General features: G+C 62.7%; 60 protein-coding genes (1 of these 60 cut by a window edge). 33 read left to right on the forward strand and 27 right to left on the reverse strand.

Going from position 1 to position 53,880, the window contains the following annotated elements; genetic code table 11:
• Window positions 1–186: the final stretch of a TetR/AcrR family transcriptional regulator gene (locus C9990_RS01580; protein ID WP_065902184.1), read on the forward strand. The gene continues 486 nt to the left of window position 1, outside the view; 186 of the gene's 672 nt are visible here — the last part of the coding sequence; the start codon falls outside the window, past its left edge; its stop codon occupies window positions 184–186.
• 33 nt (window positions 187–219) lie between these two features.
• The gene (locus C9990_RS01585; RefSeq protein ID WP_106802379.1) at window positions 220–1,074 is read left to right on the forward strand and encodes a sulfurtransferase; all 855 of its coding nucleotides are present in this window, start codon (window positions 220–222) and stop codon (window positions 1,072–1,074) included.
• Window positions 1,075–1,193: 119 nt separating this feature from the next.
• On the opposite strand, the gene C9990_RS01590 is transcribed toward C9990_RS01585, so the two are convergent.
• The 4 genes from C9990_RS01590 to C9990_RS01605 form a co-directional block, all read right to left on the reverse strand.
• Window positions 1,194–2,189: a hydrolase gene (locus tag C9990_RS01590; RefSeq protein WP_106802380.1), complete on the reverse strand. Its 996-nt coding sequence runs from the start codon at window positions 2,187–2,189 to the stop codon at window positions 1,194–1,196.
• 203 nt (window positions 2,190–2,392) lie between these two features.
• A complete protein-coding gene (gene rsmD / locus C9990_RS01595; protein ID WP_065902177.1) occupies window positions 2,393–3,010 on the reverse strand; it encodes a 16S rRNA (guanine(966)-N(2))-methyltransferase RsmD in 618 nt (205 codons plus the stop codon).
• Complete coding sequence (locus C9990_RS01600) at window positions 3,010–4,500, reverse strand: pitrilysin family protein (protein WP_106802381.1); 1,491 nt, start codon at window positions 4,498–4,500, stop codon at window positions 3,010–3,012. Before C9990_RS01600 ends, rsmD begins: the two co-directional genes overlap by 1 nt.
• Entirely contained in the window at window positions 4,493–5,848 is a 1,356-nt protein-coding gene (locus C9990_RS01605; protein WP_106802382.1) for a pitrilysin family protein, read from the reverse strand. Before C9990_RS01605 ends, C9990_RS01600 begins: the two co-directional genes overlap by 8 nt.
• A 230-nt stretch (window positions 5,849–6,078) precedes the next feature.
• Between C9990_RS01605 and ftsY the strand changes: the two genes are divergently transcribed.
• The 4 genes from ftsY to rpoH all read left to right on the forward strand — a co-directional run bounded on the left by ftsY (window position 6,079) and on the right by rpoH (window position 10,156).
• Window positions 6,079–7,485 carry a signal recognition particle-docking protein FtsY gene (gene ftsY, locus C9990_RS01610; protein WP_106802383.1) on the forward strand — a complete coding sequence of 469 codons (1,407 nt, stop codon included), beginning with the start codon at window positions 6,079–6,081 and terminating at the stop codon, window positions 7,483–7,485.
• Window positions 7,482–8,153, forward strand: a complete 672-nt coding sequence (ftsE, locus tag C9990_RS01615; RefSeq protein WP_090401642.1) for a cell division ATP-binding protein FtsE — start codon at window positions 7,482–7,484, stop codon at window positions 8,151–8,153. The genes ftsY and ftsE overlap by 4 nt, the downstream gene beginning before the upstream one ends.
• Window positions 8,150–9,172 carry a permease-like cell division protein FtsX gene (gene ftsX / locus C9990_RS01620; RefSeq protein ID WP_106802384.1) on the forward strand — a complete coding sequence of 341 codons (1,023 nt, stop codon included), beginning with the start codon at window positions 8,150–8,152 and terminating at the stop codon, window positions 9,170–9,172. Before ftsE ends, ftsX begins: the two co-directional genes overlap by 4 nt.
• 129 nt (window positions 9,173–9,301) lie before the next feature.
• On the forward strand, window positions 9,302–10,156 hold the full coding sequence (gene rpoH, locus C9990_RS01625) for an RNA polymerase sigma factor RpoH (protein WP_003176698.1): 855 nt from the start codon (window positions 9,302–9,304) through the stop codon (window positions 10,154–10,156).
• Window positions 10,157–10,253: 97 nt separating this feature from the next.
• Here the strand turns inward: rpoH and mtgA are convergent, their stop codons facing one another.
• Window positions 10,254–10,976, reverse strand: a complete 723-nt coding sequence (mtgA, locus tag C9990_RS01630) for a monofunctional biosynthetic peptidoglycan transglycosylase (protein WP_106802385.1) — start codon at window positions 10,974–10,976, stop codon at window positions 10,254–10,256.
• 74 nt (window positions 10,977–11,050) lie between these two features.
• Here mtgA and C9990_RS01635 point away from each other — a divergent pair, with 74 nt between their 5' ends.
• The 4 genes from C9990_RS01635 to trmB all read left to right on the forward strand — a co-directional run bounded on the left by C9990_RS01635 (window position 11,051) and on the right by trmB (window position 13,296).
• Window positions 11,051–11,431 carry a DUF423 domain-containing protein gene (locus tag C9990_RS01635; RefSeq protein WP_065902165.1) on the forward strand — a complete coding sequence of 127 codons (381 nt, stop codon included), beginning with the start codon at window positions 11,051–11,053 and terminating at the stop codon, window positions 11,429–11,431.
• A 71-nt stretch (window positions 11,432–11,502) separates the two neighbouring features.
• A complete protein-coding gene (gene thiS / locus C9990_RS01640) occupies window positions 11,503–11,703 on the forward strand; it encodes a sulfur carrier protein ThiS (RefSeq protein ID WP_025859525.1) in 201 nt (66 codons plus the stop codon).
• Window positions 11,704–11,766: 63 nt separating this feature from the next.
• Window positions 11,767–12,561 (forward strand): thiazole synthase, encoded by a 795-nt coding sequence (locus tag C9990_RS01645; RefSeq protein WP_015886353.1) that lies wholly within the window; start codon window positions 11,767–11,769, stop codon window positions 12,559–12,561.
• Window positions 12,562–12,570: 9 nt separating this feature from the next.
• Window positions 12,571–13,296, forward strand: coding sequence for a tRNA (guanosine(46)-N7)-methyltransferase TrmB (gene trmB, locus C9990_RS01650; protein ID WP_065902164.1), 726 nt, complete (start codon window positions 12,571–12,573; stop codon window positions 13,294–13,296).
• A 138-nt stretch (window positions 13,297–13,434) separates the two neighbouring features.
• Here the strand turns inward: trmB and C9990_RS01655 are convergent, their stop codons facing one another.
• The 9 genes from C9990_RS01655 to C9990_RS01700 all read right to left on the reverse strand — a co-directional run bounded on the left by C9990_RS01655 (window position 13,435) and on the right by C9990_RS01700 (window position 20,131).
• Window positions 13,435–13,758 (reverse strand): DUF3392 domain-containing protein, encoded by a 324-nt coding sequence (locus tag C9990_RS01655; protein WP_016972961.1) that lies wholly within the window; start codon window positions 13,756–13,758, stop codon window positions 13,435–13,437.
• Window positions 13,759–13,776: 18 nt separating this feature from the next.
• Window positions 13,777–14,979 carry a radical SAM family heme chaperone HemW gene (gene hemW, locus C9990_RS01660; protein ID WP_106802386.1) on the reverse strand — a complete coding sequence of 401 codons (1,203 nt, stop codon included), beginning with the start codon at window positions 14,977–14,979 and terminating at the stop codon, window positions 13,777–13,779.
• Window positions 14,976–15,572 (reverse strand): RdgB/HAM1 family non-canonical purine NTP pyrophosphatase, encoded by a 597-nt coding sequence (rdgB, locus tag C9990_RS01665; RefSeq protein ID WP_065902158.1) that lies wholly within the window; start codon window positions 15,570–15,572, stop codon window positions 14,976–14,978. The genes hemW and rdgB overlap by 4 nt, the downstream gene beginning before the upstream one ends.
• Complete coding sequence (locus C9990_RS01670; protein ID WP_065902156.1) at window positions 15,569–16,003, reverse strand: DUF4426 domain-containing protein; 435 nt, start codon at window positions 16,001–16,003, stop codon at window positions 15,569–15,571. Before C9990_RS01670 ends, rdgB begins: the two co-directional genes overlap by 4 nt.
• 21 nt (window positions 16,004–16,024) lie before the next feature.
• A complete protein-coding gene (gene metW / locus C9990_RS01675) occupies window positions 16,025–16,645 on the reverse strand; it encodes a methionine biosynthesis protein MetW (RefSeq protein ID WP_016972957.1) in 621 nt (206 codons plus the stop codon).
• A gap of 7 nt (window positions 16,646–16,652) precedes the next feature.
• Window positions 16,653–17,792, reverse strand: a complete 1,140-nt coding sequence (locus tag C9990_RS01680; RefSeq protein WP_065902154.1) for a homoserine O-acetyltransferase — start codon at window positions 17,790–17,792, stop codon at window positions 16,653–16,655.
• A gap of 188 nt (window positions 17,793–17,980) precedes the next feature.
• A complete protein-coding gene (locus tag C9990_RS01690) occupies window positions 17,981–18,568 on the reverse strand; it encodes a YggT family protein (RefSeq protein WP_065902151.1) in 588 nt (195 codons plus the stop codon).
• A gap of 24 nt (window positions 18,569–18,592) precedes the next feature.
• Window positions 18,593–19,411 (reverse strand): pyrroline-5-carboxylate reductase, encoded by an 819-nt coding sequence (gene proC, locus C9990_RS01695; protein WP_106802388.1) that lies wholly within the window; start codon window positions 19,409–19,411, stop codon window positions 18,593–18,595.
• 33 nt (window positions 19,412–19,444) lie between these two features.
• Window positions 19,445–20,131 carry a YggS family pyridoxal phosphate-dependent enzyme gene (locus tag C9990_RS01700; RefSeq protein WP_106802389.1) on the reverse strand — a complete coding sequence of 229 codons (687 nt, stop codon included), beginning with the start codon at window positions 20,129–20,131 and terminating at the stop codon, window positions 19,445–19,447.
• Window positions 20,132–20,188: 57 nt separating this feature from the next.
• Between C9990_RS01700 and C9990_RS01705 the strand changes: the two genes are divergently transcribed.
• Complete coding sequence (locus C9990_RS01705) at window positions 20,189–21,223, forward strand: type IV pilus twitching motility protein PilT (protein ID WP_106802390.1); 1,035 nt, start codon at window positions 20,189–20,191, stop codon at window positions 21,221–21,223.
• 305 nt (window positions 21,224–21,528) lie between these two features.
• On the opposite strand, the gene C9990_RS01710 is transcribed toward C9990_RS01705, so the two are convergent.
• The gene (locus tag C9990_RS01710; RefSeq protein WP_106802391.1) at window positions 21,529–22,167 is read right to left on the reverse strand and encodes a C40 family peptidase; all 639 of its coding nucleotides are present in this window, start codon (window positions 22,165–22,167) and stop codon (window positions 21,529–21,531) included.
• Between the two features lie 250 nt (window positions 22,168–22,417).
• Between C9990_RS01710 and C9990_RS01715 the strand changes: the two genes are divergently transcribed.
• Window positions 22,418–22,846 (forward strand): TM2 domain-containing protein, encoded by a 429-nt coding sequence (locus tag C9990_RS01715; protein ID WP_106802392.1) that lies wholly within the window; start codon window positions 22,418–22,420, stop codon window positions 22,844–22,846.
• A gap of 144 nt (window positions 22,847–22,990) precedes the next feature.
• On the opposite strand, the gene C9990_RS01720 is transcribed toward C9990_RS01715, so the two are convergent.
• The 7 genes from C9990_RS01720 to gshB all read right to left on the reverse strand — a co-directional run bounded on the left by C9990_RS01720 (window position 22,991) and on the right by gshB (window position 29,096).
• Entirely contained in the window at window positions 22,991–24,262 is a 1,272-nt protein-coding gene (locus tag C9990_RS01720; RefSeq protein WP_065902139.1) for a dihydroorotase, read from the reverse strand.
• Window positions 24,259–25,263 (reverse strand): aspartate carbamoyltransferase catalytic subunit, encoded by a 1,005-nt coding sequence (locus C9990_RS01725; protein ID WP_065902138.1) that lies wholly within the window; start codon window positions 25,261–25,263, stop codon window positions 24,259–24,261. The genes C9990_RS01720 and C9990_RS01725 overlap by 4 nt, the downstream gene beginning before the upstream one ends.
• A gap of 24 nt (window positions 25,264–25,287) precedes the next feature.
• The gene (gene pyrR, locus C9990_RS01730) at window positions 25,288–25,794 is read right to left on the reverse strand and encodes a bifunctional pyr operon transcriptional regulator/uracil phosphoribosyltransferase PyrR (RefSeq protein ID WP_065902137.1); all 507 of its coding nucleotides are present in this window, start codon (window positions 25,792–25,794) and stop codon (window positions 25,288–25,290) included.
• Between the two features lie 82 nt (window positions 25,795–25,876).
• Window positions 25,877–26,314, reverse strand: coding sequence for a Holliday junction resolvase RuvX (gene ruvX, locus C9990_RS01735; RefSeq protein ID WP_065902131.1), 438 nt, complete (start codon window positions 26,312–26,314; stop codon window positions 25,877–25,879).
• Window positions 26,314–26,883 carry a YqgE/AlgH family protein gene (locus C9990_RS01740; protein WP_065902129.1) on the reverse strand — a complete coding sequence of 190 codons (570 nt, stop codon included), beginning with the start codon at window positions 26,881–26,883 and terminating at the stop codon, window positions 26,314–26,316. The genes ruvX and C9990_RS01740 overlap by 1 nt, the downstream gene beginning before the upstream one ends.
• Window positions 26,884–27,156: 273 nt before the next feature.
• The gene (locus tag C9990_RS01745) at window positions 27,157–28,065 is read right to left on the reverse strand and encodes an energy transducer TonB (protein ID WP_065902126.1); all 909 of its coding nucleotides are present in this window, start codon (window positions 28,063–28,065) and stop codon (window positions 27,157–27,159) included.
• Window positions 28,066–28,142: 77 nt separating this feature from the next.
• Window positions 28,143–29,096 (reverse strand): glutathione synthase, encoded by a 954-nt coding sequence (gene gshB, locus C9990_RS01750; protein ID WP_106802393.1) that lies wholly within the window; start codon window positions 29,094–29,096, stop codon window positions 28,143–28,145.
• Between the two features lie 238 nt (window positions 29,097–29,334).
• Here gshB and pilG point away from each other — a divergent pair, with 238 nt between their 5' ends.
• The 6 genes from pilG to C9990_RS01780 all read left to right on the forward strand — a co-directional run bounded on the left by pilG (window position 29,335) and on the right by C9990_RS01780 (window position 39,181).
• Complete coding sequence (gene pilG, locus C9990_RS01755; RefSeq protein WP_010564379.1) at window positions 29,335–29,742, forward strand: twitching motility response regulator PilG; 408 nt, start codon at window positions 29,335–29,337, stop codon at window positions 29,740–29,742.
• A 46-nt stretch (window positions 29,743–29,788) separates the two neighbouring features.
• Window positions 29,789–30,154, forward strand: a complete 366-nt coding sequence (pilH, locus tag C9990_RS01760) for a twitching motility response regulator PilH (RefSeq protein ID WP_014720320.1) — start codon at window positions 29,789–29,791, stop codon at window positions 30,152–30,154.
• 12 nt (window positions 30,155–30,166) lie between these two features.
• Window positions 30,167–30,691, forward strand: a complete 525-nt coding sequence (locus C9990_RS01765; protein ID WP_065902122.1) for a chemotaxis protein CheW — start codon at window positions 30,167–30,169, stop codon at window positions 30,689–30,691.
• Window positions 30,688–32,739: a methyl-accepting chemotaxis protein gene (locus C9990_RS01770; RefSeq protein ID WP_106802394.1), complete on the forward strand. Its 2,052-nt coding sequence runs from the start codon at window positions 30,688–30,690 to the stop codon at window positions 32,737–32,739. Before C9990_RS01765 ends, C9990_RS01770 begins: the two co-directional genes overlap by 4 nt.
• Window positions 32,740–32,916: 177 nt before the next feature.
• Window positions 32,917–38,733 (forward strand): Hpt domain-containing protein, encoded by a 5,817-nt coding sequence (locus C9990_RS01775; protein ID WP_106802395.1) that lies wholly within the window; start codon window positions 32,917–32,919, stop codon window positions 38,731–38,733.
• Window positions 38,726–39,181, forward strand: coding sequence for a chemotaxis protein CheW (locus C9990_RS01780; protein WP_065902115.1), 456 nt, complete (start codon window positions 38,726–38,728; stop codon window positions 39,179–39,181). Before C9990_RS01775 ends, C9990_RS01780 begins: the two co-directional genes overlap by 8 nt.
• 144 nt (window positions 39,182–39,325) lie before the next feature.
• Here C9990_RS01780 and C9990_RS01785 read toward each other — a convergent pair whose 3' ends face one another.
• Window positions 39,326–39,607: a HigA family addiction module antitoxin gene (locus C9990_RS01785; RefSeq protein WP_106802396.1), complete on the reverse strand. Its 282-nt coding sequence runs from the start codon at window positions 39,605–39,607 to the stop codon at window positions 39,326–39,328.
• Between the two features lie 270 nt (window positions 39,608–39,877).
• On the opposite strand from C9990_RS01785, the gene C9990_RS01790 reads away from it, so the two are divergent.
• From C9990_RS01790 to madM, 14 genes are all read left to right on the forward strand, one after another.
• Window positions 39,878–40,261 (forward strand): polymorphic toxin type 44 domain-containing protein, encoded by a 384-nt coding sequence (locus tag C9990_RS01790; protein ID WP_106802397.1) that lies wholly within the window; start codon window positions 39,878–39,880, stop codon window positions 40,259–40,261.
• A complete protein-coding gene (locus C9990_RS01795) occupies window positions 40,239–40,658 on the forward strand; it encodes a hypothetical protein (RefSeq protein ID WP_065902111.1) in 420 nt (139 codons plus the stop codon). The genes C9990_RS01790 and C9990_RS01795 overlap by 23 nt, the downstream gene beginning before the upstream one ends.
• A gap of 521 nt (window positions 40,659–41,179) precedes the next feature.
• Entirely contained in the window at window positions 41,180–41,419 is a 240-nt protein-coding gene (locus C9990_RS01800; RefSeq protein ID WP_106802398.1) for a DUF6124 family protein, read from the forward strand.
• Window positions 41,420–41,480: 61 nt separating this feature from the next.
• Window positions 41,481–42,110, forward strand: coding sequence for a nucleotidyltransferase domain-containing protein (locus tag C9990_RS01805; protein WP_106802399.1), 630 nt, complete (start codon window positions 41,481–41,483; stop codon window positions 42,108–42,110).
• Entirely contained in the window at window positions 42,073–42,507 is a 435-nt protein-coding gene (locus C9990_RS01810; protein ID WP_106802400.1) for a hypothetical protein, read from the forward strand. Before C9990_RS01805 ends, C9990_RS01810 begins: the two co-directional genes overlap by 38 nt.
• A gap of 323 nt (window positions 42,508–42,830) precedes the next feature.
• On the forward strand, window positions 42,831–44,501 hold the full coding sequence (mdcA, locus tag C9990_RS01815) for a malonate decarboxylase subunit alpha (RefSeq protein WP_106802401.1): 1,671 nt from the start codon (window positions 42,831–42,833) through the stop codon (window positions 44,499–44,501).
• Window positions 44,502–45,335, forward strand: coding sequence for a triphosphoribosyl-dephospho-CoA synthase (locus C9990_RS01820; protein WP_065904904.1), 834 nt, complete (start codon window positions 44,502–44,504; stop codon window positions 45,333–45,335). It begins immediately after the preceding gene.
• Window positions 45,335–45,634 (forward strand): malonate decarboxylase subunit delta, encoded by a 300-nt coding sequence (locus C9990_RS01825; RefSeq protein WP_106802402.1) that lies wholly within the window; start codon window positions 45,335–45,337, stop codon window positions 45,632–45,634. The genes C9990_RS01820 and C9990_RS01825 overlap by 1 nt, the downstream gene beginning before the upstream one ends.
• Window positions 45,627–46,466, forward strand: coding sequence for a biotin-independent malonate decarboxylase subunit beta (locus tag C9990_RS01830; RefSeq protein ID WP_106802403.1), 840 nt, complete (start codon window positions 45,627–45,629; stop codon window positions 46,464–46,466). The genes C9990_RS01825 and C9990_RS01830 overlap by 8 nt, the downstream gene beginning before the upstream one ends.
• Window positions 46,463–47,233, forward strand: a complete 771-nt coding sequence (gene mdcE, locus C9990_RS01835) for a biotin-independent malonate decarboxylase subunit gamma (RefSeq protein ID WP_106802404.1) — start codon at window positions 46,463–46,465, stop codon at window positions 47,231–47,233. Before C9990_RS01830 ends, mdcE begins: the two co-directional genes overlap by 4 nt.
• Complete coding sequence (locus C9990_RS01840) at window positions 47,227–47,823, forward strand: malonate decarboxylase holo-ACP synthase (RefSeq protein WP_106802405.1); 597 nt, start codon at window positions 47,227–47,229, stop codon at window positions 47,821–47,823. Before mdcE ends, C9990_RS01840 begins: the two co-directional genes overlap by 7 nt.
• Complete coding sequence (gene mdcH, locus C9990_RS01845; protein ID WP_106802406.1) at window positions 47,820–48,719, forward strand: malonate decarboxylase subunit epsilon; 900 nt, start codon at window positions 47,820–47,822, stop codon at window positions 48,717–48,719. The genes C9990_RS01840 and mdcH overlap by 4 nt, the downstream gene beginning before the upstream one ends.
• A gap of 67 nt (window positions 48,720–48,786) precedes the next feature.
• A complete protein-coding gene (gene madL / locus C9990_RS01850) occupies window positions 48,787–49,200 on the forward strand; it encodes a malonate transporter subunit MadL (RefSeq protein WP_064454526.1) in 414 nt (137 codons plus the stop codon).
• 1 nt (window position 49,201) lies between these two features.
• Window positions 49,202–49,966 carry a malonate transporter subunit MadM gene (gene madM, locus C9990_RS01855; protein WP_058426582.1) on the forward strand — a complete coding sequence of 255 codons (765 nt, stop codon included), beginning with the start codon at window positions 49,202–49,204 and terminating at the stop codon, window positions 49,964–49,966.
• Window positions 49,967–49,983: 17 nt separating this feature from the next.
• On the opposite strand, the gene C9990_RS01860 is transcribed toward madM, so the two are convergent.
• Genes C9990_RS01860 through C9990_RS01870 form a run of 3 tightly spaced genes read right to left on the reverse strand, consistent with a single transcriptional unit; the run spans window position 49,984 to window position 52,051 of the window.
• On the reverse strand, window positions 49,984–50,904 hold the full coding sequence (locus C9990_RS01860; protein WP_065904893.1) for a LysR substrate-binding domain-containing protein: 921 nt from the start codon (window positions 50,902–50,904) through the stop codon (window positions 49,984–49,986).
• A 38-nt stretch (window positions 50,905–50,942) separates the two neighbouring features.
• Window positions 50,943–51,485: a chromate transporter gene (locus C9990_RS01865; RefSeq protein WP_065904891.1), complete on the reverse strand. Its 543-nt coding sequence runs from the start codon at window positions 51,483–51,485 to the stop codon at window positions 50,943–50,945.
• Window positions 51,485–52,051 (reverse strand): chromate transporter, encoded by a 567-nt coding sequence (locus tag C9990_RS01870; RefSeq protein WP_106802407.1) that lies wholly within the window; start codon window positions 52,049–52,051, stop codon window positions 51,485–51,487. Before C9990_RS01870 ends, C9990_RS01865 begins: the two co-directional genes overlap by 1 nt.
• 203 nt (window positions 52,052–52,254) lie before the next feature.
• Between C9990_RS01870 and C9990_RS01875 the strand changes: the two genes are divergently transcribed.
• Window positions 52,255–52,872 carry a hemolysin III family protein gene (locus tag C9990_RS01875; protein WP_065904887.1) on the forward strand — a complete coding sequence of 206 codons (618 nt, stop codon included), beginning with the start codon at window positions 52,255–52,257 and terminating at the stop codon, window positions 52,870–52,872.
• A 23-nt stretch (window positions 52,873–52,895) separates the two neighbouring features.
• Here C9990_RS01875 and C9990_RS01880 read toward each other — a convergent pair whose 3' ends face one another.
• Window positions 52,896–53,798 carry a LysR family transcriptional regulator gene (locus tag C9990_RS01880; protein ID WP_065904885.1) on the reverse strand — a complete coding sequence of 301 codons (903 nt, stop codon included), beginning with the start codon at window positions 53,796–53,798 and terminating at the stop codon, window positions 52,896–52,898.
• Window positions 53,799–53,880: the final 82 nt, after the last annotated feature.

Raw genomic sequence — 53,880 nt, forward strand, 5'->3', positions numbered from 1 at the left:
GTGCGGTTCTTGTGCACCACCAATGAAAACTCCGCCCATTTGAGCGCCGAAGCCATCAAGCGCGGGGTCTACCAAGTGCTGGTGCTGGAGGCCGGGTTCGTCACGCCCCAGGCGAAAGACGCGGTGGATGCCCTGTTCAAAGAGTTTTACGTGCCGTTGAATCAGGCACTGGAAGAAGTGAAGTAGGACCTTTCCCGAATCTGTTCACAGGAGTCCGTCATGCCGCTTGCCCAACTGATCAGCCCCCAGCAATTGGCCGAGCGCCAGAAGTCGACCGGGCTAGTGATCCTGGATTGCCGTTTTGCCTTGGAAGACCCGGACTACGGGCTGTGCAGCTATGCCGAAGGGCATATTGAGGGTGCGCAGTACGCCGACCTCGAGCGCCATCTCAGCGGCCCGGTGACCAAGGGCGTGACCGGTCGTCACCCGTTGCCGGTGGCGGACACCTTTGCCCGGCAATTGCGCGCGTGGGGTATTAACGCCGACACCGATGTCGTGCTGTATGACGACGGCCCCGGCGCCTTTGCTGCCCGCGCCTGGTGGTTGCTGGCCTGGCTGGGCAAACGTGACGGCGTGTTTATCCTGGACGGCGGCCTCAAGGCCTGGCACGCCGCCGGTTTCCCGCTGAGCCTGGACGCGCCGGTGGTCGAGCCGGGTACCTTCGCCGGGACGCCGGACAACCGCCTGGTGCTGGATGCCGAACACCTGCAAAAACGCCTGGGCCAACCGGGCCTGACCTTGATCGATGCCCGCGCCCAGCCACGTTTTCGCGGTGACGTGGAACCCATCGACCCGATCGCCGGGCATATCCCCGGCGCGCAGTGTGCGGCGTTCACCGAAAACCTTGGCAGTGATGGCCGTTTCCTGCCAGCCGACCAGCTCAAGCAACGTTTCGCCGCTCAATTGCAGGGGCGTTCACCGGAGGAGTTGGTGGCGTATTGCGGTTCAGGGGTGACGGCGTGCCACAACCTGTTCGCCCTTAGCCTGGCGGGTTACCCGTTGGGCAAGTTGTATGCGGGGTCGTGGAGTGAGTGGATTACCGATCCGCAGCGTGAAATTGCTACGGGCGACTGAGTCGGTTGCGGTGTGAGCAGCATCGAGTGTGGGAGTTGGCTTACCTGCGATGAGGGCGTGTCAGCGAGCGGATAATCGGCTGACACACTGCTATCGCAGGCAAGCCAGCTTCTCCATGTTCAGCCGTGCTGTGCCAGTAGCCACTGAGGGATTCGGCGTTCGAGGTAATAACCCGGGCGCTTCAGCGAGCCGTCGACGAACCCCACATGCCCACCCTTTGCCGTCAGCTCAAACTCGGTGCACTCCGATAACTCGCTGGCCTCGGGCAGGCTATGGGCGAATACAAACGGATCATCGGCGGCCTGGATGATCAGCGTCGGGGTGCGGATCGATCCTAAGTAGTAGCGGCTCGACGCGCGGCGGTAGTAGTCCTCGGCACTCAGGAAGCCGTGCAGTGGCGCGGTGACCCGCCCATCGAAGTCCCAGAACGTGCGCATCTTCTCCAGTGAGCCGAGGGCTTCCAGGGTTTTCAGCCCGTCTGCCCGGCCATCCTGTAAAAAACGGCTTTGCTTGACGCGGATATACGCGAGCATTTCACGCATGAAGTGCTTTTGATAAACCCGCGAGAAACCCAGCCCGATCCGGTCCGCGCACTGGTCCAGCCGAAACGGCACCGACACCGCCGCCGCGCCTTGCAAGCCGGAGGCTTCGCCGGTTTCGCCCAAGTGTTTGAGCAGCACATTGCCCCCCAGCGAATAACCCACGGCATACAACGGCGCCAACGGCCGTTTCGCGCGCAGGTGGGCAATCGCCGCGGCCAGATCCTCGCTGGCGCCCGAGTGATAGCTGCGTGCCAACAGGTTTGGCTCGCCGGAACAGCCGCGCCAGTTCAAGGCGGCACTGGCCCAGCCTTGAGCCGCGAGGACTTTTTGCAGGCCGGCCACATAGGGGGAATTGGATGAGCCGGTCAGCCCATGCAGCACCAGCACCAATGGCGCCTGTGCGTCATGCGGGCCATGCCAGTCGAGGTCCAGAAAATCGCCGTCTTCCAGCCACAGGCGTTCGCGCTGGCGTTCGATATGGGTAGTGGGGCGCCATAGCGGCCCCCACAGGGTTTGCAGGTGAGGGTTGCCGAGGCCGAAGGCGGGGGTGAACAGTTCGGAGGACGGTGTCATGAAACTCTCAGTCTGTGGCGAGCGGGCTTGCACCCGCGTCGGGGTGCGAAGCGGCCCCAAAGCCGCGACGGTGCTCTAACTGGATTAATGCGGCGTTCTTGATGGGGCTGCTTCGCAGCCCGACGCGGGGCAAGCCCGCTCACCACAGCAAGCCCGCTCACCACAACACGCCCGCTCATTACGACAAGCTTGCTCGCCACAGATTAAGCGACGCTGTCGACCAACCGATGCCACAACGCGTAATACACCCGACCGGACTTCTGCTCCCGGTGCAGGCGCCAGGCGCCAGGCAAGCCGAGGGTTGACGGCGCGGTCTCGCTTTCAGTGTAGATCCACGCATCCGCCGCCAGCCATTGGCGCTCTTCGAGCAAGGTGCACACGGCGGGTAACAGGTTCTGGTTGAACGGCGGGTCGAGGAATACCACGTCGTATTCGCTTGCCGGCTGGGTTTCCAGATAGCGCAGCGCGTCGGCGGTTTGCACCTGGCCGTTGGTGCAGCGCAGGGTGCCGAGGTGTTCCTTGAGGCTGGACACTGCCACATTGCTTGCATCCAGCGCCTGGGCCTGGGCTGCGCCACGGGACAGCGCCTCGAGGAATAATGCGCCGCTGCCGGCAAACGGATCCAGCACTTTGGCCCCGCCGATATACGGCGCGAGCCAGTTGAACAGGGTTTCACGCACGCGATCAGGCGTGGGGCGCAGGCCGACGACGTCGGGGAAGCTCAGCTTGCGGCTGCCCCATTCGCCACCAATGATGCGCAGTTGGCCCACACCGTTATGCACGTTGTGGACAGGTTTTTTCGGGCGAGATGAACTGGCCATTAATGCTCCGGAACCCCGAGCGGCTGCTCGGCGGGTTTGTCAGTGGGGGGCGGTAGTGGCTTTTGCGCAATCGTCGGGCCGGCGGTCACGATGACCATCTTGTCGGCGCTCAAGTGTTTGTTCATGGCAGCCTTGACCTGCTCTACGGTCAGGGCCTGGGATTGTTTCATGAAATCTTCAAGATAGCTCAGCGGCAGGTTGTAGAAACCCATCGCGCCCAGTTGTCCGACGATGTCCGCGTTGCTGGCGGTGGACAATGGGAAGCTGCCGGCCAGCTCACGCTTGGCGTCGTCCAGTTCCTTCTGTGTCGGGCCGGTCTTGAAATAATCGGCCAGCACGTCCTCGACCAGGCGCAGGGTGCCACCGCTCATTTCGGCGCGGGTCTGCAGGTTGATCATGAACGGGCCGCGCACCTGCATCGGCGAGAAACCGGAGTACACGCCGTATGTCAGGCCACGCTTCTCGCGCACTTCGCTCATCAAGCGCGTACCGAAACCGCCGCCGCCGAGGATCTGGTTGCCCAGGGACAGGGCTGCGTAGTCCGGGTCGGCGCGGTCGATGCCCAGTTGGGCGAACAGCAAGTGCGTCTGCTTGGACGGGAACTCGATATGGCTCAGGCCGGCCTTGGGTTCGGTCGGCTGGGCAATCTTGGCCAGCGCCGGGCCCTTGGGCAACGACGCCGAGACCTTGGCCGTCATGGCTTCGGCTTCGGCGCGGGTCAGGTCGCCGACCACGGCGATCACCGCATTACCTGCTGCATAAGCCTTGGCGTGAAACGCCTGCAACTGCGCGAGGGTTATCTTCGGGATGCTTTGCGGCGTGCCTTCGCTCGGGTGCGCGTACGGGTGGTCGCCATACAGGCGCTTGAACAGCTCCAGGCTGGCCAACTTGGCGGGGTTCTGCTTCTGGTACTCGAAACCGGCGAGAATCTGGTTCTTGATCCGCACAAGAGAGTCGGCAGGGAAGGTCGGCTTGCCGATCACCTGGTCGAACAGTGCCAGGGCGGCGTCGCGTTTATCGCTGTCGCTGAGGCTGCGCAGGGATACCAGAGCCATGTCGCGATAAGCGCCATTGCCGAAGTCGGCGCCCAGGCCTTCAAAACCGCTGGCGATCTGGCTGACGTCCTTGCCCGGCACGCCTTCGTTGAGCATGGCGTTGGTCAGCAGTGCCACGCCTGGGGTGTTGCCGTCCTGGCTGCTGCCGGCGGCGAACAGGATGCGCATGTCGAACATCGGCAGTTCATGGGCTTCCACGAACAGCACCTTGGCGCCTTCGGCGGTGGTCCAGGTCTGCACGTCGAGCTTGCGGTTGGTCGGCGCCTTGCCGTCCAGCTCCGCCAGCGATTGCAGCGTGTTGGCCGATTGCGCCGTGTCCAGCGCCTGGCTGGCCATCGAGTCGCTCGGGCGCAGGAAATACACGGCACTTGCCGCGATCAAGGTGACGACGATCAAGCCCGGCAGGACCAGGCGGCTGCTTTTGCGATCACTCATGAGCGGTCTCCTCAGGCATAACATGGGCGACGCTCAGACGTTCGCGGGTGAAATAGGTGCGCGCGGCTTTCTGGATATCTTCCGGGGTCACGCTTTGCAGGTCGGCCAGTTCAGTGTCCATGAGCTTCCAGGACAGCCCCACGGTTTCCAGCGAGCCGATGGCTGTGGCCTGGCTGGTGATGGAATCGCGCTGATAGACCACGCCGGCGATCACTTGGGCGCGGATGCGCTCCAGTTCTTCGGCGGTCGGCGGTTTGGACTTCAATTCTTCCAGCAGGCGCCACAGGCCCGCTTCGGCTTGGGTGACGGTCTTTTTCTTCTGCTGGTTCGGCGTGGCGGTCAGGGTGAATAGGCTGTCGCCACGGGTGTAGGCGTCGTAGCTGGTGGATGCGGCGGAGACCAGCTCCTCACCGCGCTCCAGTTGCTCCGAAATACGCGCGCTGTAGCCGCCGTCCAGCAGGGCCGAGATCAGGCGCAGGGCTTGTACCGAGCGCTTGTCTTCGGCGGTGGCCAGGCCCGGGACGTTGAAACCGAGGATCACGCTCGGCAGTTGGGTCTGCACACGCATCGTCAGCAGGCGCTCGCCAGGCTCGGCCAGCTCCATCGGGATCTTGGCGGGTGGCACGTCGCGCTTGGGAATCGGGCCGAAGTAACGCTGGGCCAGGTTTTTCACCTCGTCCGGGGTCACGTCGCCGACCACTACCAGGGTGGCGTTGTTCGGCACATACCAGGATTGGTACCAGTGGCGCAGCTCTTCGACCTTCATGCGGTCCAGGTCGGCCATCCAGCCGATGGTCGGCGTGTGGTAGCCGCTGGCGGGGTAGGCCATGGCCTTGAAGCGCTCGTAGGCCTTGGACATTGGATTGTCGTCGGTGCGCAGGCGGCGCTCTTCCTTGATCACCTCGATTTCGCGGCTGAACTCGTCGGCCGGCAGGCGCAGGCTGGCCATGCGGTCGGCTTCGAGCTCGAAGGCAACACCCAGGCGGTCACGGGCCAGCACTTGGTAGTAGGCGGTGTAGTCATCGCTGGTGAAGGCGTTTTCTTCGGCGCCCAGGTCGCGCAGGATCAGCGACGCTTCGCCGGGGCCGACCTTGGCGCTACCCTTGAACATCATGTGCTCCAGGGCGTGGGACAAGCCGGTCTGGCCCGGGGTTTCGTAGCTCGAACCGACCTTGTACCAGACCTGGGAAACCACCACCGGCGCGCGATGGTCTTCGCGCACGACCACCTTGAGGCCGTTATCCAGGGTGAATTCGTGGGTGGGTTGTGGGTCGGCAGCCAGGGCTGAGAGAGGCAGACAAACTGTGCTGAACAGCAGGCCTGCGGCGTGGCGGGCTAGAGCATTCATTCGTTTTTAAACCTGTTGGGCTGCCCGCTTGGTCTTAGCGTCGGCGGGCGAGGAGGTGCTAGGATACTGATCGGATTTAAGGACGGCCACTGCGGCAGTCGTGTTGAGGCCGTTTTAGGCCTTACGAAATGTTGCGCATGAACGAGCTGGCTAAAAAACAGTCTGTTACGCATCGAATTTTATTTACCGACGCCCCCCAGGCGCGTCGCTACCTTGAGATAGCCGTCTCCATGTTTGGTTCCAACGACGACAAGAAGACCCCAGCTGCGGCTGGCGAGAAGAAAGGCCTGTTCGGATGGCTGCGCAAAAAGCCGCAGGAAACCCCCGTCGCCGAACAGCCGCAGGTTCCAGCCGAACCGATCCCGGACCCTATAGTAGAAGCTGAACCGGTTGCCGAAGCGCCGGCGCCGGTGGTATTGCCGATGGCCGAGCCGGTGCTGCAGCCGCTGGCCGAGGTTGAGCCAGAGCCAGAGCCAGAGCCGCAACCAGAACCCGAGCACAAGCCATGGCCGCAATTGCCGGTGGCCGAAGAGCCCGTGGCACTGGTTGAAGATGTACAGGCCGAACATGTGGCGCCGCCGATTCCGGTGGTCATTGAGCCGCAGCCGGTTGTCGCAGAAGCGCCAGCACCGGCACCGGTGGTGGTCGAGCCAGTGTTTGCCGCCCCTGCCGTCATCGAAGAGCCTGCCGCGCCTGTCGAAACCAGCAAGACCGGTTTCTTCGCCCGTCTCAAGCAAGGCCTGAGCAAGACCAGCGCCAGCATCGGCGAAGGCATGGCCAGCCTGTTCCTGGGCAAGAAGGTCATTGATGACGAGCTGCTGGAAGACATCGAAACCCGCCTGCTGACCGCCGACGTGGGCGTCGAAGCCACCGCGGTGATCATCCAGAGCCTGACCCAGAAGGTCGCGCGCAAGCAGCTGACCGACGCCGATGCCCTCTACAAATCCCTGCAGGCCGAGCTGGCGGCGATGCTCAAGCCGGTGGAAGCGCCGCTGGTGATCACGCCGAACAAGCCGTTCGTGATCCTGGTGGTCGGTGTCAACGGCGCCGGCAAGACCACCACCATTGGCAAGCTGGCGAAGAAGCTGCAGTCGGAAGGCAAGAAAGTCATGCTCGCTGCCGGCGACACCTTCCGTGCCGCTGCCGTGGAGCAGTTGCAGGTGTGGGGTGAGCGCAACAAGATCCCGGTCATCGCCCAGCACACCGGCGCCGATTCCGCCTCGGTGATCTTCGACGCCGTGCAAGCCGCCAAGGCCCGTAACATCGATGTGCTGATCGCGGATACCGCCGGTCGCCTGCACACCAAAGACAATTTGATGGAAGAGCTGAAGAAAGTCCGCCGCGTCATCGGCAAGCTCGACGCCGACGCGCCGCACGAAGTGCTGCTGGTGCTCGATGCCGGTACGGGCCAGAACGCCATCAGCCAGGCCAAACAATTCAACCAGACGGTGCAACTGACCGGCCTGGCATTGACTAAGCTCGACGGCACGGCCAAGGGCGGTGTGATCTTCGCCCTGGCCAAACAGTTCGGGTTGCCGATTCGTTATATCGGCGTCGGTGAAGGTATCGACGACCTGCGCACTTTTGAAGCCGAACCCTTTGTACAGGCACTGTTTGCCGAGCGGGAGCGTTCATGATTCGATTCGAACAGGTCGGTAAACGCTATGCCAACGGGCATGTCGGCTTGCATGAGCTGAGCTTTCGAGTACGGCGGGGCGAGTTCTTGTTTGTCACCGGTCACTCTGGCGCCGGCAAAAGTACCCTGTTGCGCCTGCTGCTGGCCATGGAACGCCCGACCACCGGCAAACTGCTGCTGGCCGGCCAAGACCTGGCCACTATCAGCAATGCACAGATTCCGTTCCTGCGCCGCCAGATCGGCGTGGTGTTCCAGAACCACCAGTTGCTGTTCGATCGCACGGTGTTCAACAACATTGCGTTGCCGCTGCAGATCCTCGGGCTGTCCAAGGCCGAGATCGTCAAGCGCGTGGATTCGGCCCTGGAGCGCGTGGCGCTGTCGGACAAGACCGACCTCTACCCCGGCGACCTGTCCACCGGCCAGCAACAGCGCGTCGGCATTGCCCGCGCTATCGTCCACCGTCCGGCCTTGCTGCTGGCGGACGAACCGACCGGTAACCTCGACCCGCGCCTGGCGGCCGAGATCATGGGGGTGTTCGAAGACATCAACCGCCTGGGCACCAGCGTGCTGATCGCCAGTCACGACCTGGCCCTGATCGCGCGCATGCGCCATCGCATGCTGACCCTGCAGCGTGGCCGCCTGATCGGTGACGGGGAGGCCGGCGCATGAGTGCTACACGCAGCCCCAAGGTGTCCGAACGCGTGGCACCGAAACCGGCCGATCCGCAGCCGAAAAAGAAAAAACACGACGAAGACGACGGTCCTGACTTCAGCACCTTGCTGCGCGCCTGGATCGAAAGCCACCGCGCCAGCCTGCTGGACAGTCTGCGTCGCCTGGGCAAACAACCGATCGGCAGCTTTTTCACCTGCCTGGTGATGGCCGTGGCCCTGAGCCTGCCGATGGGCCTGTCGCTGCTGCTCAATAATGTCGAGCGCCTGGGCGGCTCCTGGCAGCGTGCGGCGCAGATTTCGCTGTACCTGAACCTGGATGCGAGCGCCAAAGACGGCGAGACCCTGCGCGATGACATCAAGAACCTGCCGGGTGTGGCCGATGCCGAGTACATCAGCCGCGACCAGGCCCTTGAGGAGTTCCAGCAGCAATCTGGCCTGGGCGAGGCACTGAAGGAGCTGCCGCAGAACCCACTGCCGGGCGTGGTGCTGGTGACGCCGAATGAAGTCGACAAGCCGGCGCTGGAAGCCCTGCGACAAAAACTCGCAGAGCTGCCCAAGGTACAGCAGGCGCAACTTGATCTAGTCTGGGTTGAGCGGCTGGCAGCAATTCTCAAGCTGGGTGACCGGTTTGTGTTCGGCCTGACGGTGTTGTTGGTGTCTGCATTACTTTTGGTGATAGGTAATACCATTCGTCTTCATATTGAAAACCGTCGCACCGAGATAGAAGTGATTAAACTGGTCGGCGGCACGGACAGCTATGTGCGTCGGCCTTTTCTGTACATGGGCGCGCTTTATGGCTTCGGTGCCGGGATTTTGTCCTGGGGCGTGCTGGCGTTTGGCTTGAACTGGCTGAACGACGCGGTAGTCGGGCTTGCCGGCTTGTACGGCAGTGATTTTGCCCTCGCCGGCGTGCCAGTGGCCGATGGTCTGTCGCTCTTGCTTGGCGCGGTCCTGTTGGGGTATATCGGTGCTTGGATTGCGGTCGCACGGCATTTACGTGAGTTGGCGCCGAAGTAGTTAATGTCAAGGTAATGTGGTTTCGTTTGTATTGACCGTATCAGTGGTTTAGGGAACTTGTCCTACGGTTCCCGGTCAATTTTCGCAGTGCTGAACTGCACAAGTTATGTGAGTCGGAGGTTTTTTCGTATGACCACTTCTTTGCAACCTGCTTATGCTTTGGTCCCGGGTGCGAACCTGGAGGCCTATGTGCACACGGTGAACAGCATTCCATTGCTGACACCGGAGCAGGAGCGTGAACTGGCCGAGAGTCTCTACTATGAGCAGGATTTGGGGGCGGCTCGGCAGATGGTGCTCGCCCACCTGCGTTTTGTCGTACATATCGCCCGTAGCTATAGCGGCTACGGCCTGGCCCAGGCTGACCTGATCCAGGAAGGCAACGTCGGCCTGATGAAGGCTGTGAAGCGTTTCAACCCTGAGATGGGTGTGCGCCTGGTGTCGTTTGCTGTGCACTGGATCAAGGCGGAAATTCACGAGTTCATCCTGCGCAACTGGCGGATCGTGAAAGTCGCGACCACCAAGGCCCAGCGCAAGCTGTTCTTCAACCTGCGCAGCCAGAAGAAACGCCTGGCGTGGCTGAACAACGAGGAAGTCCACCGCGTGGCCGAAAGCCTCGGCGTGGAGCCGCGTGAAGTGCGCGAGATGGAAAGCCGCCTGACTGGCCATGACATGGCGTTCGACCCGGCCGCCGAAGCGGACGACGACAGTGCTTTCCAATCGCCGGCCAATTACCTGGAAGACCACCGGTACGACCCAGCGCGTCAACTGGAAGACGCCGACTGGAGCGACAACTCCAACCACAACCTGCACGAAGCGCTGGAAGTGCTGGACGACCGCAGCCGTGACATTCTCTACCAGCGCTGGCTGGCGGAAGAAAAAGCCACGCTGCACGACCTGGCGCAGAAGTACAACGTGTCGGCCGAGCGGATTCGTCAGCTTGAGAAAAGCGCGATGAACAAGTTGAAGTTGTCGATCGCCGCCTAAAACGCTGCGAAAAGCCAAAAAAATGCCCCGATCGAAAGATCGGGGCATTTTTGTTTGTGCGCAAAACCCAAAGCCTCACGCAATCCCTGGTAGGGTCTCAGTCGGACCACGGCGCCTTGCGGGAGTTATTCAACTCCACCAAGTAACCGTCCCCACCCAACTGGCTCATCTGCTGGCGAATCCACGCGGCTCGCCGCGCCACATAGGCGGTCGGATGGCTGGCACTCCACACCCGAGGATTGGGCAGCACCGCCGCCAGGTAGCTGGCCTGCTGGCGCGACAGCCCCTTGGCACTCACCCCAAAGTGATGCCGCGCGGCCGCTTCTGCGCCAAACACCCCTTCATCCCATTCCACGCTGTTGAGGTACACCTCAAGAATCCGCTGTTTGGGCCAAAGCACCTCGATCAACCCGGTAAACCAGGCCTCCAGGCCCTTGCGCAGATAACTGCGGCCGGCCCACAGGAACAGGTTTTTAGAGACCTGCTGGCTCAGCGTACTGGCGCCACGGATCGAACCACCGCGCTCGTTGTGCAGGATCGCTGCCTGGATCGCGCCGAAATCAAAGCCCCAGTGTTGCGGGAAACGCTGGTCTTCACCGGCCATCACCGCCACTTTCAGGTCATCGGAGATCTGGTCCCACGGCACCCAGGTACGTTGCAGGTCAATCGGCTCACCGTCGAACCAGGATTCGACCTTGCGCTCCACCATCAACGCGGTGAAGGGGGGCGGGACGACACGAAACAGCAGCACCAGCAAGACACTGCCGATGGCGAACCATTTCACGACTTTGAGAAAACGATTGAAGAGGAGACGCAGCATAGAGATGGCTTGGCCGAACCCGTTGAGCGGGCCATTATACAGACCCGGCCCTTTGAGTCTGACTGGAGTTCCTCATGCTGCGTGGTTTTCTGATGTTGGCTGCCTTTTTCGGCTTCACCGGTGTTGCCCTCGGCGCCTTCGCCGCCCATGGCCTGAAAAACCGCCTGAGCGCCGACTACCTGGCGATCTTCCATACCGGCGTGACCTATCAGCTGGTACACACCCTGGCACTGTTTGGCGTGGCGCTGCTGGCCGCACATATTCCTGGCCGGTTGGTCGGCTGGGCGGGCATCTCCTTTGCCGTCGGCATCCTGTTGTTCTCCGGCAGCCTGTATGTGCTGACCCTGACCGGCATCAGCAAACTGGGGATCATTACCCCGTTCGGCGGGTTGGCGTTTCTGCTCGGCTGGTTTTTCCTTGGTCTCGCTGCCTGGCGCTTGCAGCTGACCGCTTGACGCTTGGAGCTGACCTTTGGGTCCCAATCGGGCTAGAATACTGGCCCCTAAAAACGATGGCGGCCCGTGGCATGCGCATTCAGTTGAACGGCGAATCCTTTGAACTGCCCGACGGTGAAACCGTTGCGGCCCTGCTGACCCGTCTGGACCTGACCGGGCGTCGCGTCGCAGTGGAGCTCAACCTGGATATCGTCCCGCGTAGCCAGCACGCCGAGACCGCGCTCACCGACGGTGACCAGGTCGAAGTGGTCCACGCCATCGGCGGCGGCTAGCCCGCCCGGCGCCTGTGCGCCACCGCGTATTCTGCAGAACCTCACCCACACAGAGGATTTCCCATGAGCATCGTTCGTAGCGACAAGCCCTTCGTCCTGGCCGGTCGTACCTACCAGTCCCGCCTGCTGGTCGGCACCGGCAAGTACCGCGACATGGAAGAAACCCGCCTGGCCATCGAAGCCTCGGGTGCCGAGATCGTCACCTTCGCCGTGCGCCGCACCAACCTCGGCCAGATCGAAGGCGAGCCAAACCTGCTCGAAGTGCTGTCGCCGGATCGCTACACCTTCTTGCCCAACACCGCCGGTTGCTACGACGCCATCGAGGCTGTGCGCACATGCCGCCTGGCCCGTGAGCTGCTCGATGGCCACAACCTGGTGAAGCTGGAAGTGCTGGCCGACCAGAAAACCCTGTTTCCCAATGTGATCGAAACCCTCAAGGCCGCCGAAACGCTGGTCAAGGAAGGCTTCGACGTGATGGTCTACACCAGCGATGACCCGATCATCGCGCGCCAACTGGCAGAAATCGGCTGTATCGCCGTGATGCCGCTGGCCGGCCTGATCGGTTCCGGCTTGGGCATCTGCAACCCTTACAACCTGCAGATCATCCTCGAAGAAGCCAAGATCCCCGTGCTGGTGGATGCGGGCGTGGGCACTGCCTCCGACGCCACCATCGCCATGGAGCTGGGCTGCGACGCGGTGCTGATGAACTCGGCCATCGCTCACGCCCAGCAGCCGATCATGATGGCTGAAGCCATGAACCACGCCATCGTCGCGGGCCGCCTGGCCTACCTCGCCGGTCGCATGCCGAAAAAACTCTACGCCAGCGCCTCTTCGCCGCTGGATGGTCTGATCAAGTAAGAGCCATTGATGACTGAATCAAACGAAACGCCGAACACCGTGGACGAAGGTGACGAGTCCAAGCACCGCCGCATCAAGAGCTTTGTGATGCGTGCCGGGCGCATGACCGAAGGCCAGCAAAAGGGCCTGGAGCAGGGCACGCCACTGTTCGTCCTGCCGCTGGCCGATGCGCCGGTGGACTACGACCACGTCTTCGGCCGTTCGGCCCCGCGCTCCCTGGAAATCGGTTTCGGCATGGGGCACTCGCTGCTGGAAATGGCTGCCGCCTCGCCGGAGCAGGATTTCATCGGCGTGGAAGTACACCGTCCGGGTGTCGGCGCGCTGCTCAATGGCGTGCTGACCCAAGGCCTGACCAACCTGCGGGTGTATGACTGCGACGCGATCGAAGTGCTCAACCGCTGCATCGCCGACAACAGCCTGGATCGCCTGATGCTGTTCTTCCCCGATCCATGGCACAAGGCCCGTCACCACAAGCGCCGCATCGTCCAGGCGTCCTTCGCGGAACTGGTGCGCAGCAAGCTGAAGGTCGGCGGTATCCTGCACATGGCCACCGATTGGGAGCCGTATGCTGAATACATGCTGGAAGTGATGAACGTCGCCCCTGGCTACCGCAACCTGGCCGAAGACGGCAAATGCGTGCCACGCCCGGCCGAGCGGCCGATCACCAAGTTCGAGCGCCGCGGCGAGCGGCTTGGGCATGGTGTTTGGGATTTGAAGTTCGAGAAGCTGGCTTAATCAGCTGGAAACCTGAAGTGCAACCAACTGTGGGAGCTGGCTTGCCTGCGATAGCATCACCTGGGTATCACTGATACACCGAGGTGTCTGCATCGCAGCCAAGCCAGCTCCCACAGTTGTTTTGCGGTGCGCTTTAAATCAGCGGCGGTCCGCAACTACGCCAATCAATACCAGCACCACCACCAGCACCGGTGCGAGGCTGTAGTTATTGAACTGGCTCAGCCCCCGCACGATCCACGGCGTGGCGTAGATCAGCGCGGCGCCGCTGCCGATCATGCACACCAGGGCCATCAACGGCACGCGCAATGCCCCGGCGATGCTGCCCAGGCGCGCTTCGACCCAGCCTTTGATATCGGCGCCAAACAACACCAGCAAACAGCCGACCAGGGCCAGGGAGATTTCCGACAGGTTGCTACGGCTCCAGCGGGATACGGTGGCGAGCAGGTCGAGTACCAGATCCATTCGATTTCCTTAGAGCGATCAGCTCAAAAACTTCTGCAACAGGTCATTGAGAAAGAGTTGCCCGCGGTCAGTGGCCGCCAGGCGTGACGGTTCGACCTGCATTAAGCCACTTTGTTCTGCCTCGCGGCGCGCGGCGTCCAGGCTCGCCAGCTCAAGGCCGGTGCGTTCGGCGTAGAGCTTGGCGTCGACACCTTCAGTCAGGCGCAGGGCGTTCATCAGGAACTCGAACGGCAGCTCCTCATTGGTCAGTTCTTTCGCTCCGGCCTGGAAGTTTTTGGCCGGGTTGAGGTAGTCCTTCGGCGCACGGGTCTTCCAGGTGCGCACAATACGCCCGTCCGGGTGGCTGAGCTTGCCGTGGGCACCGGCGCCGATACCGATAAAGTCGCCGAAGCTCCAGTAGTTGAGGTTGTGCCGCGCCGGGCGACCTGGTTGGGCATAGGCCGAGACCTCATATTGCGCGTAACCGTGTTCGGCCAGCAGCGCCTGGCCGGCTTCCTGAATGTCCCACAGCGTGTCGTCTTCCGGCAGCGCGGGCGGCTGGTTCCAGAACACGGTGTTGGGTTCCAGGGTCAACTGGTACCAGGACAAGTGCGTCGGCTTCAGTGCGATGGCCTGGCGCAAGTCGCTCAAGGCGTCGTCCAGGGACTGATCGGGCAGCCCGTGCATCAGGTCCAGGTTGAAGTTATCAAACCCGGCCTGGCGCGCCATGCCGGCAGCGCGCACGGCTTCATCGCCATTGTGGATGCGCCCGAGCGCCTCGAGCTTTTCCTGCTGGAAGCTCTGGATGCCGATCGACAGCCGGTTGATCCCCAGCTTGCGGTAGGCCACGAACTTCTCTTGTTCGAAGGTGCCGGGGTTGGCTTCCAGGGTGATCTCGATATCGCTGGCAAACGGGATGCGTGTTTCCACGCCCTTGAGCAGGCGGCCCAGCGCGGCGGCGCTGAACAGGCTCGGCGTACCGCCGCCGAAGAAGATCGAACTCAGTTCCCTGCCATAAACGGCATGCATGTCTTGATCAAGGTCGGCCAGTAACGCGTCGACATACTCTTCTTCCGGCAGCACTGCGCTGGCGGTATGGGAGTTGAAGTCGCAATACGGGCATTTGCGTACGCACCACGGGATGTGGATATACAGCGCCAGGGGCGGCAGGTGGGGCAGGGCCGCCCGTGGTGTTTGCGCGCCACCGTGGATCAGTGGCTGCGCAGAGGTGTTCTGGGTCATTTCAGGCCCAGGCGTTGGCGCAGCAAATCCATTGCGCGGGCGCGGTGGCTGATCTGGTTCTTGTCGGCGGGGCTCAGTTCGGCGCTGGAAACATTACGCTCCGGCACCCAGAACAGGGGGTCATAGCCAAACCCGTGCTCGCCGCTGGCCGCGTGCAGGATGCGCCCGTGCCACAGGCCTTCGCAGAGGATCGGCAGCGGGTCATCGGCATGCCGAACCAGGGCCAGCACGCAGACGAACTGTGCGCCGCGCAGCGCGTCCGGCACGTCCTTGAGGGCGTCCAGCAGCTTGGCGTTGTTGGCCGCATCGCCCTTGCCGTCGGCATAGCGTGCCGAATAGATGCCAGGGGCGCCGCCGAGGAAGTCCACCGCCAGGCCCGAATCATCCGCCAGCGCCGGCAGGCCGGAGATGCGTGCGGCGTTGCGAGCCTTGAGGATGGCGTTTTCGACGAACGACAGGCCGGTCTCTTCCGGCTCGACCTGGCTGAATTCGCCAATCGAGCGCAGCTGCACGGACTCACCGAGCATGGCCTGGAGTTCTTTGAGTTTGCCGGCGTTATGGCTGGCCAATACGAGTTGGGTGAGGTTCATCATTGCGCCGGAAACAGTTCTTGGTTGAATTGGAAGCTATGAGCCTTGCCACCGGTTTCAACGTTGATGGTAAAAATCTTGACCTCTTGCTGCGGTACGGAATAAGGCGCGAGGTAATTGGTCGCGCCTTTTTCGGTGATCTGCTTGAACGTCAGCACTTCGCTCTTGCCACTCAAGTCCTTGATGGTGCCAGTCACCTGCGCCACCACGGGCGTTACGCCCTTGAATACCGAAACGTTGATCAACCCCTTGTTCTTGCTGCGTACAACGCCTACCTCCTGGGCGGTTTCCGGTTGCAGGAAACTCGAGGTAAACGTGTTGTAACGCACGGTGATATCGCCAAATTCTTTCGTGCGATTGGGGTCGATAGCGTCGGCAGCCATGGCATTGGCCCCAAGCAGTGTGGTCAGTAGAAAAATAGCCAGGCGACTCATGATCGTCCCTCTTGAAGGTGATTAGACGGCAATCTTGTGGTCCGTCAGGCCAGGACTGCTGACCCGGTAAATACCGATTTCGCCCAACAGATTGGGCCATAGCTTACTCGCCCAGCCGTGGCGGTGCTGTTGATCGACGGCAAGGCGGTTGATCACCTTGGCTTCACGCTCGCCACACAGGGCTTCGAAGTCTTCGAAGGTGCAGAAGTGAATGTTCGGCGTGTTGTACCAGGTGTAGGGCAGGAAGTCCGACACCGGCATGCGGCCTTTGGTGGCCAGGTACCAGCGGCAACGCCAGTGGCCGAAGTTGGGGAAAGTGATGATGCACTGGCGGCCTACGCGCAGCATTTCGTCGAGGATGCGGTCCGGGTAGTGCACGGCCTGCAGGGCCTGGGTCATCACCACGATGTCGAAGCTGTTGCTGGCAAAATTGCCCAGGCCCTTGTCCAGGTCCTGCTCGATCACGTTGATGCCCTTGGCCACGCACTGGGCGATGTTGTCCGGGTCGTTTTCCAGGCCGTAGCCGGTGACTTGCTTGTTGTCGCGCAGCCAGCTCAGCAGTTCGCCATCGCCGCAGCCAAGGTCGAGCACGCGGCTGCCGGCGGGGATCCAGTCTTGGATGATTTCCAGGTCGGCTCTCATGGCGTTCTCACAAAGTAATGCGGTTCATGTAATTGCCGAACGCCTGCAGGTAACGCGGGATCGGGATCAGGAAGGCGTCGTGGCCTTGCGGAGCATCGATCTCCAGGTAGCAGACGTCTTTGCGCGCAGCCATCAGCGCGTCCACCAGCTCACGGGAGCGGGCCGGCGAGAAGCGCCAGTCGGTGGTGAACGACATCACGCAGAACTTGGCCGTGGCAGCTTCGAAGGTTTTCGCCAGGTCATCGTCATGGTTGGCTGCCGGGTCGAAGTAGTCCAGGGCCTTGGTCATCAGCAGGTAGGTGTTGGCGTCGAAACGCCCGGAAAACTCCTCGCCCTGATAACGCAGGTAGCTTTCGACCTGGAACTCGACGCTGTGGAAGTCGTAGTTGAGCTTTTCACTCTTGAGGCCACGGCCGAATTTCTCGCCCATGGAGTCATCGGACAGGTAGGTGATGTGCCCGACCATCCGCGCCAGCATCAAGCCGCGCTTGGGGATTACGCCGGCTTCCTGGAACGAACCGCCGTGGAACTCGGGGTCGGTGAGGATGGCCTGGCGCGCCACTTCGTTGAAGGCGATGTTCTGGGCCGACAACTTGGGGGCCGAGGCGATTGCCAGACAGTGGCGCACGCGATCCGGGTAGGTGATGGTCCACTGCAGGGCCTGCATGCCGCCCAGGCTGCCGCCAATCACGGCGGCCCATTGGGCGATGCCCAGCAGGTCGGCGAGGCGTGCCTGGCTGTGCACCCAGTCTTCCACGGTCAGCACCGGGAAGTCGGCGCCGAACGGCTTGCCGGTTTCCGGGTTGAGGCTGCTGGGGCCGGTGGAGCCGTTGCAGCCGCCGAGGTTGTTCAGGCTGACCACAAAGAACGTGTTGGTGTCGATGGGCTTGCCGGGGCCGATGCAGCTGTCCCACCAGCCGGGCTTGCGCTCGTCGACGCTGTGGTAGCCGGCGGCATGGTGATGGCCGGACAAGGCGTGGCAGATCAGCACGGCGTTGCTCGCCGTGGCGTTCAACTGGCCGTAGGTTTCATAGATCAGGTCGTAGGCAGGCAGCGAACGGCCGCAGGCCAGGGCCAGCGGTTCGCTGAAGTGCGCCACTTGGGGCACGACCAGTCCAACAGAATCGGGGGGGAAGGCAGCTGGCATCGACCCTGCTCTCGTTTAAATGAGGCGTAAGTCTAAAGACCGCTGCACCCAGCGGCAAGCAAAGGCCTGCACCGGTAGGCAGATACAAAATGTGGGCGCCGATTTGCCTGCGATGCGGGCACCTCGGTGTTGGGATTACACCGCTGTGCTGCTATCGCAGGCACGCCAGCGCCCACATTTGTTCAGCGTCAGATCAGGCCGAACAGTTCCTTGGGCATGAACGCATAGAACGCCAGGCGTGGAATCACCCAGCTTTGCACCAGCTGGATCGCGATAAACGCGAAGATCGGCGAAATGTCCAGGCCGCCGAGGTTGGGGATCAGGCGACGGAACGGCGCCAGCACCGGCTCGGTGATCTGGTAGACCAGTTCGGCACCCGGGCTACGGCTGCCGGGAGCGACCCAGGAGAGGATCACGCTGATGATCATCGACCAGAAGATGATCTTCAAAAACAGCGAGAAGATGCCGATCAGCGCCCAAGGCAACAGCAACACAGTGAAGGCCTGGTAGCCATTGAGCATCAGGATCACCGCGAACAGCAGGATCTGCAGCAGCAGCGCCAGCACCAGCGACGACATGTCCAGGCCGAACAGGCTCGGGATCACCCGGCGCAGCGGCTTGAGCAAGGGCTGGGTGGCCTTGACCACGAACTGGCACAGCGGGTTGTAGAAGTTCGCCCGCACCAGTTGCAGGATAAAGCGCATCAGCACGATCAGCAGGTACAGGCTGCCCAGCGTCTGGATGATGAAAATGGCAGCGTCATTGATTCCGAGCATGTTTGTTTCCTATGTAGGGGACGACTATTTGCCCAGCTGCTCGGCCATCTCAGCCGAACGATGTGCCGCGGCACCCAGAGCTTTTTCGACCAGGGCTTCAAAGCCGCCGGCCTGGAACGATTCGATAGCCGCCTGGGTGGTGCCACCTGGAGACGTCACGCGACGGCGCAGCTCGGCGGCGTCAACTTCGCTGCCAACGGCCATCTTCGCGGCGCCGAGGGCGGTTTGCTCGGCCAGTTGCTCGGCGACTTCGTGGGGCAGGCCGAGTTTCACGCCAGCGGCGGTCATGGCTTCGATCAGCAGGAAGAAGTACGCCGGGCCACTGCCGGAGACGGCGGTGACGGCGTCCAGCTGTTGTTCCTGTTCCAGCCACAGGGCAATGCCCACGGCAGACAGCAACTCCTGGGCCTGGTCGCGCTGTTCGGCGCTCACTTCGGCGGTGGCGTACAGGCCGCTCACGCCCTGGCGCAGCAGCGCCGGCGTGTTGGGCATGCAGCGCACGATCGGCTGCGCGCCGAGCCAGTTGTTCATGCTGGCGCAGGTGATGCCGGCAGCGATGGACACCACCAACTGGTGTGGCTGCAGGCTCGGGCGCAGGCTTTCGCACACGGCTTTCATGGCTTGTGGCTTGACCGCCAGCACGATCACATCGACGCCGCTGATGGCCTCGGCGTTGTCGGCAAAGGTTTGAATACCGTGTTCGGCGCTGATGCGGGCACGGGTGTCTTCACCGGGGTCACTGGCGCGGATCTGCGCGGCGTCCAGGCCTTTGGCCCGCAGGCCGCCGATCAGGCTGGCCGCCATGTTGCCGGCGCCGATAAAGGCAATACGCGTGTTGCTCATGACAGGTCCTTATTCAGATGGATGTCAGCCATTTCATGGCTGGCCGTAGTCGCGGGCGCCAAACAGGGCGGTACCGATCCGCACCCAGGTGGCGCCTTGGGCGATGGCCGACTCGAGGTCGTGGCTCATGCCCATGGAAAGTGTGTCGAGCGCCAGGTTCAGGCTGGCTTGCAGCTCGCGCACGGCAGCGAACGCTGCATCTTGTGCGCTCCGATCTTCAGTCGGCTCAGGGATCGCCATCAGGCCACGTAGTTTCAGGCGCGGCAGGGCGCTGATGGCGTTGGCCAGGGCCGGCAGGTCGGCGGGCGTACAGCCGGACTTGCTGGCTTCGCCGCTGACATTGACCTGGATGCAGATATTCAGCGGTGGCAGGTCGGCCGGGCGTTGTTCGGACAGGCGTTGTGCGATTTTCAGGCGGTCCACGGAATGCACCCAAGCGAAGTTCTCGGCGATCGCGCGAGTCTTGTTCGATTGAATGGGGCCGATGAAGTGCCAACTCAAGGGCAGGTCGGTTAATTGCGCCTGTTTGCCCAGGGCTTCCTGCAGATAGTTCTCGCCGAAGTGGAGCAGGCCGGCGGCATAGGCTTCGCGCACGGCTTGCGCGGGTTTGGTCTTGCTCACGGCCAGCAGGTGGATGCTGCTTGCGTCACGTTGCACGGCGTCGGCTGCGGCGCGGATGCGCTGGCTAACCAGGCCGATGTTGTCTGCTATCGTCGACATTCAAGATGCGCCCGTGGATATGGAGTCCGCGGCATTCTACTGGAAATGGAAAGCCCTATGGATATCACTGAATTGCTCACGGCCAGCGTGCGTCGTGGCGCCTCTGACCTGCACCTGTCGGCAGGCCTTGCGCCCATGTTGCGAATCGATGGCGAGGTTTGGCCGCTGGATTGCCCGGTGCTTTCGGCCCCGCAAGTGGCAGACTTGTTGAGCCCGTTGCTGAACAAATACCAGCAAAAGGATTTCGAAACATCTCTTGAAACGGATTTCGCCTTCGCGCTGCCCGGGCTGGCGCGGTTCCGGGCGAATGTGTTCCAGCAGGATCGCGGCATGGCCGCGGTGTTTCGCACCATTCCCTGTGAAGTCCAGAGCCTGGAAGGCCTTGAGTTGGGTGAGGTGTTCCGGCGTATCGCCCAACTGCCGCGCGGCCTGGTGCTGCTGACCGGGCCAACCGGGTCCGGCAAGTCCACCACCCTGGCGGCGATGATCGACTACCTCAACCAGCACCGACGCCAGCACATCCTCACGCTGGAAGACCCGATCGAATTTATCCACACGCCGAAACTGGCGCTGATCAACCAGCGCCAGGTCCACCGCGACAGTCATAGCTTTTCCACGGCCTTGCGCTCGGCACTGCGCGAAGACCCGGATGTGATCCTGGTGGGTGAACTGCGCGACCTGGAAACCATCCGCCTCGCGCTGACGGCCGCTGAGACCGGCCACCTGGTCTTTGGCACCCTGCACACATCGTCGGCGGCAAAGACCGTGGACCGCCTTGTGGACGTGTTCCCGGCGGGGGAAAAAGCCATGGTCCGCTCGATGCTGTCGGAGTCGCTGCAGGCGGTAGTGGCCCAAGTGCTGGTCAAGAAGATCGGCGGCGGGCGGGTGGCGGCCCATGAAATCATGCTGGCCACCCCGGCCATTCGCAATTTGATCCGCGAAGACAAGGTAGCGCAGATGGTCTCGGCGATTCAGACCGGCGGGGCGTTGGGGATGAAGACGCTGGACATGAGCTTGAAGGCTTTGGTCAGCGAAGGGCTGGTCAGCCGAGAGGATGCAAGGGAGAAGGCGAGGGTGCCTGCAGATATCTAGAGAGCGCTGATATCAATGTGGGAGCAACTGTCGAGCCCGATTGAGGCTGCTAAGGCGGCATTGCGGGCATTTTCTTTGGCTGACACACCGCCTTCGCAGCCTCGCCAAGGCTCGACAACTCCCACAGGGGATAATCCGCTGTGTGATCGCAATATTCGACGCGACGCAGGTTCAATGTGGGAGCTGGCTTGCCTGCGATAGCGCACTGTCAGGCGACATCTCTGCCAATGACACACCGTCATCGCAGGCAAGCCCGCTCCCACATTTGATTGCATTTCAAACAGGAGGGCGGCTGCCGGTTGGATCTAGCGCTGCACGACGCGCAGGTTGCTGTTTTGCTCTTTAGGCAGAACGCGCTTGGCAATCACGTAGTTCTTGTCCCAGAACGGCTTTTTCAGCGTGTCGATGCTGACGGCCTTGCCACGGCGTGGTGCGTGGATGAAGCGATCGTTGCCCAGGTAGATGGCTACGTGGTTGACCTGGCGGCTCTTGAGCTTGAAGAACAACAGGTCACCCGGTTTCAGGTCCTTGCGCTCGACCTTCTGCCCGTGGCCGGCAGCCATGGCGTTGGAAGTGCGTGGCAAATCCACTGCGGCGACGTCGTTAAACGCATATTTCACCAAACCGCTGCAATCGAACCCTTTACTTGGGCTGCTGCCGCCCCAACGATAAGGTGTACCGAGCACGTTGACGGCGCGGCTGAGGACGTTGCTGCTTTGCTTGGTGTTGGCGGCAACCAGGTGTGTCGCCGATTTGCCGTGCACCGTGCTCAGTTGAGTCGGGCGGTTGACGGTCTGCTTTACCGACTTGGCCGTGCTTGGCGTGCTGTGGACTTTAGGGGTGAAACCGTTGACGTTAGGAAGTCGTTGCTCACGATTGGTGGCGTGGGCGGCCAGTGGCATTAATAGGCAGATGGTTAGCCATGTCTTGAAAAATGGTCGCATTAGGCGTGGCTCTTATGGGTTTGCGCGCAACTTTATAACAGCTTTTTGTGCTGTTCTCAGGCCGTTTGTCGACTGAACCTTGGGGTCAAATTCAGGAAAAACGCGACGAATCGCCGCAATTGTCCTACACAAGTCAGGTGGCATAAGGCTTTCAGGGCAGTGAAGATACCATTGGCCGTACGTCGGGCGCCCGTAAAAAAGTCACAAAGAAAGTGAAAAAATTTATCTATCGAAGCAAAAGAGGTACTGCATGAACACCTATCAACAGATTGGTCCGCAGCAAGATACCCACAGCAAGGTGATTGGTTACCTGCTCTGGATTTTCGGTTTTACCGGCGCGCACCGCTTCTATTACGGCAAGCCCGTGACCGGTACGATCTGGTTTTTCACCTTCGGTCTGCTGGGCATCGGCTGGCTGATCGACCTGTTCCTGATTCCGGCCATGGACCGTGAAGCGGACCTGCGTTTTACCGCCGGGCCCATCGAATACAACGTGGCGTGGATTCTGTTGGCGTTCCTTGGCGTATTCGGCGTGCACCGCATGTACCAGGGCAAATGGATCACCGGCCTGATCTACCTGCTGACCGGCGGGTTGTTCCTGGTGGGGGTGCTGTATGACTTCTGGACGTTGAATACCCAGGTCTCGATCCGCAATGCCGAGCGCAATAACGGACGATAAATTTCTTCCGCCTGGAGGAAATCAAATGTGGGAGCTGGCTTGCCTGCGATGCAGGCACCTCGGTGCAACAGGCAACCCGAGGTGATGCTATCGCAGGCAAGCCAGCTCCCACATTGACCGTGCCCACATTAGCAATGTGCTGTATCAGGCTTGGTAGCTGATCCGCCCATCCACCAAGGTGTAGCGCACCGTCGCCGGCAGGCTATGGCCGATGAACGGGCAGTTCTCGCCCTTGGACAGCCAGTGCTCACCGGCCACCGTGGAGCTGGCCGGATCAAACAGCACCAGGTCCGCCGCCGCACCCACCGCCAGCTTGCCCGCCGGCAGGCGCAGGGCCTCGGCCGGGCCGGCACTCAGGCGTGCCAGCAGGGTTGGCAGGTCCAGCAGGCCGTCTTCCACCAGGGTCATCGCTAACGGCAGCAACAGCTCTACGCTGCTGATGCCCGGCTCGGTCGCGCCAAACGGCGCCAGCTTGGCATCCCGCTCGTGGGGCTGGTGATGGCTGGAGATCGCCGAGACCACGCCGGATTTGACCGCCGCACGCAACCCTTCACGGTCGGCCAGGGTGCGCAGGGGCGGTTGTACGTGGTACAGGCTGGAGAAGTCGATCAGCGCCTCGTCCGTCAAAATCAACTGGTACAGGGCGACATCCGCCGTCACCGGCAAGCCGCGAGCCTGCGCCTGGGCGATCAGGGCCACGCCGCGAGCGCTGGTCAGCTGGCTGAAGTGTGCGCGTACGCCGCTTTGTTCCACCAGCAGCAGGTCGCGGGCCAGGGCCACGGTTTCCGCCGTTTCCGGAATGCCCGGCAGGCCGAGGAAGCTGGCGACCGCGCCTTCATGGGCCAAGCCGCCTTCCGCCAGGTCGCGGTCCTGGGAGTGGAAGATCACCGTCAGGTCGAAGGTGGCCGCGTATTCCAGGGCACGGCACAGCGTGCGGGTGCTGCGAAAGCTTTCCAGGCCGTTGCCGAAGGCCACGCAACCGGCGTCGCGCAGGGCGATCAGCTCGGCGAGTTGTTCGCCTTCCAGGCCTTTGCTCAGGGCGCCGATGGGGAACACCTTGCAATTGCCGGCTTCGCGGGCGCGGTCGAGGATCAGCTCGGTCACGGCCGAGGTGTCCAGCACGGGCTTGGTGTGTGGCGGGCAGCACAGGCTGGTCACGCCACCGGCAGCGGCGGCGCGGGTTTCGCTGGTGATGTTGCCTTTGCGGCTGTAGCCCGGTTCGCGCAGGGCGACGTTCAGGTCGACCAGCCCAGGCGCGGCCACCAGGCCTTTGGCGTCGATGGTCTCGCTGGCGGCGAAGCCTGCGGGCGCCGCGCCGAGGGCGATGATCTTGCCGGCTTCCAGATGAAGATCGGTAACTTGATCCAGGCCACTGGCCGGATCGATGACTCGGGCGCCAAGAATGCTGAGCTTCACTGGGCCTTCTCCTGCTCGAATTGACGTTGCGCGGTTTGCCCGCTCATGGCCATGGACAACACCGCCATGCGCACGGCGATGCCGTAGGTCACCTGGTTGAGAATCACCGACTGGTTGCCGTCGGCCACCGCCGACTCAATCTCCACCCCGCGGTTGATCGGGCCGGGGTGCATCACGATGGCATCCGGCTTGGCCCCGGCCAGGCGCGCGGTGGTCAGGCCGAACAGGCGGTAGAACTCGCCTTCGCTCGGCAGCAGGCCACCGGCCATGCGCTCGCGCTGCAGGCGCAACATGATCACCACATCCACGTCCTTGAGGCCTTCGGTCATGTCGGTGTAGACCTTCACGCCGTACTGCTCGATGCCGATCGGCAGCAGGGTTTTCGGCGCAATCACGCGGATATCCGGGCAACCCAGGGTTTTCAGGGCCAGCATGTTCGAGCGCGCAACCCGCGAGTGCAGGATGTCGCCGACGATGGCCACCGAGAGGTTTTCAAAGCTGCCCTTGTGCCGACGGATGGTGAGCATGTCGAGCATGCCTTGGGTCGGGTGGGCGTGACGGCCGTCGCCGCCGTTGATGATCGCGACCTGCGGGCACACGTGCTCGGCGATGAAGTGTGCGGCACCGGAGTCGCCGTGGCGGACCACGAACATGTCGGCGGCCATGGCTTCCAGGTTGCGCAGGGTGTCGAGCAGGGTCTCGCCCTTGCTCGCCGACGACGTCGACACGTTCAGCGTGATCACGTCGGCCGACAGCCGCTGGGCCGCCAGTTCAAAGGTGGTGCGGGTGCGGGTGGAGTTCTCGAAGAACACGTTGCAGATGGTCTTGCCGCGCAGCAGCGGGACCTTCTTCACCGCCCGCCCACCGACTTCGAGGAACGAGTCGGCGGTGTCGAGGATTTCGGTGAGCAGTTCGCGGGGCAAACCGTCGAGGGACAAGAAATGTTGCAACTGGCCCTGAGCATTGAGCTGCAGCGGGCGCTTGGCATCTAGAGGCGTCATCGCGGGGACTCTTTACAAGGCGGTTTAAAGGGCAAGGTCTTGCAGTTCGAGTTCGAGCGGCGTGGGACCGGACAATTTTACCCGCTGGTGGGCTGAAAGCGACAGGGTGGCGCCGACCACGTCCGGGCTGATCGGCAGTTCGCCGGCGTCCAGGTCCAGCAGGCAGACCAGGGTCACGCTGGCCGGGCGGCCATAGTCGAACAGCTCGTTCATGGCGGCGCGGATGGTGCGGCCGCTCATCAGCACGTCGTCGATCAGCACCAGGTGCTGGCCTTCGATCTCGAATGGCAGGGCCGATGGGCGCACTTGCGGGTGCAGGCCGTTCTGGCTGAAGTCGTCGCGGTAGAAGGACACATCCAGTGTGCCCAGGGGCGAATCGCTGCCCAGTGCTTCCAGCAACGCCTGGGCCACCCACACACCGCCGGTGCGAATGCCGATGAAGCGCGGTTCGCTGATGGCGCGGTGTTGCAGATGGGCCGTCAGGCTCGTCGCCATCTGGCTGATCAGTTCGGCGGGATTGGGCAGGCTCATGGTGGCTCCTTCTAGGCCTTGCGCGGCGGGGTGACGGCAAGGTCCGGGCTCAAACGTAAAAAGACGCGGCAAGCCGCGTCAGTCAGGATTCAAATAAAGCGGTGTTTTCATCCAGCCAACCCTGCAACAGCAAGGCGGCGGCGATGGCGTCCACGGGGTTGTCGCGGTAGCTGCCCTTTTGCCCGCCACGGGCCAGGCGCTCACCCTTGGCTTCGAAGGTGGTGAGGCGTTCGTCGTGGGTATAGAAGGGCAGGTTGTAGCGGCCATTGAGGCGACGCGCGAACTTCTCGGCGCGCAGGCACATGTCGCTGGGTGTGCCGTCCATGTTCAAGGGCAGGCCAACCACGACGGCGTCGGGCTTCCACTCCTTGATCAGGGCTTCGACCTGGTTCCAGTCCGGCACGCCGTTCTGGGCTTTAAGGGTGCACAGCTCGCGGGCCTGGCCGGTGATGACCTGGCCGACCGCGACGCCGATTTGTTTGGTGCCGTAGTCAAACCCGAGGATCAAGCGCAAAGCCATCAGGCGTGCCCCGCCTGGCTGGTGAGCAGGCTGAGGTTGACGCGCAGCTTGGCGGCGGCCGCCTCCAGGCGCAGTTCGCTGGCGGTGTGGAACAGGATGTCGGCGTCGAACGGGCAGGTCAGCCAGGCATTGCTGGCCAGTTCGGCTTCCAGCTGCCCGGCCTCCCACCCTGCGTAACCGAGGGTGATGACACTGTGCTCCGGGCCGACGCCGTCGGCGATGGCGAACAGTATGTCCTGGGAGGTGGACAGCGACACACCTTCCAGGTCAACCGTGGCCTGGAACTTCGGCCCGGTGGGGTGCAGCACAAAACCGCGATCCGTCTGCACCGGCCCGCCGATATAGATCGGCACGCCCTGGCAACGCGCCGGCGGGTCGATCTCGGGGCGCAGTTGCTCGAGGATATCCGCCAGGTTCAGCTCCTGCGGGCGGTTCACCACCAGCCCCATGGCACCATTGGCCGTGTGCTCGACTATATAGGTCAAGGTCTGCGCAAAGTTCGGGTCGGCCATATGGGGCATGGCGATCAGGAATTGGTGCTTGAGGTAGGTCGGGCTGACATTTTTCATGTCCGCTAGTGTGGCGGGGGAGGCGCGAACTGACAAGCTGCGGCGGGCCCTAATTGTCACGAGCGGGGCTGCTGTGGTGGGCGGGCTCACTGTGGCGAGCGGGCCTGCCCCGCGTTGGGCTGCGCAGCGGCCCTAAAATCTGACACTGCGGTTTTTCAGCAGGAACGCGATGAGAAGAGTGGGGCTGCTGCGCAGCCCAACGCGGGGCAAGCCCGCTCGCCACAATAAGCCTGTTCGCCCTATTAATCCTGCTGGCTGCCAGGGGGCGGTGTGTCAGTTACTGGACAGCCGGTCGCCCTTGGCAAATTTCCAGGTACGGATGATTTCCAGGCGGTCGACGTCATTCAGGTCGCCGGTGAACGGCGCAAAGGGCGCGGCCAGGCGCACGATGCGCTGGGCAGCCTGGTCGAGCAGCGGCTGGCCGGAGGACTCCAGCACCTGCACCTCATATAACGTGCCGTCGCGGTTGATCGACACCAACAAGCGCAAATTGCCATAAATCTGCTGGCGTCGGGCTTCATCCGGGTAGTTCAGGTTGCCGATGCGCTCGACCTTCTTGCGCCACTCGTCCTTATACCAGGCGCCCTTGTCGCGCATGGTCGACGCGGCGTTCAACCGGTAGATGCGCGGGCGCTTGGCGTAGAGCTGCTGTTCGTTGGCCAGTTCGGCTTCGAGGCTGGAGATCTGGTCGGAGAGCTGCGAGCTGTCGAACGTGGGCGCCGGCTTTACAGGCTCGGGCTGCGGCTCGGTCTTGGCCTTTTCGCGCTGGGTCGGGGCTTTTTGCGGTTTGGGCGCGACGGTGGTCACGGCGGCCTTGGGCGCAGCCTGTTTGACCTCAGGCTTGGGCGCAGGCGGTGGCGGGGTGACTTTGTTGACCTTGTTGTCCTGGAACGGCGCCACTTCGGTGGTCTTGGGCACCGCTTTCTTGTCGAGCGTGCCGCTGCCCTGCTGGTTGTCCTGGGCGAGAAAGTCAGCCTTTTCGGGCGGTTTTTCACTCTTGAACGTGGCGAGGGTGATTTCCAGGGTCTGGGTGATCTGCTTGGGTTCGACCATGGTGAACCCCACGCCGAGGATCAAGGCCAGGTGAATCAGTGCAGCGAGGAACAGGGTAAATCCGAGCCGATCAGCCGGGCGCACGCCGCTGTGGGAGAGTTCGGGGGGCAGATCGGACGGGAGTGTCATGACAAGAAAACCAACATCGCGCGTTTCACAGGTGGCGCATGATAACGCAATGTTGGTTTATGTCCGGCTGTTCTATGTCACTTGGCCTGGAGCTTGCGCTCAATCGCCGCCATCAGCATTTCGCCAATATTGGTGCCGAACGCATTGTCGATCTCGCGGATACAGGTGGGGCTGGTGACGTTGATTTCAGTGAGGTTTTCACCAATCACGTCGAGGCCGACAAACAGCAGGCCCTTTTCGCGCAGGGTCGGGCCGACCTGGGAAGCGATCCAGCGGTCCTTGTCCGACAGCGGCCGCGCTTCACCACGGCCACCCGCGGCCAGGTTGCCACGGGTCTCGCCGGCCGCCGGGATGCGCGCCAGGCAGTAGTCCACCGGCTCGCCGTCGATCATCAGGATGCGCTTGTCGCCATCCTTGATCGCCGGCAGGTAGGCCTGGCCCATGATCTGCTGGGTGCCCAGCGCGGTCAGGGTCTCCAGGATCACCGACAGGTTCGGATCCCCTGCACGGTGACGGAAGATCGAGGTACCGCCCATGCCGTCCAGCGGCTTGAGGATCACGTCGCCGTGCTTGGCGGCGAATTCACGCAGCACATCGGCGCGGCGGCTGACCACGGTCGGCGGCGTGCACTGCGGGAACAGCGTGGCGAACAGTTTTTCATTGCAGTCGCGCAGGCTCTGCGGCTTGTTGACGATCAATACCCCGGCGCGCTCGGCCTGCTCCAGCAGGTAAGTGGAGTAGACGAATTCCATGTCGAACGGCGGGTCCTTGCGCATCAGGATCACGTCCAGGTCGCTCAGGGGGCTGTCGATTTCGTCCGAAAGCTCGAACCACTTCTCGGGGTTGGCAAACACCTGCAGCGGGCGCATGCGCGCGCGGGCCTCGCCGTCACCCTGGTAAAGATCCGGCTGTTCCATATAGAACAGGCTCCAGCCACGGGCCTGGGCGGCCAGGAGCATGGCCAGCGAGCTGTCCTTTTTATAGGAGATGCTGGCGATAGGGTCCATGACAATGCCGACGCGAACGCTCATGGGGGATTTCCTCTAGCAAATTAGGCGCATAAAAGTGGCGTCAGAGTGGCGCTGCGGCTGTTGTGGGTCAAGGAAAAACCACCTGGCCGGTTGCTCGATAGATTGCGCCCGGAGACTGTGCTAAAAAGACTGCCACGGCGCAGCAGCCCTTGAATTCCAAGGCTTGCGGCGCTCATCCTGTGCAACATCAGGCAGTACACACCGAAAACCGATTCGCTGTGGCGATGGTAGAGCAGATATGGAACAGCATTCCAACGCCTTGAGAGTGATGGTGATCGACGATTCGAAAACGATCCGCCGCACCGCCGAGACCCTGTTGAAGAACGTGGGGTGCGATGTCATCACGGCCATCGACGGTTTCGATGCCCTGGCCCGGATTGTTGATCATCACCCGCACATTATCTTTGTCGACATCATGATGCCGCGCCTGGATGGTTATCAGACCTGCGCCCTGGTGAAGAACAACCCGGCGTTCAAGTCGATCCCGGTGATCATGCTGTCCTCCAAGGACGGCCTGTTCGACAAGGCCAAGGGGCGCATCGTCGGTGTCGATCAGTTTTTGACCAAGCCTTTCAGCAAGGAAGAACTGCTGGGCGCGATCAAGGCCTACGTGCCTGGGTTCGCCGCAGTAGAACAAGCACACTGACGCCGCCCCACAAGGGCTGGCGCCGACCAATGTAGTGGGGAAAACCATGGCACGCGTTCTGATCGTCGACGATTCGCCGACTGAAATGTACAAACTCACCGGCATGCTGGAAAAGCATGGCCACCAGGTGCTCAAGGCCGAAAACGGCGCGGACGGCGTGGCCCTGGCCCGCCAGGAAAAGCCCGATGCCGTGCTGATGGACATCGTGATGCCGGGGCTCAATGGCTTCCAGGCCACGCGCCAGCTGTCCAAGGAGCCGGAAACCAACGGCATCCCGATCATCATCATCACCACCAAGGATCAGGAAACCGACAAGATCTGGGGCGCGCGCCAGGGCGCCAAGGATTACCTGACCAAGCCGGTGGATGAAGAAACCCTGATCGCCACGCTGAACAAGGTGCTGGCCGGCTAAAGGCTCGCGATGATGACCGAGTCGCAAACCGCCTTCGAGCTGCTGCTGGACATCGACCGCCGCTGCCGCCTGCTGGCCGCCGACCTGCCGTCGCAGGAAACCCGCCTGCAGCGCTGGAGCGGGATCGGTTTTCGCCTGGGGCCGCATTGGTATGTGGCGCCCATGGGCGAAGTCGCCGAGGTCTTGCACGAGCCGCGCTGCACCTTGATGCCGGGGGTCAAGCCGTGGGTCAAGGGCGTGGCCAATCTGCGCGGGCGCTTGCTGCCGGTGATGGACCTGGGCGGGTTTCTCGGCCTGGAACTGTCCCGGGCACGCAAGCAGCGGCGGGTGCTGGTAGTGGAATTCAACGACCTGTTTGTCGGGCTGCTGGTAGACGAGGTGGTGGGGATGCAGCATTTCGCACAAGACGCACTGCGGGCGAGCGCAGCTTTCGCCGCACCGTTTATCCAGGGCCAGTTCGATGGCGACCAGCAGTGGCAGGTGTTCAGCCCCTTCGCCCTGGCCCAGGCCCCAGGCTTCATGGATGTTGCCGCATGAGCACCCCGACCACGCCCAAACCCCAGGCCGCTTCACGCAGCCGCTCGCAGATCATCGTGCTGTTTATCGCGCTGATCGTGTTCATCATGCTGTTGTTCGCCAACTTCGCGTACCTCAATACCCAGTCCACCTACGACAAGCAGTACATCGGTCACGCCGGTGAGTTGCGCGTGCTGTCCCAGCGCATCGCCAAGAACGCCACCGAAGCCGCTGCCGGCAAGGCGGCTGCATTCAAGCTCTTGAGCGATGCGCGCAACGACTTCGCGCAACGCTGGGGCTACCTGAAAAAAGGTGACATTGAGACCGGGTTGCCCGCCGCGCCCAATGCCGTACGTGCGGAAATGCGCGCGGTACAGACCGACTGGGAAGCGCTGCTGAAGAACACCGACGCGATCCTCGCCAGCGAGCAGACCGTGCTGTCCCTGCACCAGGTGGCGGCAACCCTGGCCGAAACCGTGCCGCAGTTGCAGATGGAGTCGGAAAAAGTCGTCGATATCCTGCTGCAACGCGGCGCCCCGGCCAGCCAGGTGGCCTTGGCCCAGCGCCAGTCGCTGCTGGCCGAGCGCATTCTCGGCGCGGTGAATACCGTGCTCGCCGGCGACGAAACCGCCGTGCAGGCCGCCGACGCTTTCGGCCGCGACGCCAACCGCTTCGGCCAGGTACTCAACGGCATGCTCCAGGGCAACGCCGGGCTGCGCATCACTCAGGTCGAAGACCGCGACGCCCGTGCGCGGCTGGCAGAAATTGCCGAGCTGTTCGAGTTTGTCTCCGGCTCCGTGGATGAAATCCTCGAGACCTCGCCGCAGCTGTTCCAGGTGCGCGCTTCGGCGAGCAATATTTTCAACCTGTCGCAAACCCTGCTCGATGAAGCCTCGCACCTGGCCACCGGTTTTGAAAACCTCGCCAGCGGGCGCAGCTTCGACACCATCGGCGGCTACGTGCTGGGCCTGCTGGCGCTGACCTCGATCATCCTCATCGGCCTGGTCATGGTGCGCGAGACCAACCGCCAGCTGCATGAAACCGCCGAGAAGAACGAGCGCAACCAGAACGCGATCATGCGCCTGCTGGATGAAATCGAGGACCTGGCCGACGGCGACCTCACCGTGACGGCGTCTGTGACCGAGGACTTCACCGGCACCATCGCCGACTCCATCAACTATTCCGTCGACCAGCTGCGTGACCTGGTCGCCACCATCAACCTCACCGCCGGGCAAGTCGCCGGCGCGGTGCAGGACACCCAGGCCACCGCCATGCACCTGGCCCAGGCCTCGGAGCATCAGGCCCAACAGATCGCCGAAGCCTCCACCGCGATCAACCAGATGGCCCAGTCCATCGACCAGGTCTCGGCCAACGCCGCTGAATCCTCGGCGGTGGCCGAGCGTTCGGTGGAGATTGCCAACAAAGGCAACGAGGTGGTGCACAACACCATCCACGGCATGGACAACATTCGCGAGCAGATCCAGGACACCGCCAAGCGCATCAAGCGCCTGGGCGAGTCGTCCCAGGAGATTGGCGATATCGTCAGCCTGATCGATGACATCGCCGACCAGACCAACATCCTCGCCCTCAACGCGGCGATCCAGGCAAGCATGGCCGGTGATGCCGGGCGCGGTTTTGCGGTGGTGGCCGATGAAGTGCAGCGCCTCGCCGAGCGTTCTTCCGCCGCCACCCGGCAAATCGAAACCCTGGTGCGGGCGATCCAGGCCGACACCAACGAAGCGGTGATCTCCATGGAGCAGACCACCACCGAAGTGGTGCGCGGCGCGCGGCTGGCGCAGGACGCCGGGGTGGCGCTGGAAGAGATCGAAGGCGTGTCGAAAACCCTCGCGGCACTGATCCAGAGTATCTCCAACGCGGCGCAGCAACAGACCTCGTCGGCGGGGCAGATCTCGCTGACCATGAACGTGATCCAGCAGATCACCACCCAGACGTCCTCGGGCTCCACCGCCACTGCCGAGAGCATCGGCAACCTGGCGAAGATGGCCAGCCAGTTACGCCGGTCGGTATCGGGGTTCACCCTGCCGCCGCCAAAACAGGTGGATGATTGAAAGGCTATCTGGAGAACACCACAGTCCAACTGTGGGAGCTGGCTTGCCTGGGATAGCGGACTGTCAGTGGATACATAAGCAGCTGACCCACCGCCATCGCAGGCAAGCCAGCGCCTACAGTGAATCTCCAGGGTTCTTGGCAATACACGCAATTCACGAATTCTAAGCGGAGCAGTTATGGTTGATCGGCACGACTACGTGGCCCTCGAATGGGTCAAGGGCGACATTGCCGAAACCCTGAAGCAGGCCCGGTCGGCGCTCGATACCTATGTCGACACCAGCGATGGCGATGCGATCGCCGAGTGCCTTGCCGGTATCCACCAGGTCCACGGTGCGCTGCAAATGGTCGAGTTCTACGGCGCGGCGCTGCTCGCCGAAGAGATCGAAGAACTGGCCCTGGCCCTGCAGGCCGGGCGTGTCAGCCGGCGCGATGAAAGCATCCGCCTGCTGCAACAGGCCCTCGGTCAATTGCCGTTGTACCTGGACCGCATCCACAGCGCCCGCCGCGACCTGCCGTTGGTAGTGTTGCCGCTGCTCAACGATCTGCGCACCGCACGCGGTGAAAGCCTGCTCTCGGAAACCAGCCTGTTCAGCCCGCAACTGCTGTCGATTGCACCGCTGCCCGACGAAGCCTTGGCCCAGCGCGCCGCCCCTGACCTTGCCGAGCAACTGCGCCAGTGGCACCAATTGCTGCAACAGGCCTTGGCCGGCCTGCTGCGTGAAGACCACGGCCCGAGCAACCTGGAAGACATGGCGCGGGTCTTTGCCCGCCTTGAAGCCCTGTGCCAGGGCGCGCCGCTGTTGCCGCTGTGGCAGGTCACCTCGGCGCTGGTCGAAGGCATGCTCACCGGCGTGATCGCCAACAGCCCGGCGCTGCGCAGCCTGCTCAAGGCCAGTGACAAGGAACTCAAGCGCCTGCTGGCCCAGGGCATTGGCGCGATCAACCGGCCGGCGCCGGATGAATTGCTCAAGAGCCTGCTGTTCTACGTGGCCAAGGTCACCCGGCCGACGCCGCGCATGCAAAGCCTCAAGGAGCGCTACGGCCTGGATGAGGCCTTGCCCGACAGTGCCGTGGTCGATGCCGAACGCGCGCGCCTGGCCGGGCCGGACCGCAATGCCATGGGCTCGGTACTCGGTGCGTTGTGCGAGGAACTGGTGCGGGTCAAGGAACGTCTCGACCTGTTCGTGCGCAGCGACCGCCAGCACACCAGCGACCTCGACGCGCTGCTCGCGCCGCTGCGGCAGATCGCCGATACCCTGGCCGTGCTGGGCTTTGGCCAGCCACGCAAAGTGATCATCGACCAGCTCGCCGTGGTGCTGAGCCTGGCCCAGGGGCAGCGCGAGCCGAATGACGCGGTGCTGATGGATGTCGCGGGTGCCTTGCTGTATGTCGAAGCGACGCTGGCCGGCATGGTCGGCACCGTCGAGCCGGAAAGCCGCGAAGAGAGCCGCCTGCCGACCACGGACCTGACCCAGATTCATCAACTGGTGATCCGCGAGTCCTGCCAGTGCCTGCGCCAGGCCAAGGAGTTAGTGATTGATTGCGTCGAAGCGCAGTGGGACCGCCAGCGCCTGGAGTCCCTGCCGGAGCTGCTGAGCCAGGTACGCGGTGCGCTGGCGATGATTCCGCTGCCACGGGCGGCCAGCCTGATGCGCGGTTGCACCGATTATGTCGATGAACAGTTGATGACCCACGACAGCCCGCCTTCCGAGGCGCAGTTGGGGCATTTCGCCGATGTGATCAGCAGCCTGGAGTACTACCTCGAACGCATGCTCCAGGACCCCGACGCCGCCGGCGAACGAGTGCTGGAGCTGGCCACCCAGGGCTTGGCCGCGCTGGGTTATCTGCCCGCCGAAAAGCCTTGGCGCCAGGCGCTGGTCGCGCCGGACGGGGCACTCTCGACCGAGATCGCACCCAGCCAATCCCAATTCGACGCCTTGGCCAGTCCCACTTCGCGCCTCAACCCGCCGGCCCTGCAACGTCCCGGCAGCCTGCTGCCGCCGCCGGCCGATGAGGAGCCGATCGACGACGAGCTGCGTGAGGTCTTCCTCGAAGAAACCGACGAAGTCCTTGAGGTGCTGCACCGCTCCTTGCCCAACAGCGCCGATAAAACCGCCCAGGGCGAAATGCGCCGCGCCTTTCACACCCTCAAGGGCAGCGGCCGCATGGTGCGTGCGCTGGTGCTGGCCGAGCTGGCCTGGGCCGTGGAAAACCTGCTCAACCGCGTGCTGGAACGCAGCGTGGCGCTCGGTCCCGAGGTGCAACAGGTGCTGGACGAGGCGGTGGATTTGCTGCCGGAACTGATCGCCGATTTTGCTACCGACGACCAGCACCAGCGTGATGCAGTCGACGCCCTGGCCGCTCGCGCCCACGCCTTGGCCAGCGGTGCGCAGGCGCCGGTTGCCGAAGCCTATGACCCGATGCTGCTGGAGATCTTCCGCAACGAAGCCCAGAGTCACCTGGAGAGCCTCAACCACTTCCTGCAAGAGGCCGCCGAGCATGTGCCGCTGCAAGTCAGCGATGAATTGCAACGCGCCCTGCATACCCTCAAGGGCAGCGCCTACATGGCTGGTGTGCTGCCTATCGCCGAGCTGGCGCGTCCGCTCGATCACCTGACCCGCGAGTACAAGGCGCACCGCCTGCCACTGGACCTGGACGAAGTGGAGTTGCTGCTCGAAGCCGAGGGCCTGTTCCAGCGCGGGCTGCGCCGCCTGAGCGATCCCCTGGCGCCGATCCAGGGCGCGCAGGACCTGATCAATCGGACCCAAAGCCTGCTCGATCAACAGCTCGCAGCGCTGCTCGACGCGCCCAACACCGGCCTGCGCATCAAGCGCGACCCGCAGTTGATCGCCAACTTCCTGGCCCAGGGCATGGACATCCTGCTTGACGCCGAAAGCCTGCTGCGCCGCTGGCAACAGCACCCCGGCGAACGCCAGGAACTCACCGCGCTGCTCGACGAACTGACCACGCTGGGCGAGGGCGCGCACGTCGCCGACCTGCACGCCATCGACGAACTGTGTGAGGCCTTGCTCGACCTGTATGGCGCCGTGGAAGAGAGCAGTTTGGCGGTCAGCGAGCGGTTTTTCCATGAGGCCGAGCAGGCCCATGAAGCGTTGATCAGCATGCTCGACCAACTGGCCGCCGGGCAGGAAATCAACCCGGCGCCGGCACGGGTCGAGGCGCTGCGCGAACTGTTGGATGAGGCCCTCGACCCGTCCGCCACCGGCCTGATCAAGAGTGACGGCAGCCGCACCCTGAGCATCTCCGAACTGGGCGCCGCGACGCAGCAGTTGGAGCACGACACCGCCATGGACGACGAGATCGTCGAGATCTTCCTGGAAGAGGCGGTGGATATCCTCGACAGCGCCGGGCAGTCCCTCAAGCGCTGGTTGCTGGAGCCCGACAGCGCGGCGCCGTTATCCTCATTGCAGCGCGACCTGCACACCCTCAAGGGCGGCGCGCGGATGGCCGAAATCGGCCCGGTGGGCGACCTGGCCCATGAGCTGGAATGCCTTTACGAAGGCCTGGTGGACCGTCGCTACAGCTACTCCCCCGAGCTGTCCCAAGTACTGATGGCCAGCCATGAACGCCTGGCGCTGCAGCTGGAAGAGCTGCAACACCATCAGCCCCTGAGTGACAGCGCCGAGCTGATCTCCAAGGTGCGCGCGCTGCGCCAGGGCGGTACGCCCTCCGCCGCTGCGCAGGCCGCTGAAACCTCGAGCGCCGACCCGGAGTTGCTGGATATCTTCCTTGAAGAGGCTGCCGACATTCTCGACAGTTCCGGCAGCGCGTTGCTGCGCTGGCAGGCCGAGCCGAACAATCGCCAGGAAGTCGAAACCCTGCTGCGCGACCTGCACACCCTCAAGGGTGGTGCGCGCATGGTCGAGATCGGGCCGATTGGTGATCTGGCGCATGAACTGGAGTTTCTCTACGAGGGTTTGTCCGCCGGCTTGCTGGCGCCGTCCGACGAGTTGTTTGCATTGCTGCAAGGCTGCCATGACCGCCTGGCACAGATGATCGATGCGGTCGCCGATGGCCTGCCGGTGGGTTCGGTGGACAAGCTGATCGAGCGCATCAAAAGCCTCGTGCACCCCAGCGACGAACCGGTGGTACCGGTGGCATTGCCGGCGGGCAAGGTCGAAGCCGCGGTAGACCCGGCTGCGGACATGGTGAAAATCTCCGCCGACCTGCTCGACGACCTGGTCAACCTCGCCGGTGAAACCTCGATTTTTCGCGGTCGGATCGAGCAGCAGGTCAACGACGCCCGCATCGCTCTGACTGAAGTGGAAACCACCATCGAGCGCATGCGCGACCAGCTGCGCCGCCTCGACACCGAGACCCAGGGCCGCATCCTCAGTCGCCAGCAGGCCGAGGCCGAACGCCTGGGGTATGAAGAATTCGACCCGCTGGAAATGGACCGCCATTCACAGTTGCAGCAATTGTCCCGCGCACTCTCTGAATCGGCCTCCGACCTGCTCGACCTCAAGGACACGCTTGAACGCCGCAACCAGGACGCCCACGACCTGTTGCAGCAACAGGCACGCATCAACACCGAGTTGCAGGAAGGCCTGATGCGCACGCGCATGGTGCCGTTCGAGCGCATGCTGCCGCGCCTCAAGCGCATTGTGCGCCAGGTGGCGGGCGAGCTGGGCAAGGACGTGGAATTCATCGTCGGCAATGCCGAGGGTGAGATGGACCGCAACGTGCTGGAGCGCATGGCCGCGCCGCTCGAACATATGCTGCGCAACGCCGTCGACCATGGCCTGGAATCCCGCGACGCACGCTTGGCCGCCGGCAAGCCGGAGAAGGGGCGCATCACCCTGGACCTGACCCACGAAGGCGGCGACATCGTCTTCGACATGCGCGACGACGGCGCCGGCGTGCCCCTTGAAGCGGTGCGGCGCAAGGCGATCAAGCGTGGCCTGCTCGATCCCAATCAAGAGATCAGCGACCGTGACGTCTTGCAGTTCATCCTGCAGCCGGGGTTCTCCACGGCGGAAAAAATCACGCAGATTTCCGGACGTGGCGTGGGCATGGACGTAGTGCATGAAGAGGTGCGTCAACTCGGCGGCTCGATGTTCATTGATTCGACGCCGGGCGAGGGCGTGCACTTTCGCATTCGCCTGCCCTTCACCGTGTCGGTCAACCGCGCGCTGATGGTGCAATGCGCAGACGATCAATACGCGATCCCGCTCAACACCATCGAGGGCCTGGTGCGCGTGTTGCCGCACGAGTTGGCCGGGCACTATCAGCAAGACCCGCCGCGCTACGAATACGCCGGCCAGCGCTACGAGCTGTTCTACCTCGGCGACCTGCTACACACCGTTGCCCGTCCGAAATTGCTGGGTCAGTACCAGCCGGTGCCGGTGCTACTGGTGCAGTGCAACGAGCGCCGCGTGGCGGTGCACGTGGATGCCATGGCCGGCACGCGCGAGATTGTGGTCAAGGGCCTGGGCCCGCAGTTTGCCGGGGTCCAGGGCTTGTCCGGGGCGACCATCCTCGGGGATGGCCGCGTGGTGCTGATCATCGATTTGCTCGCGCATATCCGCGCGCGGCAACCGGCGTTGCCGGCGCAGACGGTTGACGCGCCACTGATCCTCAACGACCCGCTGAAAAAGCGCCCGCTGCTGGTGTTGGTGGTGGACGACTCGGTCACCGTGCGCAAAGTTACCAGCCGCCTGCTGGAGCGCAACGGCATGAACGTGCTCACGGCCAAAGACGGCATCGACGCCATCGCCGTGCTCGAAGAACACACCCCGGACCTGATGCTGCTCGACATCGAAATGCCGCGCATGGACGGTTTCGAGGTGGCCATCCAGGTGCGCAACGACCCGCGCCTGATGCGGCTGCCGATCATCATGATCACCTCGCGTACCGGCCAGAAACACCGCGACCGCGCCATGGCGATTGGCGTCAACGACTACCTCGGCAAGCCGTATCAAGAGTCGGTGCTGCTGGAAAGCATCGCCTATTGGAGCAAGTCCCATGCTTGACCACCGCACCAGCCAACTCACCGGCCTGCTCCTGCCCCTGGCCGACCGCCACCTGGTGCTGCCCAACGTCGCCATCGCCGAGCTGATCGACTTCCAACGCGGCGAACCGGCCAGCGATGCGCCGCCGTGGTATTTGCGGCAAGTGACGTGGCGTGATCGGCAATTGCCATTGATCAGCTTCGAAGCGGTATGCGGCGAGGCCATCGTGACGGGAGAGCGCTCGCGCATTGTGGTGTTGAACGCCTTGGGCGGGCGGCCGACGTTGAAGTTTATTGCGCTGGTGATTCAGGGAATTCCGCGTTCTTACAAGCTCGATAGCCAGTTGAGCTATGTCGATGTACCGCTGTGCCCATTGGAACTGGCAGCGGTGCAGGTGGGCGAGCATGTGGCGAAGGTGCCGGATTTGATGGGTTTGGAGGCGCTGCTGGTGGAGTCCGGGTTGGCCTGAACCCCACACTCAAATCCCGTGAAGATCAAAATGTGGGAGCTGGCTTGCCTGCGATGGCGGCTTGTCAGTCACAACATCAACAAGCGACCCGCCGCTATCGCTGGCAAGCCAGCTCCCACACTGAATTGTGCTCGGCCCAAGATCTCAATCAATCCGCGCAAACGGCTCAATCATCGGCTGCTCCCGATGCTCGGCCTGCCACAAGTCGTAGGCGCTTTGCATCGACAGCCATAGATGCGCGGTACTCACGCCGGCTTGCTCAAGCCTCACGGCAAGGCCGGGGCTGACAGGCGCGTGGCCATGCAAGATCCTTGAAAAGGTTTCGCGGGCGAAGCCAAGTCGTCTGGCCATTTCGGTGATGGTGATGCCCAGGGCAGGGACCACATCCTCTAGCAGGATTTCACCCGGGTGAGGTGGGTTGTGCATACCCCTATAGAGACTCCTATTCAGTGGTAGTCAAGATAATCGACTATTTCGGCTGGGTCTTTGAGCAATAGCCTGAAAAGCCTATCCGAACATTCTTCGCTGTCTGTCGGAGGACAAGGCGACACGCCCTCGCAGACCATGTAAATGATCAAAAAATGTCGGAATGGTATGAGTTGGCTGTAGGCGAGTTCTGCATTTGATTGAGCGGGTATTCAAGCCTGGGTGGGATGGCTAGCTTCTTAGCTCCTCACTGCCAGCTAGGACTCGCAAATGGCCGTACCGTTAATGCCGCCTGGTGTTTCAATTCTTGAAAACATGGCGATATCTACATGCAAACGCATTCATCTCAAGCCCGGGTCGGCATTCGCCTACTCCTGGTTTTATTCTCAGGTTCGTGCCGCCGGCCCCTGGAACTACAAGAGGCGGGGACGTCAATACGAGGCTTTTGGTAATTTCAATTACGGTGCAACAGGCACCGTGCTGGGGATTCCAGAGCATGTGCTGTTGCGGGCGGCAGGTGTTGCTCAAACCCTCGCAAAAACCACGCTTCCGGATTTTGGATTATGGTGGGGCGGTGAGCCTTTTGGTGACGACCCGCGAGATCAATATTGGATAAGGAGAGGTATTGAGTATGCAATTTCTCAAGGCCATTAAGGGACTCACACCTGTTCTGCGTAATTGCTTGCTGGCGGTCTGCCTGATCTATATCGGCGGCAGTTGGCTGATGTCACCCGGAGCGCCGGCTCTGGACGAAGTGGTGTTGAAGTATTCCTTGGGCAACGGTAATTCGATTTACGGTGCGCGAGATGGCCAAGGCGGAGCGACGGTGGGCTTTTCCTACAGATACTACGTCCATAAGGATCTGGGTAATGATCAGGAAATACTCACCACATTAGTGTCGGCACATCCCTTTCTGAAAACCCAAGAGCCCACTGTGCAAGTGAGTGAGCAGGATGGCGAGCTTCGATTGGATGTTCAGGGGCGGGTGTATGAGTACAAGAGTTATGCCCTCGAAGGCCTGGGAGGGGCCAAGGTAGTCATGGCGTTGTGATTCTCGATGCTGCGCGCGAGGTTGGGCAATATCAATGTGGCGAGCGGGCTTGCCCCGCGTTGGGCTGCGCAGCAGCCCCAAAACCTGCCCACGGTTTACATCTGATACACCGCATTGATCTGCCTGGGGCTGCTACGCAACCCAACGCGGGGCAAGCCCGCTCGCCACAGGAAGTGCTTTGCCTTGAGAGTTGTGGTGTGCCTTCGGATTTTTCCTGCAGGATTTTGAGCCTTGCATGAACTTGTCGCGTGCAGTCAGCGCGCCTAGTCTTCGTCCCGTCATCGCAAAAAACGGTGACACGGACGTGCAAGTCCGGTTACATGTCGGCGCACCAGCGCCCATAGCCATCCAACGGGCGTTTTTTATGCCTGCTGTATTCGTTATGGCGGCTGTGCGTGGGAGATCCCTTGGGGTCTGCCGGGGTCCGATATGCCCGGTCTTGCACACCTGCGCACGGCTGCCACCTTATTTGCGTGCAAGCGGAAGAGGGCAGTCTCCATCACATATCGGAGCTGTTAATCATGGTCAAACCTACGCCCAATCCGCCCCTCTTCACCGTAACCCCCCACCAAGACACCGAAACCCTGCTGGTCAATGCCAGCGAAACCCTGTCCTCCCTCAACGCGCTCACCTGCAACCTGGCCTTCGACCTGGACACTTCCCAGCGGGCCATCATGCTCGGGATCCAGCAAATGGCCGAGATGGGGCAGTTGTTGGTGGATCAGGCGCTGGAGCAGATTTCCCCCTCCCCAGCGGCTTAAAACTTGATCGTTCCCAAAAAGGGACCTATCGTTCCCTTTTTGGGACTCTTTGGCCGCCGTCATGCACACCTTACCGCTCAGCACCGCGCTCTTCACTGTCACCCAGCAAAAAGTGCTGGGCCTGCTTTTCGGTAAGCCGGACAAAAGCTTCTTCACCAATGAAATTGCGCGGTGGGCTCAGGTGGGCAAAGGCAGTCTCACCCGTGAACTGGAGCGCTTGCAGTCAGCGGGCATTTTGAACATGACGCGCCAGGGCAACCAAACCCACTACCAGGCCAACCCCCAATGCCCGATCTACTCGGAGCTGTTAGCCATTGTGCGCAAGACGCTGAGCCTGGATGAGCCATTGCGCAATGCACTGGCACCGTTCGCAGAGCACATAACCTGGGCCTTTATCTACGGCTCCATCGCCAAGGGCGAGGCGCACTCATCCAGTGACATAGATCTGATGCTGATTGGCGAAAGCCTCAACTACAGTGAAGTCATGGAGCGGCTTATACCGTTGGAAGAGCAACTGGGGCGCCCCATCAACCCGACGCTTTACACCCCTGAAGACTGGATTGGCAAATGGAATGCCGGGAACAGTTTTGTGCAGCGGGTCGTGCAGCAGGACAAGATCAATCTGATGGGGGGCAACCCCCTGGTATCCACGGATGGACAGCAAAGCAAACCTGGAGAATCTGCAACGTAGCGGTGGCTTGAAAGCTGAGCCGCCGGATCGTAAGGAGTGTGATGGGCTGATGCGTTCTGCCAGGGATCGGTTGAAGGACGCCGGTAATGCCGCGTTATCGTTCGCCAGTCGTTTCGACCTGGCTTATAACGCCGCCCATGCTCTCGCACTCACGGCCTTGCGCCTGCAAGGCTATCGCTCGGACAAACGCTATCTGGTCTTTCAATGTCTGGTTCACACCACCGACGTGGGCAAGGTGGCGGTAAGGTTGTTGGCCCTGTGTCATGAGCGTCGAAACCTGGCGGAATATGAAGGGTATATGGATGAGGATGAGGCGCTGCTAGGCCAGTTGGTTGATAGCGCGACGGCACTGCTGAATAAAGTGGAAGTTATGTTGGCTGGCCATGAGTGGCGATAGGGAGGGGCCGGCGCCCGCTTGCGAAAAGGTCCCAAACAGGGACTGATCAGCCCTTTTTGGGGACCGCTATCTCACAGACACCACTGAACAAATGTGGGAGGGGGCTTGCCCCCGACGGCTGAGTGTCAGTTGATACATCACTTGGCTGACCCACCGCCATCCCGGGCAAGCCACGTCCCATATTTTTGATCTTCACTGGGCTCGGGTCAGCATTTGCTGATGCTCCATTACTCCAGCCGTAATGATCCGTCGCCCAGCTTGATTGATGGCCCCCCGAATCACTCCTAAGGTACAGCCCACGACAGCAAACCCGTGGAGCGACCATGACAACAATAACTACCCCCGACTCGCGCTGGACGCGGCGACGCGACGAGAAGCAGCGGCGGCTCGGGCTGGTCAAGCACTTTGCCGACGGGGCCGTGTTGCCCAGTGACAAGATCGTCGCGGCGCTTGAGGCGTTGATCCTCCCCGGCGATCGCGTGGTGCTGGAGGGCAACAACCAGAAGCAAGCTGACTTCCTCTCGCGCTCCCTGGCCAAGACCGACCCGGCCAAGCTCCACGATTTGCACATGATCATGCCCAGTGTCGGCCGCTCCGAGCACCTGGACCTGTTTGAAAAGGGCATCGCGCGCAAGCTGGACTTTTCGTTCGCCGGCACTCAATCCCTGCGCATCAGCCAGTTGCTGGAAGACGGCCTGCTGGAAATCGGCGCGATCCATACCTACATCGAACTCTACGCGCGGCTGGTGGTGGACTTGATCCCCAATGTGGTGCTGTCTGCCGGGTTCATGGCCGACCGCGCCGGCAATATCTACACCGGTGCCAGCACTGAAGACACCCCGGCATTGATCGAGCCTGCCGCGTTCAGCGATGGCATCGTGATCGTGCAGGTCAACCAGTTGGTGGATGACGTCAGCGACTTGCCCCGCGTGGACATCCCCGCCAGTTGGGTGGATTTCGTGGTGGTGGCCGACAAGCCGTTCTACATCGAACCGCTGTTCACCCGCGACCCGCGCCACATCAAGCCGGTGCATGTGCTGATGGCGATGATGGCGATCCGTGGCATCTACGAAAAACACAATGTGCAATCGCTCAACCACGGCATCGGCTTCAACACCGCCGCCATCGAGCTGATCCTGCCCACCTACGGCGAGTCCCTGGGCCTTAAGGGCAAAATCTGCCGCAACTGGACCCTCAACCCACACCCGACCCTGATCCCTGCGATCGAAAGCGGCTGGGTGGAAAGTGTGCATTGCTTCGGCACCGAACTGGGCATGGAAAACTACATCGCCGCGCGCCCGGATGTGTTCTTCACTGGCCGCGACGGCTCGATGCGCTCCAACCGGATGTTCTGCCAACTCGCTGGCCAGTACGCGGTGGACCTGTTTATCGGCGCGACCCTGCAAGTCGACGGCGACGGCCATTCCAGCACCGTGACCCGTGGGCGTCTCGCCGGGTTTGGTGGCGCACCGAACATGGGTCACGACCCGCGCGGTCGTCGCCACGGCACACCGGCCTGGCTGGACATGCGTCACGACGATGCGCCAGAAGCCTTGCTCGAACGCGGCAAGAAGCTGGTGGTGCAGATGGTCGAGACCTTCCAGGAAGGCGGCAAGCCGACCTTCGTTGAGACCCTCGACGCGGTGGAAGTGGCGCGCAAAAGCGGCATGCCGCTGGCGCCGATCATGATCTACGGCGACGACGTGACCCATCTGCTCACCGAAGAAGGCATCGCCTACCTGTACAAGGCGCGTTCACTCGAAGAACGCCAGGCCATGATCGCCGCCGTCGCCGGGGTGACGGCCATCGGCATGCGCCACAACCCAAAAGACACCGCACGCATGCGTCGCGAAGGCTTGATTGCCTTGCCCGAAGACTTGGGCATTCGCCGCACCGACGCCACTCGCGAGTTGTTGGCGGCCAAGAGCGTAGCCGACCTGGTGGACTGGTCGGGTGGTTTGTACAACCCGCCCGCCAAATTCAGGAGCTGGTAAATGCGCGCCCTCAAACTGCATGAACTGAGCCTGGCTGATCGCCTGGCAGACATGGCCGTCGACGCGTTGATCGATGAGGCTGACTTGTCGCCCAAGCCCGCCCTCGTGGATCGGCGTGGCAATGGTGCCCACAACGATTTGCACCTGGGCCTGATGCACGCGTCGGCGCTGTCGCTGTGGCCGATGTTCAAGGAAATGGCCGAGGCAGCGATTGACGTCGGTGAAGTCGGCCTGCCCCTGCGCGAAGCCCTTGGGCGCATCGGCCGCGAAGGTGAGCAAGCCATGCTCGCCACTACCGGCGGCGTGAATACCCATCGCGGTGCGATCTGGGCGCTTGGCTTGCTGACCGCAGCGGCGGCGTTGGAGCCGCGCGCCGTGACACTCACCGCGGCCAAGCTGGCCTTGCTCACCGACCGCTACGCCCCACAACCGATGAGCCACGGCGCCCAGGTCGCACAGCGCTTCGGCGCACGGGGCGCCCGTGAGGAAGCGCAACTGGGCTTCCCTTCGGTGGTGCAACGCGGCCTGCCGCAACTGCACAAGAGCCGCCGGCAAAACGTCGGCGAACAGAACGCGCGCCTGGATGCCTTGCTCGCGATCATGACGGACCTGGCCGACACCTGTGTGCTCTATCGCGCCGGCCTGGAAGGCCTGCATGCCATGCAGCGTGGCGCACAGGCCGTGCTCGATGCAGGCGGCAGCGCGACCCTCGCCGGTCGCCGTCAGTTGCATGAATTGGACCACCAACTGCTGGCCCTGAATGCCTCCCCCGGTGGCGCCGCCGACCTGTTGGCCGCCTGCCTGTTTATCGACCGCCTCGACGGAGCGTTGTGATGGAAACCTTATCCTTTGAATTCCCCGCCGGGCAACCGCCAAAAGGCCGTGCGCTGGTGGGTTGCGTCGGCTCGGGTGACCTGGAAGTCCTGCTGGAACCGGGTACGCCCGGCACGCTGACCATCGAGGTGCAGACCTCGGTGAATGGCGCCGCACTCCGCTGGCAGCATCTGTTCGAACGGATCTTCCAGGAGCAGACGCCACCGGCCTTGAAGATTGATATTCACGATTTCGGCGCCACCCCAGGCGTGGTGCGTCTGCGCCTGGAGCAGGGCTTCGAGGAGATCTGCCATGACTGACCTCACCAAACACAGCTTTGTCGAACTGGGCGCCCGGCAGCGGGCCAAGTCCTTGTTGGACGCCGGTTCCTACCGCGAACTGATCGACCCATTCCAACGCGTCATGTCGCCCTGGCTCAGCCGCCAAGGCGTGGTGCCGCAGGCCGATGACGGTGTGGTGATTGCCAAGGGCAGCATCGACGGAAAACCGGTGGTGATTGCCGCCATCGAGGGCAACTTCCAGGGCGGCAGCCTTGGCGAAGTAGGCGGCGCGAAAATCGCCGGCGCTTTGGAGCTGGCAGCCGAGGACAATCGCAAGGGCATCCCGACCCGCGCCGTGCTGTTGCTGGAAACTGGCGGCGTGCGTCTGCAGGAAGCCAACCTGGGCCTGGCCGCGATTGCCGATATCCACGCGGCGATTGTCGACCTGCGCCAATACCAGCCGGTGATTGGTGTGGTGGCGGGCAGTGTCGGGTGCTTTGGCGGCATGTCCATCGCCGCCGGGCTGTGCAGCTACCTGGTCGTGACCCGCGAAGCACGTCTTGGCCTCAATGGCCCGCAAGTGATCGAACAGGAAGCCGGCCTGGAAGAATACGACTCGCGCGACCGCCCGTTTATCTGGAGCCTGACCGGCGGCGAGCAGCGCTTCAACAGCGGCCTGGCCGACCGTTACGTGGCAGACGATGTGACGCAGATCCAGCAGACCGTCACTGCATTGCTGCAACAAGGCTTGCCTGCTCAACAGCGCAGCCGTCAGGCCGAACATTACCTGGCGCGTCTCGCGCAACTGGACGCCACGCCGCAAATCGACGCGGCAACGGTGCGCGACCTGTATCAAGGAGAACGCTCATGAGAGGCTTGCAGTGGTTCAACGCATTGAGCGCCGGCGCCACCCCTGTCGACGGTCTGCCGCAGTCGCTGAGGGTTGCCGACGGTGTCTTGGGTGAGCAGACGGTGCGCTTTGTCGCCGTGGTTACCGACCCTCAGAACCGCTTCCCGCGCGCCCGTAACGGCGAAGTCGGGTTGCTCGAAGGCTGGGGCCTGGCCAAGGCGGTGGATGAAGCCATCGCCCACGGGGACCAGCGTCCGATCATCGCCATCGTCGATGTACCGAGCCAAGCCTACGGCCGTCGCGAAGAAGCCCTCGGCATTCACCAGGCCCTGGCCGCCGCCGCCGACAGCTACGCACGCGCCCGGTTGGCCGGCCACCCGGTGATCGCGCTGCTGGTGGGCAAGGCGATGTCCGGGGCGTTCCTCGCCCACGGCTACCAGGCCAACCGCCTGATCGCCCTGCGTGACCCCGGGGTGATGGTGCACGCCATGGGCAAGGCCTCGGCGGCGCGGGTGACCCTGCGCAGTGTCGAGGAGCTGGAAGCCCTGGCCGCCAGCGTGCCGCCGATGGCCTATGACATCGACAGCTATGCCAGCTTGGGGCTGTTGTGGGAGACCTTGTCGGTCAGCCAGATTGAACAGCCCACGCCGGACGATGTGGCGCGTGTCAGCGATTGCCTGGTCAACGCGATCAAGGATATCGATGGCCGCGATTTGAGCGGGCGTCTCGGCGCGGCGAATCGCGCCGCCTCCAGCCATGTACGCCAGCTGCTGCGGGAGCAATGGTGAACGCCCACGATTTGCTCTGGGGCATGACCCCGGCGCATGTGCCTGCCGACGCACCGGCCTGGGTACTGGAGGCCGTCGCCTCTGGCCATCCGGTGGTGGTGCGCCGCGCCATGGCCGAGCCGGGTCATGTGCCCGTCGGCGTACGCGGGCGGTTGCGTGAGCAGCGTTATGCCGCCCAGATGCCGCTGGCGGCAGTGCAGCGGCGTGTGATCCCCGAGGATTTGTGTGGTGTGGTCTCGCCACGGGATTTACCCGCGCTGCGCGCGCTCGATCTATTGCGGCCGGTGCTGGCGCAGGAGGCGTGGGGCGTCACGGGCAGCGCGGGTTTCGAGTTGGCCAGCGGGATTCAAGCGCTGCACGCGCAGAGTGATCTGGATTTGATCCTGCGTACGTCCGAGCGACTTGAGCGCGCTGATGCCGAGGATCTGCTGGCGATATTGAACACCGCACCGTGCGCCGTGGATCTGCAACTGCAAACCCCGTTTGGCGCGGTCGCCTTGCGCGAATGGGCAAGTGGGTCACGCCGCGTGCTGCTCAAGACCGCCAGCGGTGCACACCTTGTGCAGGACCCTTGGCAGGCCGTGGCATGAGCAGCCTCCTGGTCTTCCCGGGGCAGGGCGCCCAACGGCCGGGCATGCTTCATCAGCTGCCTGTGGAGGTGTTGGAGCAGGCCAGTGAGGCCTTGGGCGAAGACGTCCTGGCGCTCGACTCGGCGCAAGCCCTTGAGTCGACCCGCGCCGTACAACTCTGCCTGTTGATCGCCGGTGTGGCCCACGCCCGCCTCCTGCAACACACCCCGGATTATGTCGCGGGCCTGTCCATTGGTGCCTACCCGGCGGCGGTGATTGCGGGCGCGCTGGACTTCGACGAGGCCATCAAACTGGTCAGCCTGCGTGGCGAGCTGATGCAAAACGCTTATCCACACGGCTACGGCATGACCGCAATCATCGGCCCGGCGTTATCCACAGTGGAAAACCTGCTGGCCGAAATACACAGTGCTGAAACGCCGGTGTACCTGGCCAATATCAACGCTGACAACCAGACCGTCATTGCCGGCAGCAATGCAGCAATGAAGCTTGTCGCAGAGCGCATCCAGGGCAACGGCATCGCCAAGCGCCTGGCGGTCAGCGTGCCGTCCCATTGCGCGCTGCTGGACGCGCCTGCCCAGCGCCTGGCCCAGGCGTTCGGTGCACTCAAGCCGCCGCGCATCACCTACCTGAGCAGCACGCGTGCGCGGCCGATCCACAACCCCGAGCAATTGCGCGACGACCTGGCCTTCAATATGTGCCGCGTCGTCGACTGGCGCGGCACCGTGCAAAGCGCCTACGAGCGCGGTGTGCGCCTGCAGATCGAACTGCCGCCGGGCGCCGTGCTCACCGGCCTGTCACGCCGCGTGTTTGAACAAGGCACGGTGATCGCCTGTGAAGGCGCCCGCCTGGACACCTTGCAGGCCTTGCTGGAAGAGGAGGAGCGCCGCCACCGATAAAGCACCACCCAAGGCTTTCGAAGCACAAAAACAACAATTTCGATCGAGCACTTTGAGGACAACAACAATGATTATTTACGGTGTGGCATTGCTGGCGATCTGCACGCTCGCGGGCGTGATCATGGGCGACATGCTTGGCGTGTTGCTCGGCGTCAAATCCAACGTGGGCGGGGTGGGGATTGCAATGATCCTGCTGATCTGCGCCCGCCTGTGGATGCAAAAACGCGGCGGCATGACCAAGGATTGCGAGATGGGCGTGGGCTTCTGGGGCGCGATGTACATCCCCGTGGTCGTGGCGATGGCCGCGCAACAGAACGTGGTCACCGCCCTGCACGGCGGCCCGGTCGCGGTGCTCGCGGCGATTGGTTCGGTGGTGGTGTGCGGGTGCACCATTGCCCTGATCAGCCGCACGCACAAGGGTGAACCTCTACCCGATGAAGAGCCGCTGATCACGCCGACACCTGTCGTGGGAGGCCGCTGATATGTGGGATCTCATTGAAAAAGGTTTGGAACATAACGGCTTGATCACCGCCTTTGCCTTCGTTGGCGTGGTCATGTGGATTTCCGTGGTGCTGTCCAAGCGACTGACCTTCGGGCGCATCCACGGCTCGGCGATTGCCATCGTCATTGGCCTGGTGCTGGCCTGGGTTGGCGGCACGATCACGGGCGGGCAAAAAGGCCTGGCCGACCTGGCACTGTTTTCCGGCATCGGCCTGATGGGCGGCGCGATGCTGCGTGACTTCGCCATCGTCGCCACCGCGTTTGAGGTGCAGGCCACCGAAGCGCGCAAGGCCGGCATGATTGGCGTGATCGCCTTGCTGCTGGGCACGATCCTGCCGTTTATCGTCGGCGCGAGCATGGCCTGGGTGTTTGGCTACCGCGATGCAATCAGCATGACCACCATCGGCGCGGGCGCGGTGACGTACATCGTCGGCCCGGTGACTGGCGCGGCGATTGGCGCGACCTCGGATGTGATGGCGCTGTCGATTGCCACCGGGTTGATCAAGGCGATCCTGGTGATGGTCGGCACGCCCGTGGCGGCGCGTTGGATGGGCTTGGATAACCCGCGCTCGGCGATGGTGTTTGGCGGCTTGGCCGGCACCGTGAGTGGGGTGACGGCAGGCTTGGCGGCGACGGATCGGCGATTGGTGCCGTATGGCGCGCTGACGGCGACGTTCCATACCGGGCTGGGGTGTTTGCTCGGGCCTTCGCTGTTGTACTTCATCGTGCGTGGGTTGGTGGGCTGACCCCCGATAGCGGAGTGTCAGGCTGTCCCCTGCCGATTGGCATACATCCGACACTCCGCCAACAACGCCAGCAAGTTCGGGTCTCTTTCCTTGGCCTTCAGGAACACCACGCCGATATGCTGCTGCAACCGATACCTGGGTTGCAGCGGTATCAGCTTCACGCGGTTCTCGTACACCGCCGCAATCCTTCCCGGCAGCAGCGCATAACCCACGCCCGAACTGACCATGCTCAACAGCGTGAAGATGTCATTGACCTGCATCGCCACCTTCGGCTCGAACCCCGCCTGCTTGAACACGCGATTGCCATCCTGGTGCGTGGCGAAGCCCTGGGTGAGGGTGATGAAGGTCGCGTCGCGCACGTCGGCAAGGTCGATTTCCCGCTCGCGGTCGAAGGGCGAGTCGGCCGGGGTGGCGAGGAAGATGTCGTCGCTGAACAAGGCAATCTGTTCGCAGTCGGGGTCGTTGGCGTGCTCATCCAGAGAGATGAGGATCGCGTCCACTTCCATGTTCTTGAGCTTGTACAGCAGGTCGAAATTCGAGCCCAGGATCAGGTCGATATTGAGTTCGCTGCGCCTGATTTTAAGGCCCATGATCAGTTGCGGCACGGTCTTGACGGTCAACGAGTACAGCGAGCCAAGCTTGAAGCGCTCGGCGGAGAACCCGGCGGCTTCGCGGGTCAGGCGCACGCTGTCGACCACATCGGCGATGAGTTTTTGCGCGCGTTCTTCAAGCACGTAGGCGCTTTCCAGCGGCGTGAGGTTGCGCCCTTCGTGTTTGAACAGCGGGCAGCGCAGGGCATTTTCCAGCGAGTGAATGGCGCGGTGCACGCTGACGTTGCTGGTTTGCAGCTCGGCGGCGGCGCGCGCCAGGTTGCCGGTGCGCATGAACGCCAGGAAGATCTCGAGCTTTTTGAGGGTGAATTCTTCGTCGATCAGCATGGCCATGGGCTCTTGTTCGAATGCCGTCGATTGTGCCCCTAAAACCAGTTCACTCCCAGCCATGCGCTGCACAGGCCCAGCACCACGCCGAGGATGATCAGCCAGATCGCGTTCAGGCGCGTGTAATACACCACGGCAGCACTGGCCAGCGTCAGCACCAGGCTGGTGGCATTGTTTTCCAGGCTGTTCATCAGGATGTAGGTCGAGGCGAGAATCAAGCCGATGGAGAGCGGCAGCAGGCTGCGCTTGACGCGCTGCACCCAGGGCGTGCGGGTGTGACGCTCCAGCCAGCCGGCGCCGACGTAGGTCAACACCGAGCAAGGCACCAGTTTGGCGGCCAGCGCCACCAGCGCGCCGGGCAACCCTGCCGCCTGCTGGCCGATAAACACCAGGAACATGCCGTTCGGCCCCGGCAGCGCCTGGGACAGGGCGAAGAACGCGACGAATTGCGCGTCGGTGATCCAGTTCATGTCGGTGACGGCGTAGCGGTGGATATCACTGATGGCCACGGTATTGCCGCCAATCGACATCAACGACCACAGCGCGCATTGGATCATCAGGTGCAGCAGCACGGTTTGCATCAGCCGGCCACCTTGTGTGTGCTGACAAAACTCAGGGCCAGCGAGCTGGGGATGCAGATCAGCAGCACCATCCACAGCGGCAGCACGAAAACCGCCATCAACACAAAGGTCAGCACGAACGCGCTGTAGTTGGCGAGGGTGCGAGGCATGGCCTTGAGCAGGCGCAGGGTGGTACCGAGCATCAGCCCGGTGGCGATCGGCATCACGGCGCCGAAGATTTGCTGCACCACCTCGTTGCTCCACCACTTGGCGTAGGCGAAACCGGCGAACACGGTGATCAGCGAGGGGAACAGGTACAGCCCGCAGACGGTCACAATCGCACCCGGCAAGCCATGCAGGCGCCGGCCGTAGATGATGCCGACGTTGGCGATGTTGGGGCCGGGGAAGAACTGGCCGGTGGTCAGCAGCTCATTGAAGCCTTGCTCGCTCACCCAGCGGCGGCGGTCGACCATCATCTGCCGCGCCCAGGGCATCACGCCGCCAAAGCCGAACAGGCCGACCATGGCGAAGTTGTAAAACAGTTGCCATAGGCTGGGTTGCGGCGCGTCGGGTTCAAGCTCAGGCATTGTCGATACCATTGGGGGCAGGTGCACCCTTGCAGGGGCCGGCTTGCCGGCGATGAGGCCCTTGAGCCCTGTGCCGGCAAGGACGGTGTGAATCATCCGATGGGCAGCGGTGTCAGGGCAAATGAAGAAAGGTTGTTACCCGATAGTGAGTGACTGCGGTCAGAATGCTCAAGGTGATAACGGTTATTCGAGGTGAGTGACACATGTATCACGGGGAACGATTCAACGCCTGGAGCCATTTGCTCGGGGCGGTTGCAGCTTTTGTCGGTGCGGTATGGATGTTGGTGGTGGCGAGCCTGGACGGCAGCCCCTGGAAAATCGTCAGCGTGGCCATTTACGGCTTTACCCTGCTGGTGCTGTACAGCGCGTCCACCGTGTACCACAGCGTGCAGGGGCGACGGAAAGAGATCATGCAGAAGGTCGATCACTTCTCGATCTACCTGTTGATTGCCGGCAGCTATACGCCGTTCTGCCTGGTCACGCTGCGCGGGCCATGGGGCTGGACGCTGTTCGGGATTGTGTGGGGGCTGGCGGTGATCGGCATCCTGCAGGAGATCAAGCCGCGTTCCGAGGCGCGCATCCTGTCGATCGTGATCTACGCGGTGATGGGCTGGATCGTGCTGGTGGCGGTCAAGCCGCTGCTCGCCGCGCTGGGCACGGCGGGGTTCGCCTGGCTGGCGTCTGGCGGGGTGCTGTATACCGTGGGCATCATCTTTTTTGCCCTGGAGGATCGCCTGCGGCATTCCCATGGCATCTGGCACCTGTTCGTGATCGGCGGCAGCCTGCTGCATTTTGTGGCGATCATGCACTACGTGCTGTGACCGTCACTTGCCGGCGATTACGCTTACAGGCGTTCCAGTAGCTCGCGGGCACGCTTGCCGAAAATCTGCAGCAGGTTTGCCAGCATGTGCGGCGGTGGTTCGTCGGCGCGGGTGAGGGCGTACAGGGTGATCGGCAAGGGCGGCGTGAGCGTGCGGATGCGCGTGGTGGCGGTCGAGGCTCCCAGCGCGGTGAAGGGGTCGATCACCGTGAGGCCGGCGCCGGATTCCACCATGGCCCGGGCCAGCGAATAGGTTTGCACCGAGATCGTCACCTGGGGCGGCGGGTCGACGTTTTCCAGGTAACTGTCGAGTTTCGCGGCCAGCGGGTCGGCGCTGGACAGTCCGATCAGCGGCGCTCCCGCCAGGTCGGCGAGCGGCAGCGGCTGGCGGGTTTCAGCCTCGGACCAATAGCCTTTGGACGCCAGCGCCACCAGCACGCCATTGGCCAACACCTGGGTGGTCAACCCCGGATGGCCGGAGAAGTTGAGCGTCAATGCCAGGTCGATCTCGCGCATCAACAGTTTCTGCACCAGCTCGCGGCTGTGGTCGCTGGACAGTTCGCAGGCGATGTCCGGGTAATCGTGCTTCCACTCCAGAATCGCCGGCGGCAGCAGCGACAGCGCCAGGGCCGGGATCGCGCCAATGCGCACACTTTGGCCCGGCTCGCGGCGCAAGCTCTTGGCCAGGCGTCGCACGCCTTGCAGGCTCTGGGTGACTTTTTCCACTTCGCTTTCGAGCGCCAGGGCTTCCGGCGTGGGTTGCAGCTTGCCGCGCACCCGCAGGAACAGCGGAAAGCCCAATTGTAACTCCGCGTGTTGCAACACCTTGGTCACGGCCGGTTGCGACACATGCAGCAACTGCGCGGCAGCGCTGATGGAGCCGGTCTGGCGGATGGCCTGGAAGATCTCGATATGACGCAAGCGCATGGCGTGTCCATAACCTTTGTTTATAGGTGACCCATCTTTATTCATTGTCGGTGACCTGTCACCTGCCCCTAGGCTTGAGCCT

The organism is Pseudomonas sp. S5D5, from assembly GCF_003013355.1.
Lineage (GTDB): Bacteria > Pseudomonadota > Gammaproteobacteria > Pseudomonadales > Pseudomonadaceae > Aquipseudomonas > Aquipseudomonas aylmerensis.

Excerpts from the sequence above, each read along its gene's own strand:
- C9990_RS01585 (WP_106802379.1), top strand. The coding sequence starts at position 220 with ATGCCGCTTGCCCAACTGATCAGCCCCCAGCAATTGGCCGAGCGCCAG.
- C9990_RS01590 (WP_106802380.1), bottom strand. The coding sequence starts at position 2,189 with ATGACACCGTCCTCCGAACTGTTCACCCCCGCCTTCGGCCTCGGCAAC.
- rsmD (WP_065902177.1), bottom strand. The coding sequence starts at position 3,010 with ATGGCCAGTTCATCTCGCCCGAAAAAACCTGTCCACAACGTGCATAAC.
- C9990_RS01600 (WP_106802381.1), bottom strand. The coding sequence starts at position 4,500 with ATGAGTGATCGCAAAAGCAGCCGCCTGGTCCTGCCGGGCTTGATCGTC.
- C9990_RS01605 (WP_106802382.1), bottom strand. The coding sequence starts at position 5,848 with ATGAATGCTCTAGCCCGCCACGCCGCAGGCCTGCTGTTCAGCACAGTT.
- ftsY (WP_106802383.1), top strand. The coding sequence starts at position 6,079 with ATGTTTGGTTCCAACGACGACAAGAAGACCCCAGCTGCGGCTGGCGAG.
- ftsE (WP_090401642.1), top strand. The coding sequence starts at position 7,482 with ATGATTCGATTCGAACAGGTCGGTAAACGCTATGCCAACGGGCATGTC.
- ftsX (WP_106802384.1), top strand. The coding sequence starts at position 8,150 with ATGAGTGCTACACGCAGCCCCAAGGTGTCCGAACGCGTGGCACCGAAA.
- rpoH (WP_003176698.1), top strand. The coding sequence starts at position 9,302 with ATGACCACTTCTTTGCAACCTGCTTATGCTTTGGTCCCGGGTGCGAAC.
- mtgA (WP_106802385.1), bottom strand. The coding sequence starts at position 10,976 with ATGCTGCGTCTCCTCTTCAATCGTTTTCTCAAAGTCGTGAAATGGTTC.
- C9990_RS01635 (WP_065902165.1), top strand. The coding sequence starts at position 11,051 with ATGCTGCGTGGTTTTCTGATGTTGGCTGCCTTTTTCGGCTTCACCGGT.
- thiS (WP_025859525.1), top strand. The coding sequence starts at position 11,503 with ATGCGCATTCAGTTGAACGGCGAATCCTTTGAACTGCCCGACGGTGAA.
- C9990_RS01645 (WP_015886353.1), top strand. The coding sequence starts at position 11,767 with ATGAGCATCGTTCGTAGCGACAAGCCCTTCGTCCTGGCCGGTCGTACC.
- trmB (WP_065902164.1), top strand. The coding sequence starts at position 12,571 with ATGACTGAATCAAACGAAACGCCGAACACCGTGGACGAAGGTGACGAG.
- C9990_RS01655 (WP_016972961.1), bottom strand. The coding sequence starts at position 13,758 with ATGGATCTGGTACTCGACCTGCTCGCCACCGTATCCCGCTGGAGCCGT.
- hemW (WP_106802386.1), bottom strand. The coding sequence starts at position 14,979 with ATGACCCAGAACACCTCTGCGCAGCCACTGATCCACGGTGGCGCGCAA.
- rdgB (WP_065902158.1), bottom strand. The coding sequence starts at position 15,572 with ATGATGAACCTCACCCAACTCGTATTGGCCAGCCATAACGCCGGCAAA.
- C9990_RS01670 (WP_065902156.1), bottom strand. The coding sequence starts at position 16,003 with ATGAGTCGCCTGGCTATTTTTCTACTGACCACACTGCTTGGGGCCAAT.
- metW (WP_016972957.1), bottom strand. The coding sequence starts at position 16,645 with ATGAGAGCCGACCTGGAAATCATCCAAGACTGGATCCCCGCCGGCAGC.
- C9990_RS01680 (WP_065902154.1), bottom strand. The coding sequence starts at position 17,792 with ATGCCAGCTGCCTTCCCCCCCGATTCTGTTGGACTGGTCGTGCCCCAA.
- C9990_RS01690 (WP_065902151.1), bottom strand. The coding sequence starts at position 18,568 with ATGCTCGGAATCAATGACGCTGCCATTTTCATCATCCAGACGCTGGGC.
- proC (WP_106802388.1), bottom strand. The coding sequence starts at position 19,411 with ATGAGCAACACGCGTATTGCCTTTATCGGCGCCGGCAACATGGCGGCC.
- C9990_RS01700 (WP_106802389.1), bottom strand. The coding sequence starts at position 20,131 with ATGTCGACGATAGCAGACAACATCGGCCTGGTTAGCCAGCGCATCCGC.
- C9990_RS01705 (WP_106802390.1), top strand. The coding sequence starts at position 20,189 with ATGGATATCACTGAATTGCTCACGGCCAGCGTGCGTCGTGGCGCCTCT.
- C9990_RS01710 (WP_106802391.1), bottom strand. The coding sequence starts at position 22,167 with ATGCGACCATTTTTCAAGACATGGCTAACCATCTGCCTATTAATGCCA.
- C9990_RS01715 (WP_106802392.1), top strand. The coding sequence starts at position 22,418 with ATGAACACCTATCAACAGATTGGTCCGCAGCAAGATACCCACAGCAAG.
- C9990_RS01725 (WP_065902138.1), bottom strand. The coding sequence starts at position 25,263 with ATGACGCCTCTAGATGCCAAGCGCCCGCTGCAGCTCAATGCTCAGGGC.
- pyrR (WP_065902137.1), bottom strand. The coding sequence starts at position 25,794 with ATGAGCCTGCCCAATCCCGCCGAACTGATCAGCCAGATGGCGACGAGC.
- ruvX (WP_065902131.1), bottom strand. The coding sequence starts at position 26,314 with ATGGCTTTGCGCTTGATCCTCGGGTTTGACTACGGCACCAAACAAATC.
- C9990_RS01740 (WP_065902129.1), bottom strand. The coding sequence starts at position 26,883 with ATGAAAAATGTCAGCCCGACCTACCTCAAGCACCAATTCCTGATCGCC.
- C9990_RS01745 (WP_065902126.1), bottom strand. The coding sequence starts at position 28,065 with ATGACACTCCCGTCCGATCTGCCCCCCGAACTCTCCCACAGCGGCGTG.
- gshB (WP_106802393.1), bottom strand. The coding sequence starts at position 29,096 with ATGAGCGTTCGCGTCGGCATTGTCATGGACCCTATCGCCAGCATCTCC.
- pilG (WP_010564379.1), top strand. The coding sequence starts at position 29,335 with ATGGAACAGCATTCCAACGCCTTGAGAGTGATGGTGATCGACGATTCG.
- pilH (WP_014720320.1), top strand. The coding sequence starts at position 29,789 with ATGGCACGCGTTCTGATCGTCGACGATTCGCCGACTGAAATGTACAAA.
- C9990_RS01765 (WP_065902122.1), top strand. The coding sequence starts at position 30,167 with ATGACCGAGTCGCAAACCGCCTTCGAGCTGCTGCTGGACATCGACCGC.
- C9990_RS01770 (WP_106802394.1), top strand. The coding sequence starts at position 30,688 with ATGAGCACCCCGACCACGCCCAAACCCCAGGCCGCTTCACGCAGCCGC.
- C9990_RS01775 (WP_106802395.1), top strand. The coding sequence starts at position 32,917 with ATGGTTGATCGGCACGACTACGTGGCCCTCGAATGGGTCAAGGGCGAC.
- C9990_RS01780 (WP_065902115.1), top strand. The coding sequence starts at position 38,726 with ATGCTTGACCACCGCACCAGCCAACTCACCGGCCTGCTCCTGCCCCTG.
- C9990_RS01785 (WP_106802396.1), bottom strand. The coding sequence starts at position 39,607 with ATGCACAACCCACCTCACCCGGGTGAAATCCTGCTAGAGGATGTGGTC.
- C9990_RS01790 (WP_106802397.1), top strand. The coding sequence starts at position 39,878 with ATGGCCGTACCGTTAATGCCGCCTGGTGTTTCAATTCTTGAAAACATG.
- C9990_RS01795 (WP_065902111.1), top strand. The coding sequence starts at position 40,239 with ATGCAATTTCTCAAGGCCATTAAGGGACTCACACCTGTTCTGCGTAAT.
- C9990_RS01800 (WP_106802398.1), top strand. The coding sequence starts at position 41,180 with ATGGTCAAACCTACGCCCAATCCGCCCCTCTTCACCGTAACCCCCCAC.
- C9990_RS01805 (WP_106802399.1), top strand. The coding sequence starts at position 41,481 with ATGCACACCTTACCGCTCAGCACCGCGCTCTTCACTGTCACCCAGCAA.
- C9990_RS01810 (WP_106802400.1), top strand. The coding sequence starts at position 42,073 with ATGGACAGCAAAGCAAACCTGGAGAATCTGCAACGTAGCGGTGGCTTG.
- mdcA (WP_106802401.1), top strand. The coding sequence starts at position 42,831 with ATGACAACAATAACTACCCCCGACTCGCGCTGGACGCGGCGACGCGAC.
- C9990_RS01820 (WP_065904904.1), top strand. The coding sequence starts at position 44,502 with ATGCGCGCCCTCAAACTGCATGAACTGAGCCTGGCTGATCGCCTGGCA.
- C9990_RS01825 (WP_106802402.1), top strand. The coding sequence starts at position 45,335 with ATGGAAACCTTATCCTTTGAATTCCCCGCCGGGCAACCGCCAAAAGGC.
- C9990_RS01830 (WP_106802403.1), top strand. The coding sequence starts at position 45,627 with ATGACTGACCTCACCAAACACAGCTTTGTCGAACTGGGCGCCCGGCAG.
- mdcE (WP_106802404.1), top strand. The coding sequence starts at position 46,463 with ATGAGAGGCTTGCAGTGGTTCAACGCATTGAGCGCCGGCGCCACCCCT.
- C9990_RS01840 (WP_106802405.1), top strand. The coding sequence starts at position 47,227 with ATGGTGAACGCCCACGATTTGCTCTGGGGCATGACCCCGGCGCATGTG.
- mdcH (WP_106802406.1), top strand. The coding sequence starts at position 47,820 with ATGAGCAGCCTCCTGGTCTTCCCGGGGCAGGGCGCCCAACGGCCGGGC.
- madL (WP_064454526.1), top strand. The coding sequence starts at position 48,787 with ATGATTATTTACGGTGTGGCATTGCTGGCGATCTGCACGCTCGCGGGC.
- madM (WP_058426582.1), top strand. The coding sequence starts at position 49,202 with ATGTGGGATCTCATTGAAAAAGGTTTGGAACATAACGGCTTGATCACC.
- C9990_RS01860 (WP_065904893.1), bottom strand. The coding sequence starts at position 50,904 with ATGCTGATCGACGAAGAATTCACCCTCAAAAAGCTCGAGATCTTCCTG.
- C9990_RS01865 (WP_065904891.1), bottom strand. The coding sequence starts at position 51,485 with ATGCAAACCGTGCTGCTGCACCTGATGATCCAATGCGCGCTGTGGTCG.
- C9990_RS01870 (WP_106802407.1), bottom strand. The coding sequence starts at position 52,051 with ATGCCTGAGCTTGAACCCGACGCGCCGCAACCCAGCCTATGGCAACTG.
- C9990_RS01875 (WP_065904887.1), top strand. The coding sequence starts at position 52,255 with ATGTATCACGGGGAACGATTCAACGCCTGGAGCCATTTGCTCGGGGCG.
- C9990_RS01880 (WP_065904885.1), bottom strand. The coding sequence starts at position 53,798 with ATGCGCTTGCGTCATATCGAGATCTTCCAGGCCATCCGCCAGACCGGC.